Genomic DNA, 55,943 nt, shown 5'->3' on the forward strand with positions numbered 1-55,943 from the left:
CCGACAACTCGTTGACGGTATCGAGCGTCACGCTGTTCGACGCGGGCCTGCATTACGACATGCGTAACTGGCGCTTCGCCGTGAACGGGACGAACCTGTTCAACCGTCATTACATCAGCGGTTGCCAGTCGAACAACGTCTGCATTTTCGGGACCGACCGCACGGTAATCGCGACCGCGAAATACAACTGGTGACGTCGCGCGCCGCGGCTCGCCGGCCGGCCTTCGTGGCCGGCGCGGGCGGCCGCGGCGCCTTCGTCCGCTTTTCCACGACGCATCCATGCCGAAGAAAAATCTCGTCTACATCCAGTCGCTGCGCAACGGCGCGGCCGATCGTGCCGGCCAGCCGGTCGCTTATCGGGGCGGCACGCGCTACATGAAGGCGCCGCTCGAATTCCTCGTCGAGCGCCTGAACGATTCGCCGCTCGGCGAACGCTACACGCTCCAGGGCGTGATCGTCGACGACGACGAAGGCTCGCCCGCCGACCGCGCGAAAGTGGCCGACTACGGTTTCGCGCGCACCCCGGGCCGCCCGTGGATCCTGCCGGAAGGCCTGACGGTGCAGGGCAGACCGGTCGACGAACTGTTCTGCACGATTGCGTCGACGTACCGGCGGCTGCCGCGCGACGCGCGCGAGCGCGTGGCCGGCAAACAGGCGTTCGAGCGCCGCCTGCTCGAACGCCTGCTCGAACTCGAAGCGGACATCGTCGTGCTCGACGGGCTGCTCGTGATCCTCGACGAACTCGTGCGGCCGGGCGCGCGCTTTCACCGGCGCATCGCGAACATCCACCCGGGCATCACGGCCGACGATTCGCCATACCAGCGGCGCGGCGCATGGGCGACGCTCGACGCGCTGCACGGCGCGCGCGGCGAACGCGTCGACTGGGCCACGGGCGCCACGTCGGCGGTCGAACCCGTGACGATGACGGGTGCGTCGTTCCACTACGTCGACAACGGTATCGATTCCGGCGAGGTGATCTGCGACGTGCTCGACACGCCGATCGCGCCGGACGACACGATTCTCGAACTGCGCTGGAACAACTTCCAGCGCAGCCTGTTTCCGGCGCTCGAGCGCGGGCTGCACGTCCTCGCCGACCGCCACGACGCGGGAGCATTGTGATGCAAGACACGCTGACGAAACCGGCCGGCGCCGCCGACGCGGTCGAAGGTGAAGCGGCCGCCGCGCTCGACGGCGCCGCGCACGGGCAGGCGGGGGCCGTCGTCGAGCATGCGCTCGACGCATGGCGGCCCGACGACGCGCCCGACGCGCTGCTCGCGACGTTCGTCGCGCTGTTCAACACCGACACGCGGTACGACGCGGCGACGATCTCGGTGCCGCGCGGCGGCGCCGATGCGGCGGCCGTGGCGGCGTACGTCGCGCGTGCGGTGCGCGAGGGCGTGATCGACGGCGCACAAGTCACGGGCGACACGCTGCGGCTCACCGTGTCGCGCACGACGTTCTGGCAGAATCCGCGGCCGTGGCTGAAGGCGAGCGCGTCGGGCGGGATGCCGCTGCGCTACGCGATCACGAACGGCCATCGGCATCCGGTGCGGCCGCCGTCGCCGGCTGGCGAGATCTATGCGCGCCACATGCCGCAGGTCGGGATGACGTTCAGCCTGCGCACCGTCGACATCGATGCACACGCGGACCTGTTCAGCGGCTGGATGAACCTCGACCGTGTCGCGCATTTCTGGGACCAGCGCGGCACGCGCGACGAGCATGCGGCGTATCTCGCCGAACGGCTGGCCGACCCGCACATGCACCCGATGATCGGCTATTTCGACGATACGCCGTTCGGCTATTTCGAGTTCTACTGGGCGAAGGAGGACCGCCTCGCGCCGTTCTACGACGCGCACGACTACGATCGCGGGCTGCACCTGCTGATCGGCGATTCGCGTTTCCAGAGCGCGGGCAAGCTGCATGCGTGGTGGAGCGGGGTGCTGCACTACATGTTCGTCGACGAGCCGCGTACGCAGCGGCTCGTCGGCGAGCCGCGCGTGGATCACGTGCGGCATATCGCGTACATGCACCGGCTGGGGTTCTACACGCTGAAGGAATTCGATTTCCCGCACAAGCGCGCGGCGCTCACCGTGATCGAGCGCGATACGTTTTTTGACACTTTCCGGTTGCCTTGACGGGGCCGGGCACGCGGCGTCGCTGCGACGGTGCGCGCAGCCTTGCGATGCGCATGCATCGGCCGTCCGGTATATGGACCGCGCGGCCTGCGTCATGAAGAATGGGTCACTTCTCTCATCGACGACAGGCCGCCAGCATGAATCAGTCATCCTCGACAACGTGGGACGCAACCGCGAGTTCGCCACCCGCCAAATTGACATATGCCGACATATGTCTAGAATGGGCGCATCGTACTTCCATGGAGTGGCTCATGCGCACCGTTTCCATTTTCAAGAACGCCCGTAACCAGGCAATCCGCATCCCGAAGGACATGGAGTTCGAGGGTGTCACGGAACTCGAGATCCGCCGCGAGGGCGATACGCTGCTGTTGCGGCCGGTACGTCCCACGTGGCTGTCGTTCGCGAACGAACCGCTGGCCGATGTCGATTTCCTTGCCGAACGCCCGGCCGTCATCGAGTCCGGTCGCTTCGATCTGTCCGGCGACGCCGACGCCCCGACGGAGTCCAACCGGTGACCACGCTCTACATGCTCGATACGAACATCTGTTCGTTCATCATGCGCGAGCGGCCACCCGTCGTGCTGTCGCGGTTGCAGTCGTGCGTCAACGCGCAGCACCGGATCGTCGTGTCGGCCGTTACCTACGCCGAGATGCGCTTTGGCGCGGTTGGCAAACGAGCGTCCCCGAAGCATGCGGAACTCGTGACGGCCTTCGTTTCCCGGCTGGATGGCGTGCTGTCGTGGGATTCCGCGGCAGTGGACGCCACGGCCGCGATTCGCGCGGCGCTCGCCGTACGCGGCACGCCGATCGGCGCGAACGATGCGTCGATCGCCGGGCATGCGATCGCGGCCGGTGCGGTGCTCGTCACGCACAACGGCCGCGAATTCGGCCGTGTCGCGGGGTTGTCGCTGGAAGATTGGGCGGCATGAACACGTCGGGCTGCAAGTGCGATGCCGTCGCCGCTGCTCGGCGCATCATGCGTGCGGCGGGGGCGAATCGACGAGAAACGCCCGGCGGAACGCGTCGAGATACCGTTCGGCGTCGTCGCTGAATTCGCCTGGCAGCAGCGCGAACGCGCGAGCGAGCAGATCCTGGCGGAGTGCCGCATAGGTTGCTTCGTCGGACAGCAATGCGCGGATGGCGTCGCGCGTTTGCGGCAGGGCAATGCGTTTCGCATCCCGCGCGAGCAACCCGGCTGCGGCAAGACCGGGCTGGAACGCATGTGTCTCGAGCAGATCGGCCGCCGCATCCCAGATGCGCTCGCGATTCCCGGCGTCATGATAGTGGCGCAGCAGAAACAGCAGGTCGTACGCGTCGCTGTTCTGGCGCGCGCGCCGATCTTTCCACGCGAGCAGCTTGAGCAGCGCGAGGGCGGGCAAACGGGCGACCGGCACCACGGTCCGCGCGTCGATCGATACCGGCTGCGCCGTGTCGACCGCTTCCTGGAAGCCGAGCACGTTCAGGACGAATTCACCGGCCGGCGGCCACGCGATTTCGCCCGGTGGCGCTTCGAGCGGCCCGAACGGCACGAGATCGAGCTCGGTGCGAAAGCCCGGCATGCCGCTTTCGAACAGCAGTTTCTGCTGTTGTTTCGGTGCTCGCGTGAATCGCCCGGTCGCGACGAGCGTATCGACGAGCTGCGCGTGGAACGGCCAGCTCACCGCGCATACGGCAACGTCGACGTCCCGCGTCGCGCGCGCCGGCCGGATGCCGTGGACATGCCACATCAGAATGTCGCGCGCGGTTGCGCCGGCCACGACGAAGGCCGCGTCGAGCTGCGCGCAGGTCGTGCCGACCGCTCGCAGCAGCGCGACCGCCGCCGGTTCGAGCGGCCGGCTCGCCTCGACTTCAAGCGGGCGGGTGGGTGAGGTATCGGTCATGGATTCGTTCGGCGGCAGCAAGGTTGCGGCTGTCCCCGGACGAGACGAGATCCGCATAGATCAGGAGCGGCGGCACGAGCGGCACATCCTGCTCGTGCCAGTCGAGCGCCGGCGAGCGCGGCCAGAACGCTTCGAGCAGCTCGACGTCGCCGTGCTCGTCCGGGCGCAGGCGCGCCTGCAGCAGCAGGCGGTTCGGCACGGCGCCGTGCGTATAGACGGTGATCGCCGCCGGCTTCAGGTCGTGCGTCAGCAGATCCGCCGCCGCTTCGCCGCCGAGCCGCGCATCGAAGGCGGCGAAATCGAAGCCGCGCCACCAGTCGGGTGCGATCGCGGCAAACCGCCGGGCCGGCAGTTTCGTGCGCAGGCGGCTCGGGTACAGCGCGACCCATTCCTGCAGGAAGCGCGGCCAGTCCGGCATCAGCCTTTCGCCGTTGCGCCGCTGCGCGACGAGGCCGCGCGCGATCAAGTCGTCCATCGCGAGATTGACCGTGCCGAGCGCGACGCCCGATGCGGCGGCGATCGCCCGGTATGGCTGGGCGACGAGGCCCGGGTGCGTCGCGAGCGCGAACATCACGGCGAGCCCCTTGGGCGTGGTCGCGCGCGACGCCTGACGGCGCGGCGTACGCGCAGGTTTCGGTCGGCCGGAGATCATCACGGTGGCCTCCGGCTGGATCAGGCTCGCATTGCCGGCGGTATCGAGAAACGGGATGTCGTGCTCGGTCAGGCGGGCTGCCAGTTCGGCAGAAAAATAAGGGGCGACCAGCATCAGCGGCCGCTCGCCCGGCACCGGTGGGCCGCCGCGGCGACGCAGCGCCGCGAGCGCTGCTTGCAGCGATTCGACGCCGACGCTCACGGCTGCCGGCATCTCGAAGGTGTGCCCGGCGATGTCGAAGCGGATCATGGCGTCGGCTCGCGCCTGGTACGCCTGCGGCACGCGCACGGGCCGCGCGGCGAAGCGCCGGGTCGCGCGTCCGAACGCGGTACAAGCCTCGTCGAGCACGTGCTGTTCCGGGATGGGGAGGGGGACGTTCGCGGGCATCACGGAGAATCGCTTGTTCACTGTTTTGTCAGCGTACACAAAAAATGTACAACCGTCAAAAAATGAACAAATCATTTCAACCCGTTGATGTAAAGAGATTATTCCGGGATGTTGGGCGACTGCCAACGATAACCTCCGTGTGAAAATCGAGCCGGAACACCCCGTGTCGGGCATGCCTGTCGCTAGCGGCAGTCGTTCGTATGGGATAGCCCATACGGGCGGCCGCGCTTTGCCCCGCGCCCTGCGTTCGACCGACAATCAACGGTTGCCACCGCGACAACTTTCCGTCTGTCCGGTTGTCGCTCAACGAACTATCCTTGCCTGCACGTTCCCCACTGGACAACAGGAGACGACACCGTGACGCACAGCGTGATCCCCGCAGGCCTTGCCGACGAAATGATCGAGATCCGGCATCGTATCCACGCCCACCCCGAACTGGGTTTCGAGGAATTCGCGACGAGCGATCTCGTCGCGGAGCAGCTTCAATCATGGGGCTACACCGTGCATCGCGGGCTCGGCGGCACTGGCGTCGTCGCGCAGTTGAAAGTGGGCGACGGCCAGCAGCGCCTCGGGCTGCGCGCCGACATGGACGCGCTGCCGATCCATGAAACGACGGGCCTGCCGTACCAGAGCACGATCGCGGGCAAGATGCACGCGTGCGGCCACGACGGCCACACGGCGATGTTGCTCGCGGCCGCGAAGCACCTCGCGCGCGAACGCCGCTTCTCGGGCACGCTGAATCTGATTTTCCAGCCGGCCGAGGAAGGGCTCGGCGGCGCGAAGAAGATGCTCGACGACGGGCTGTTCGAGCAATTTCCCTGTGACGCGATCTTCGCGATGCACAACATGCCGGGCTTCCCGACCGGCACGTTCGGTTTCCTGCCGGGGCCGTTCATGGCGTCGTCGGATACGGTCGTCATCGACGTGCAGGGCCGCGGCGGACACGGCGCGGTGCCGCACCGCGCGATCGATCCGGTCGTCGTGTGCGCGCAGATCGTGCTGGCGCTACAGACGATCGTGTCGCGCAACGTGTCGCCGCTCGACATGGCGATCGTCACGGTCGGCGCGATCCATGCGGGCGACGCGCCGAACGTGATTCCCGATCGCGCGCAGATGCGCCTGTCGGTGCGTGCGCTGAAGCCCGACGTGCGCGACCTGCTGGAGACGCGCATCAAGGAGGTCGTGCATGCGCAGGCAGCCGTGTTCGGCGCGACCGCGACGATCGACTACCAGCGCCGCTACCCCGTGCTCGTCAACGATATGGAGATGACGGCGTTCGCGCGCGGCGTCGCGCGTGAATGGGTCGGCGAAGCCAATCTGATCGACGGAATGGTGCCGCTCACCGGCAGCGAGGATTTCGCGTTCCTGCTCGAGAAGCGGCCGGGCTGCTACCTGATCATCGGCAACGGCGACGGGGAGGGCGGCTGCATGGTGCACAACCCCGGCTACGACTTCAACGACGCGGCGTTGCCGACCGGTGCGTCGTACTGGGTGAAGTTGGCCGAGGCGTTTCTGGTGTGACGGACGAGGTGAGACATGCAGCACCGGCCGACCATCGTCTCGACTTCGTAGGGGCCGAATGCGAGATGTACCAAACATTGGCATATGTTGGCCACATCTTTCGCTACCCCGCTGGCTCTCACGTTGTGTTTTACCGTGAAACGGATGAAAACATCGACATCATCCGTGTCCTGCATCAGCGAATGGACATCGAGCGACATCTGTAGCAGCGCACGTTGAATGCCGTAGTAGTCGCTACAAAGCGACGCTCAATCCCCACAGGATGCTGCCTCGATGCAGGCGCGGCATTGATCCGTTCAGAGCACGTCCCCGCTGAACAACGCCACGACCGCATCCGGATTCGACGGCCAGTACATGTGCATGTACGTCGCGACGATGGCGCCGCTGCGATAGACGGCTTCGCTGCCGCCCGGCGTGCCGTCGGGGCGCGTGGCGTTCGCAATCGGCACCAGCGGCGTCGCGAGCCGCGAGTAGTGAAACGTATGCCCGCGCATCGGCCCCATGCGCGTATCGAGCTGCTGCATGCCGAGCGCCGCGAACCGGCGTTGCATCGTCGCCTGCCCCGGCAGCAGCCCGAGCATCGGCGTCGTCGACCCGTCCACATCGGTCAGCGATTCGCACAGATACACCATCCCCCCACATTCCGCGACGATCGGCCGGCCGGCGGCCGCATGCGCGCGAATCGTCCGTGCGGTCGCGGCATTCGCCGCGAGCGTCGCCGCATGCAGTTCCGGATAGCCGCCCGGCAAAAACAGCGCGTCGCAATCGTCGGGCACGGGTTCGTCGGCGAGCGGCGAGAAGAATCGCAGCTCGGCACCGAGTGCGTCGAGCAACGCGAGATTCGCCGGATAGATGAACGAAAACGCCGCATCGCGCGCCACCGCGATCCGCTTGCCGGCCAGCGCACGCGGCAGCGGCGCGGCCACGTGCGGTTCCGCGAATGTGACGGCAGGCGGCAACTCGGCGAGCGCGGTTTGCGCGAGCACATCGGCCGCGCGGTCGAGCCGTGCATCGAGATCGTCGATATCGGCCGGCTGATGCAGGCCGAGATGCCGCTCCGGCAGCGCAATACCCGCATCGACCGGCACGTGCCCGAGCCAGCGCAGGTCGCCGGGCAACGCTTGTTGCAGCAACTCCGCATGCCGCGCCGAGCCGACGCGGTTGGCCAGCACGCCGTGAAACGGCAACCCCGGCCGGAACCGCGCGAGCCCGAAGGCGATCGCCGCGAACGTCTGCGCCATCGCCTTCGCCGAAATCACCGCGACGACCGGCACGCCGAATGCGGCCGCGAGATCGGCGCTGCTCGGCGTGCCGTCGAACAAGCCCATCACGCCTTCGATCAGGATCAGGTCCGCGTCGCGCGCGGCTTCGGCGAGCAGCGCGCGGCAGCCGGCCTCGCCGACCATGCCGAGATCGAGCGCATGCACGCTCGCGCCGCTCGCGCGTTCGAGCAGCATCGGATCGAGAAAATCGGGCCCGGTCTTGAACACGCGCACGCGGCGGCCGAGCCGGCGGTGCAGCCGCGCGAGGCCGGCCGTCACCGACGTCTTGCCCTGGCCCGACGCGGGTGCGCTGACGAACAGCGCGGGGCAGGCCGGCATGCTCAGAACTCCACGCCGCGCTGCGCCTTCACGCCTTGCTCCTTGTACGGATGCTTGACGAGTCGCATTTCGGTGACGAGATCGGCCGCATCGATCAGCGCATCGGGCGCGTGCCGCCCGGTGACGACGACGTGCACCGACTCCGGTCGAGCCGTGAGCGTCGCGAGCACTTCGTCGAGCGGCAGGTATTCGTACTTCAGCACGGTGTTCAGCTCGTCGAGGATCACCATCCGGTAGTCGCCGCTTTCGATCATCCGGCGCGCCTCGTCCCAGCCTTTGCGCGCGGTCGCGATGTCGGCGTCGCGGTTTTGCGTGTTCCACGTATAGCCGTCGCCCATCGTCACGAAATCGCATTGCGCGACCGCACCGAGGAAGTCGCGCTCGGACGTGTGCAGCGCCCCCTTGATGAACTGCACGACGCCGAGCCGCATGCCGTGGCCGAGCACGCGCACGGCCATCCCGAACGCGGCCGTGCTCTTGCCCTTGCCGTTGCCGGTGTGGACGATCAGCAGGCCTTTCTCCTGCGTGGCGGCGGCCTGCTTCTTCTCGTGGCCGGCGCGGCGGCGTTCGGCCATCCGCTGATGGGATTCGGAATCGGTCTTCATCGGGAATCGTCCTGTCGAAAGCGAAACAATGGGTTCAGAGCGGGCCGGCGAGCGCGACCGTCACGCCGTCCCGGATGGATTTGGGGCCGAGCAGCCGGCCATGCGGCGCCGCGAGCCGCGCGCACGGCTCGGCCACGCCCGCGACGCCGAAGCGGGCCAGCACGGCGTCGGAAGGACCGCTCGCGGCCAGTTCCGGACGGCTCGCGAGTTGCGCAGCATCGAACGCGACGAGCGGCCAGCCACGGCGCGCGCACAGCGTGCGCAGCGCACGGGCGCGCGCCTTGTCGGCGAGCGTCGCGACGAGCGCCGGTTCGGCGCCCGGATGGCGCGCGAGCGCGGCGCGGATCGCGGCATCGAGTTGCGCGGGCGTGACACCCGCGCGGAAGCCGACGCCGAGCGCGACGCGCATCATGCGCGGCCGCCGAGCGCCGCACGCACCGCCGGATCGTCGGCGAGCGCGGCTACACGGCCGATCACGACGATCGCCGGCGAACCGATGCCGGTTTCGCCGACGCGCGCGACGAGCGTATCGAGCGTCGCGAGTACGTGGCGCTGTTCGGCGCGCGTGGCGTTCTCGATCGCCGCGCACGGCGTGTCGCCGGGCAGGCCGCCGTCGCGCAGCGCCGCGGCGATCGCGTCGAGCCGGCGGATGCCCATGTAGATCACGATCGTCATGCGGGTGGCCGCGAGCGCGCGCCAGTCGGGCTCGTCGGCGCCCGCGCCGTGGCCCGTGACGAAGATCACGCCTTGCGCGTCGCCGCGGTGCGTGACCGGGATGCCGAGCGCGGCCGGTGCGGCGATGCCGGCCGTGATGCCGTTGACGACTTCCACCGGAAAACCCGCCGCGCCGAGCGCGATCAGTTCCTCGCCGCCGCGGCCGAACACGAACGGATCGCCGCCCTTGAGCCGTGCGACGCTGCGGCCGGCGCGCAGGTGCGCGAGCATCGCGGCGACGATCGTCTCCTGCGGCGTCGACGCATGGCCGCCACGCTTGCCGACGTGCTCGATCGACGCATCGGCGCGCGCATGGCGCAACACGTCGGGGTTCACGAGATCATCGACGAGCAGCACGTCGGCCGCGCGGATCGCGCGTACGGCCTTGAGCGTGAGCAGGTCGGCGTCACCGGGGCCGGCGCCGACGAGCCAGGCGCGGCTCATCGCGCGCGGCACGGCGCGCACCGTGTCGAAACAGTGGAACAGGGCAGGCGGGCGGCGCATCGGCGGCCGGCGGGCAGGCAGTGCATGGCGGATCGGGGCGAAACCCGCGCGAACGCGGGTGGAATGCGCACCCGATCCGTCCCCCGCGGATCGGGCGTTCGGCGAGCAGTGCGCTCGCCCCTTGCGTCGGCCGGTATCCGGGCTGGCCGCTTGTCAGGCCGCAGCCTTCCCGCCCGGCAGAAGGGCAGTGGCATCGCGGGCGGCCTGGGCGCACGCGCGGCAGAGCGCGTTGCGCGGGCGGCGTACCGTTGCGGGGACAGCACAGGCCGGGCGGATCTCCGCCTCCTGTTTCCCGTTTAACTGCATGCACGGAATGCGCATGCGAGCACCGAACGCGGCGCATACGATAGCACACGCGTGCCCCGCGCGAGCGGCCCCGGCGCGCCCGCTGCGCGGGGCGGCGGCACCATGCACGCGGTCAGAACTTGTACGTCGCCGTCAGCGTGAACGTGCGTGGCGTGCCGGGCATGATCTGCGCGACGCTCGTCGCATTCGCGTAGTAGTCGCGATCGGTCAGGTTGACGGCCGCCAGCGTCACCTCCAGGTCGCGCGTGCGATATCCGGCCTTGCCGTCCCAGCGCACGTAGGCGGGCAGTTCGAGCAGGTTGTCGCGATCGGCGTAGCGCGCACCTTCGTACACGAGCCCGAGTTCGGCGAAAAACCCGCGCAGCGGCGCATGGCCGACGAACAGGCTGCCGTTCGACGCCGACACGCCCGCCGACCGCTTGCCCGCGTACTTCGGTTCGGCGTCGACCACCCGCGCGTGTTGCCAGCCGATGCCGCCGCGGACGAACCAGTCGCCCGTGAGCCGGCCGGCGACGCCCAGTTCCATACCGCGATTGCGCTCGAGGCCGGTGAGATCGAAGAATCCCGGCCGAACCGGGTCGGCGACGCGGCGGTTGTACAGATCGAGCTGAAACAGCGCGAGCGTCGTGCTCAGCGCGCCGTCGCGCCAGTCGCTTTTCACGCCGATCTCGTATTGACGCGTGTATTGCGGGCCGAGATCGTTGGCGTTGCCGCGCGCGCCGGCCGTGATGCCGATCAGGTCGCCGCCAACCGGCGCGAAGTTCTTGCTGTACGACGCATACAGGCTGTGCGCGCTCACCGGCGACCACACGACGCCGAGCCGCGGGCTCCACGCCGTCGTCGTGCGCCGTGCATGCAGATCGTTCAGCGCGTTGGTCGAATCGACGTCGAAGCGTTCTCCCCGCACGCCACCGAGGAGCTTCCACGCTCGCCCGAAGTCGATGCGATCCTGCGCGAAGATCGCGTAATCGCTGACACGGTGGCGATTCATCGCATACGGACGCGGCGTCGAGCCGGCCAGGGCGAGACGATCCGGTCCGGCGATCGGGACCGGCGCCGCGTCGGCCTGCCACAGCGTCGGGGCGCGTTTCTGCCAGCCGTATTCGATGCCGAACAGCAGGTGATGCACGCCCGGGCCGGTCGCGACCTTGCCGCCCAGTTCGACGCCGGTCTGCACGTTCAGATGCGTCATGTCCTGCAGGTAGCGCGCCCGTTGCACGCGCCGGTAGTCGCGCGGCTTCGTGACGTAGCTTTGCGTGACGTAGGTGTTGTCGAAAGTGCTGCGCAAATCCAGCACGCCGAGCGTATGGCGCAGTTCCCAGCCGCCATCGAACGCGTGCGTGAAGACCGAGCGCCAGTTCATGTTTTCGTCGCGGATCGTGTCGCGGCCCGCCGCGCCGAAGAAGGTCGCGCGCGGCGCGGACGGCAGCGCGTACGCGAGCGGCTTGCCGGCTGCATCGACCGCGGCGACCGACGCCGGCATGCCGCGATCGGGCACGCGCCGGTACGTGTCGTATTCGAACTGCAGCAGCCAGCTTCGCCGCGCGTCCTGCCATTTGATCGACGGCGCGACGTACTGGCGCGTGCCGTCGACGTGGTCGCGGAAGCTGCCCGCGTGTTCGCGTCCGGCATTGAGCCGCACGCTCCATGCGCCCGACAGCATCCGGTTGAGATCGACCGACGCGCCGAGTCGTCCATAACTGCCGGTCGCCGCCGACACATGTCCGAAGTTTTCCGGCAGCGGCTGCTTGGTGATCCGGTTGATGACGCCGCCGCCGCTGCCGCGCCCGTACAGCGCCGCCGCCGGCCCCTTCAGCACTTCGACGCGTTCGATGTTGCCGAGACTGCGCACGTATTGCGCGTCGTCGCGCATGCCGTCGAGCAGCAGGTCGCCCGCGGCGGAAAAGCCGCGAATGCGGAACGAATCGAAGCGCGTGTCCGACGTATTGGACACACCCGGCACGCCGGCCAGCGCGTCGGCCAGCGTGCGGCCGCCATAGGACAGCGTTTCCTCGACCGGCACGCTGTCGATCGTTTGCGGGACGTCGCGCGGATCGGTCGCGGTGCGCGTCGCCGTACTCACGCTTTCGGCGCGCGGATCGTTCGGATGACGGCGGCTGCGCACCTCGAGCGCGGGCAGTTCGTCGTCGAACTCGGCCGCCGGGGCAGGAAAGGAGGCAACGCCGGCGATCGAGCACAGCGACAGGGCGAGCACAGGAAAGCGCCGCCCGGATATCTGTCGTTTCGACATGAAAATTTAAGGATGACTGAGTGATTGCCTCACATTGCCGTTGCGCGGTGGTTGCGTTGTTATCGGGTGAAGTTTATCTCGCTTAGTTGAAAACGACAATCATTCGCGTTCGCTGCGCACCGCTCGCCTTGACGCTCCCGGCCCCGCCGCCTACACTCGCACGCGTTTTGGTGCTCGCGCGCGCCGCTCCGGCGCACGCAGTTAAACGGGAAACAGGGAGCCTGCCTGCACCGCAGTCGAGCCAACCTGTGCTGCCCCCGCAACGGTAAGCGAACGCGTCGCGCGCAAGCGCCACGCAGCGCCGCTTCGCCGCATGCCCTGCGCATGCGGACGACCGCCACTGGATGCCGCGCATCCGGGAAGGCGAAGCGGCGTGTTCGTCAGCCCGGATACCGGCCTAAACATTGGGGTTCAGCGCCGCGGGGAGGCGGCGCATCGTCCACGGCCGCAGCAGGTCCGACGCCCGGTGTTTCCCGCTGTCACCTCCGATCCGCCGGCGCGCGAACGCGCCCGGCCGGCACGGCGAACGGCGCGACGCGGGCGGGGCAGGCAGCAGCCGTGTTGGCATTCACGATGTCGACCGTTCGCAAGGAAGCACCATGCCCGATTCGTTGTTCCGCCCGTCCCGCGGCTGTCCGGCCGGACTGCGCGGCGACCTTCGCGCGTACCGTCCCGTGAATGGCCGCGCCGCCACCGACGCGACGAGCCCGTCCTGATTCCCTCTTCGACACCGGACCTACCATGACCCTACGCAAGCTGCCCGTCACGATCGTCACGGGCTTTCTCGGCAGCGGCAAGACGACGCTGATGCGCCACATCCTGCAGCACGCCGAAGGCCGCCGCATCGCGGTGATCGTCAACGAATTCGGCGAACTCGGCATCGACGGCGAAATCCTCAAGGGCTGCGGCATCGGCTGCGACGAGGCCGACGGCGCGCAGGGCGAAGCGTCGGGTCAACTGTACGAACTCGCGAACGGCTGCCTGTGCTGTACCGTGCAGGAAGAGTTCTATCCGGTGATGGAAGCGCTCGTCGAGCGCCGCGCGGACATCGATCACGTGCTGATCGAGACGTCGGGACTCGCGCTGCCGAAGCCGCTCGTGCAGGCGTTCAACTGGCCGACGATCCGCAACAGCTTCACGGTCGACGCGGTCGTGACCGTCGTCGACGGGCCGGCCGCCGCGAGCGGCCAGTTCGCGGAAAACCCGCAGGCCGTCGACGCGCAGCGCCGCGCCGATCCGAACCTCGACCACGAATCGCCGCTGCACGAACTCTTTGCCGATCAACTGTCGTCCGCCGATCTCGTGATCGTGAACAAGGCCGACCTCGTCGACGACACCGAATTCGCGCGGATCGAAACCGCGATCCGCGAAGAAATTCCGCCGCAGGTGAAGATCGTGCGTGCGACGCGCGGCGAGCTCGACCTCGCGATGCTGCTCGGCCTCGAATCGGCGTCGGAGGAAACGATCCACCTGCGTCACGACCATCACGGCTCGGCCGACGACGGCGATCACGATCATCATCACGACGATTTCGATTCGGTCGTGGTGTCGGGCGACGCCGGCACGCGCGAAGCGACGATCGCCGCGCTGCAGCGTGTGGTCGAAGCGCACACGATCTATCGCGCGAAAGGCTTCGCCGCGCTGCCCGGCGCGCCGATGCGGCTCGTGATCCAGGGCGTCGGGCGCCGTTTCGACAGCTATTTCGACCGCCGCTGGCAGGACGGCGAAGCGCGTGCGAGCCGCTTCGTGCTGATCGGCGAGGATCTCGACGCGGCCGCGCTGCAACGCGCGTTCGACGCCGCGTGCGCGGCCGAGCCGCAACAGGCGTAACGCACGATGCATCTGCTGCGCACCACGCCGGGCGGCTTCGTCGACGATACGCAGGGCGTCGTCCGGATCGACCAGCAGCCGGCCGACATCGTGATCCTGAGTTCGGCCGACACGACGCTGTCGCTGCTCGCGAGCGTCGTGCCGCACTTGCCCGAAGGATTTCCGAGCGTGCGGCTCGCGAACGTCACGTTTCTGCGGCAGCCGGCGTCGGTCGATTTCTACGTCGACGACGTGCTGCGTCACGCGAAGACGGTCGTGATCGATCATCTCGGCGGCGAAGCATACTGGCCGTACGGGATCGAGCAGGCCGTGTCGCTCGCGTCGAAGCGCGGGCAGCAGCTCGCGATGTTCTCGGGCGACCTGCAGGAAGACCCGAACCTCGTCGCGAAGAGCACGGTCAGGCCCGACCTGTGCCGGCTGTGGTGGCGCTATCTGCGCGAGGGCGGCGTGCACAACGCCGACGCGCTGCTGCGCAGCATCGCGTTTCACACGCTCGGGTTCGGCGACGAGCCCGAACCGCCGCGCCCGCTGCCGGCCGCCGCGCTGTATCACCCGGCGCGCGACCGCGCGAGCGTCGACGACTGGCGGCCGCGCTGGACGCCCGGCGCACCGGTCGTCGCGATCCTGTTCTATCGCGCGCACTGGCAGGCCGCGAACACGGCCGTGTTCGACGCGCTGGCCGACGCGCTGATCGACGAAGGACTGAATCCGCTGCCGATCGCGGTCACGTCGCTGAAGGACGCGGTGAGCCGCGAGGTCATCACGCAGCTCTGCGACACGCATGGCGTCGCGCTCGTGCTGAATACCACCGCGTTCGCGGCCGGCGCGATCGACAGCCCCGAGCCCGACGTGCTCGCGGGCGACGCGCCGGTGCTGCAGGTGATCCTGTCCGGCGGCAACCGCGACGCGTGGCTCGCCGACAGCCAGGGCCTGCACGCCCGCGACATCGCGATGCACATCGCGCTGCCCGAGGTCGACGGGCGCATCGTCACGCGCGCTGTGAGCTTCAAGGGGCTCGCGTATCGTTGCCCGCATACCGAGGTCGACGTCGTGCGCTATCAGCCGGATGCCGAGCGGATCGCGTTCGTCGCGGCGCTCGCGCGCGGCTGGTGCCGGCTGCGCACGCTGGATAACGCCGACAAGCGCATCGCGCTGATTCTCGCGAACTATCCGCAAAGCGAAGGGCGGATCGGCAACGGCGTCGGGCTCGACACGCCGGCCTCCGCGCTGCGCGTGCTCGCGGCGCTGCGCGACGCGGGCTATACCGTGGCCGACCTGCCGCCCGACGGCGACGCGCTGATCGCGCGGCTCACCGAGGGCGTCACCAACGATCCCGCCGTGCGTACGCTGCGTCCCGCATTTCAGAGTTACGCGCTGGCCGACTACGTCGCGCGGTTCGCGCGGCTGCCGACCGCCGTGCGCGATGCGCTGAACGAACGGTGGGGGCCGCCCGAAGCCGATCCGACGCTGCGGCAACAGCGTTTCACGATCGCCGGCTGGCGCGCGGGCAACGTGTTCGTCGGCATCCAGCCGTCGCGCTCGCGCGACGAGAACGACTACGCGAGCTACCACGATGCCGACCTCGTGCCGCCGCACGCGTATCTCGCGTTCTATTTCTGGCTGCGCGATGCGTATCGCGTCGACGCGGTCATCCATCTCGGCAAGCACGGCAATCTCGAATGGCTGCCGGGCAAGAGCGTCGCGCTGTCCGACGCGTGCTGGCCCGACCTGACGCTCGGGCCGCTGCCGCACCTGTATCCGTTCATCGTCAACGATCCGGGCGAGGGCAGCCAGGCGAAGCGCCGCGCGCAGGCCGTGATCGTCGATCACCTGATGCCGCCGCTCACGCGCGCGGAAAACTACGGGCCGCTGCAGGATCTCGAACGGCAGGTCGACGAATACTACGAAGCGCTGATGGTGGATGCGCGGCGCGCGAAGCTGTTGCGCAAGACGATCCTCGCGACGATCGCCGAGCATCGTCTGCACGACGAACTGAGCGTGTCGCCGCCGCGCGATGCGGGCGACGAGGATGCGCTGCTCACGCGGGTCGACGCGTGGCTGTGCGAATTGAAGGAAGCGCAGATTCGCGACGGGCTGCACGTGTTCGGCGCGTCGCCGGTCGAGCGCCAGCGGCGCGACACGCTGCTCGCGCTCGCACGTTTTCCGGTCGGCGACGGCAAGGGCGAACGGGCGGGGCTGATCGGCGCGCTCGCGCGCGATCTTGCGCTCGGCGACGCGTTCGATCCGCTCGCGGCCGACTGGGCCGCGCCGTGGACGGGGCCGCGGCCGGCCATCCTGCAAACGCTCGACGCGTCGCCGTGGCGGCATGCGGGCGATACGCGCGAGCGGCTCGAACGGCTCGCGCAGCACTGGCTGGCCACTGTGTGCGGAACCGCTTCGGACGATTCCGGTATCGACATGCCGCCGCCCGGCGAATGGCCGCATACGCTCGCGGTGATCGAGCGCGTGCGGTCGACGCTGTTGCCCGCACTCGACGCGTGCGGCCGCGAGGAAATGCGTCAACTGCTGCGCGGGCTCGACGGCCGCTTCGTGCCGCCGGGGCCGAGCGGCTCGCCGTCGCGCGGCCGCCCCGACGTGCTGCCCACGGGCCGCAACTTCTACTCGGTCGATACGCGCGCGGTGCCGACCCAAGCCGCGTGGTCGCTCGGGCTGAAATCCGCGCAGCAACTGATCGAACGCCATCTGCAGGATCACGGCGACTATCCGCGCGCGATCGGGCTGTCGGTGTGGGGGACGGCCACGATGCGCACCGGCGGCGACGACATCGCGCAGGCGTTCGCGCTGATCGGCGTGCGGCCGAAATGGGCGCACGGCAGCCACCGCGTGACCGACTTCGAGATCCTGCCGATCGAGATCTTCGACCGGCCGCGCATCGACGTGACGCTGCGCGTGTCGGGCTTCTTCCGCGATGCGTTCCCGAACCTGATGCATCTGTTCGACGCGGCCGTGCAGGCGGTTGCCGCGCTCGACGAGCCGGAGGAGCTGAACCCGATCCGCGCGCGCATCGAGCGCGAACGCGAGAAGTGGGTCGCGCAGGGCGTGGCGCCCGACGAAGCGCGGCGCCGCGCCGGCTGGCGCGTGTTCGGCGCGCGGCCGGGCAGTTACGGCGCGGGCCTGCAGGATCTGATCGACCAGCGCCGCTGGCAGACCGACGCCGATCTCGCCGATGCCTACCGTCAATGGGGCGGCCACGCGTACGCGCAGAACAGCGCGGGCGACGCGGCGGCCGACGTGTTCGGCGAGCGGCTCGCGACGATCGACGTCGTCGTGCAGAACCAGGACAGCCGCGAGCACGACATCCTCGATTCGAACGACTACTACCAGTTCCAGGGCGGGATGACGGCGGCCGTGCGCCATCTGTCGGGGCAGCAGCCGAGCATCTATCACGGCGACCATGCGAACCCCGTCGCGCCGAAGATGCGCACGCTGCGCGAGGAAATCGCGCGCGTGATCCGCTCTCGCGTCGTCAACCCGAAATGGCTCGACGGCGTGAAGCGTCACGGCTACAAGGGCGCGGCCGAGCTGGCCGCGACCGTCGATTACCTGTACGGCTATGACGCGACCGCGCGCGTGCTGTCCGATCACCAGTACGCGCTCGTCGCCGACGCGTACCTGTTCGACGACGCCACCCGCGCGTTCCTCGAACGGCACAACCCGAAGGCGCTGCACGGCATCTGCGAACGCTTCGTCGAAGCGATGCAGCGCGGGCTGTGGCAGCAGCCGGGCTCTTATCGCGAGCGGATCGAAGCGGTCTGGCTCGCCAGCGAACAACGCCAGGAAGGAGGACCGCGATGACCGATCCGACGATGCACCGCGCCCGCGCGGTTTTTCCGTTTACGGCGCTCGTCGCGCAGGACGCACTGCAGCAGGCGCTGCTGCTCGCCGCGATCGACCCGTCGCTCGGCGGCGTGCTCGTCAGCGGCCCGCGCGGCACCGCGAAATCGACGGCCGCGCGCGGCCTCGCGGAGTTGTTGCCGGAAGGGCAGTTCGTCACGCTGCCGCTGTCGGCGAGCGACGAGCAGGTGACGGGCACGCTCGATCTCGCGCATGCGCTCGCCGAAAACGGCGTGCGCTTCCGGCCCGGCCTGCTGGCTCGCGCGCATCTCGGCGTGCTGTACGTCGACGAAGTGAACCTGCTTGCCGACGGGCTCGTCGATACGCTGCTCGACGTCGCCGCGAGCGGCGTGAACATCGTCGAGCGCGATGGCGTGTCGCACGCGCACGACGCGCGGTTCGTGCTGGTCGGCACGATGAATCCCGAGGAGGGCGAGCTACGCCCGCAGTTGCTCGATCGCTTCGGGCTGATGGTCGAACTCGAGAACTGCTTCGACGCTGGGCAGCGCGAGCGGATCGTGAAGGCGCGTCTTGCGTTCGATCTCGATCCGGACGCGTTTCGCGCGCGTCACGCGGTTGCCCAGCGGGAACTCGCGGACCGGATTCACGCGGCGCGCGCGCGGCTGCCGGCGCTGGATTTCGACGATGCGGTTCATGCACGCGTCAGCGCGCTGTGCATCGATGCGGCCGTCGACGGGTTGCGCGCCGATCTCGTGATGCTGCGCGCCGCGCGCGCTGGCCGCGCTGGAGCAGGCCGACGCGGTGACGGTGTCGCACGTGGAGCGCGTGGCCGAAGCCGTCCTGCGGCACCGGCGCCATGCGGAGCCGCCGCATCAGTCGTCGCGCCAGTCGTCGCAACACGACGGCGAACGCGACGATCGTTCGCCGCCGGATACGCGCCAGCAGCCCGGCGACCGATCGGGCGAAACACAGGCCGGCGCGTCGGCATCGCAGGGCGACTGGGGTTACCTGCCACCCGAACCGGCCGGGCTGCGCGACGTGAAAGGCGTGGTGCCGCTGCCGCTAAAAAAACGCTGAGCCATCGAGCCGGCGCCGCCGCGAACGCGATTCGCGGTCCTCGATGGCAATCAGGCGCAGCGGCGCGCGTGCCGGGTACGTTGCGTGCCGGCACGGCCGTCGCGTGGCCGGCGACGCTCGCCGCGAAACGCGGGAGCCCGCTGCATCGCGACCATCTGCGCTTCGCGAAACGCGCGGGCACGCCGCACGCGCTGCATTGCTTCGTGCTGGATTGTTCGGCGTCGATGCTGTCGCACGAGCGGCTCGCGCTCGCGAAGGGGCTGATCGTCGCGTATTTCGATCAGGCCGCGCGTGAGCGTGCCGAAACCGCGCTGGTCTGCTTCGGCGGCAACGGCGCCGCGCGGCGCTTCGGCCCGGCCGTGCCGCGCTGGTGGAATGCGCGCTGGCTCGAGCCGGTCGACGGCGGCGGCGGCACGCCGCTGGCGGACGGCATCGCGGCCGCCGCGCAGTTGCTCGCCCGCGCGGCGCGCCGCGAGCCGGCCAGGCAGCGCTGGCTGTGGGTGCTGTCCGACGGGCGCGCGCGAGAGATGCCGGCGAGACCCGCGGCAGCCGATCACGTCGTGTTCGTCGACTTCGACGATGCGGCCGTGCGGATCGGGCAGGGCCCACGGCTTGCCGCGGCGTGGGGCGCGCAGTGGGTGACGGCCGACGCGCTTCGCACGGATCTCGCGGGCTGATGGCCGCCTGGCGGTGCGCTATGATCACCGTTTCCGCTTCTGCTCCCTGGAAACGCCCGCCATGCAAGTACTGGTCGATGCCGACGCGTGTCCCGCCGTCATCAAGGACATGCTGTTTCGCGCTGCGCGTCGTGCCGAAATCTGCGTGACGCTGGTCGCGAACCAGTTTCTGCGCACGCCGCCGTCGCCGTTCATCAAGGCCGTGCAGGTGCCGGCCGGCTTCGACGTGGCCGATGCGCGCATCGTCGAGCTGGCGGAAGCCGGCGACCTCGTGATCACGGCCGACATCCCGCTGGCCGCCGCGGTGCTCGACAAGGGCGCGCATGCGCTCGACCCGCGCGGCAACTGGTTCAGCCGCGAAAACATCGAGGAGCGCCTGTCGACGCGCGCGATGATGGACCAGTTACGCAGCGCGGGCATCGACACGGGCGGGCCGGCGCCATTCAGCGCACGCGACGGCAAGGCATTCGCATCTCAGCTCGACCGTTTTCTGGCGCGGCACGGCAAGCCGTAACGACACGTCGGCGCCCCCGCCAGGATGCAGGTTTGCGCCGACGCTGCTATCGTGTGGCGCGAACCCCCAGCACAGGAGCGCACGCGTGTCACCGACCCAACTTCTCGTTCCGACGTACACCCAGATGCTGCGCGCGCAGTCCGCGTGGCTCGACAAGGCCGTCGCGCACCGGCAAGCCGCGGGCGAGGAACCCGACGCGGCGATGACGCTGAGGCTCGCGCCCGACATGTATCCGCTCGCCGCCCAGGTGCGTTTCTCGTGTTTCCAGGCGATGGAGCCGGTCTACCGGCTGCGTGGCGAGCCGCTGCCGGCTGCCTTGCTGGCGCTGCGCGAGGCCGGCTGGAACGCCGATGCGCAACCGGGCTCGCCGGCCGACGCGCAGGCGATCATCGCCGGCACGCTCGCCTTTCTCGGAGAACTTGCGCCCGATGCGCTCGACGGCGGCGCGGCGCTGCCGATCTCGCTCGAGCTGCCGAACGGGACCGCGTTCGACATGACGGGCGAACAGTACGCGCGCGACTGGGCGCTGCCGCAGTTCTACTTTCACGCGATCGCCGCGTACGCGATCCTGCGCCATCACGGCGTCGAGCTCGGCAAGGCCGATTACGTGCCGCACATGCTCGCGTACGTGCGGCCGGGCACGATTCCGCAAGGCTGAGCGGGCCATCCCGGGGCGGCGCGAAGCGACATGACGCGCGCACTGTTCATCTGCAGCCGCAACCGGCTGCGCAGCCCGACGGCCGAAGCGGTATTCGCCGCGTGGCCGGGCATCGAGACCGATTCCGCGGGCCTCGCGCCCGATGCGGACGCGCGGCTCACCGCCGAGCAGCTCGACTGGGCGGACATCGTGTTCGTGATGGAGCGCGCACACAAGGCGCGACTGTCCGCGCAATTCGGCGCGCATCTGAAGCACCGGAAGATCGTCTGCCTCGACATCCCCGACCGCTACGCGTTCATGCAGCCCGAACTCGTCGCGCTGCTCGAACGCAAGGCCGGCCCGTTCCTGCGCGCGTAATCGCCGCGGTCGGTACCCGAGCCCGGGCCGGCGTCGAGCTCGGCGAAGCGGCTCGCTCGTGCACTCTGAAAAACAGTCGAGCCGCGGCAGTTCGATGATCTCGCGCGTCGGTACGCTCGCCCGAGCGTGTCGAGCCGGTCGACGGTGAATCACATGCAGCGCGCGATCTCGTTGCTCGCGCACGGCGTCAGGTTCGCCGGCACGTCGGCCAGGCCACCAACACGTGACGCAGCTTCGTCAGGCCGCCGAACCGCACCACGTAGTCGAGTGCGAGCCCCTCCAGCCTCGTTTCCTCCGCAAGCTCCCGCTGCGCGGCTTCGAGCGGCGTGTCGTGCGCCGCCCGGCGGCGACGGCATGCAGCCCGCAGCGCCGACGTGACCGGCCGTTCGTGACCGTTCCATGCGCCGCCGTCGCGCCCACGGACGACAGTTCACGCGTGCGTGTAGATTCCGCTGCGCGCGGGTTTCGCCCGGCGCGAATGGCGGCGCTTGTCAACGGCACGCCGGTGATGACGCGACGGCGCGGTGACGTGCCGGCGCGCGGGCGCGGGCCGCGCGGCCGGCCCCGCAGCATGCGGCGCCGCGCCCGGCATGCCGGTTTGTCCTTCGCCGAAGTGGAAAGTCTGGTTCTGCGCGTGCGCGACGCCCAGCGACGACACCAGCACGAAGGCCGCCAGCCACAACCGTTTCATGAATGTTCTGCCTTGTATGGATAGGGATGAAGGTTGCCCGCCAGCTTAGCGAAGCGCAGGGCGCCACCGCAACCGGCGCGCGTTCGGTGTCATCCCCACTTGCACGCGACGGCGTGATCCGGACGGCAAGCGGGTCCATCCGGGCTTGACAACATAATTCGTGAGTGTGAATATAAATTCACGCACAAGAATTATTTATCGAATCCGGACTGGCCGCGCGCAAGCGCCGGCCCACCGGAACCGGCAGTCCGATCGACCGGAACCAGGAGCGAGACGCATGGCGGAACACGAGCAGCAGGGCGCGCTGGCGGGATTGCGCATCATCGATCTGTCGCGGGTGTTGGGCGGCCCGTACGCGACCCAGATCCTCGCCGACCACGGCGCGGAGGTGATCAAGGTCGAACCGCCTTCCGGCGACGAGACGCGTACGTGGGGCCCGCCGTTCGACGGCGACACAGCGTCGTACTTCCTCGGCGTGAACCGCAACAAGCTCGGCATCGCGCTCGACCTGACGCAGCCGGCCGATCGCGAGCGGCTGCTCGGGCTGCTCGAACACGCGGACGCGCTGGTCGAGAACTTCAGGATCGGCACGATGGAGCGCTGGGGGCTCGGTTTCGATGCGCTGCACGCGCGGTTTCCGCGCCTCGTTTATTGCCGCGTGTCGGGTTTCGGCGCGGATGGTCCGCTCGGCGGGCTGCCGGGCTATGACGCGGCGGTGCAGGCGCTCGCGGGGCTGATGAGCGTCAACGGCGAAGCCGGCGGCGCACCGTTGCGTGTCGGCGTGCCGATCGTCGATCTCGTCACGGGGCTGAACGCGGCGCTCGGCGTGCTGATGGCGCTGCGCGAGCGCGATGCGAGCGGGCGCGGCCAGTTCATCGAATCGACGCTGTTCGACTGCGCGCTGTCGATCCTCCATCCGCATACGCCGAACTTCTTCCATTCGGGCCAGGCGCCCGTGCGCACCGGCAACGCGCATCCGAACATCACGCCGTATGACAGCTTTCCGACGGCGGGCGTCGACATTTTCCTGGCGGTCGGCAACAACGGGCAGTTCGCCGCGCTGTGCGACGTGCTCGGCACGCGCGACTGGCTCGACGATCCGCGCTTCGCCGACAACCGCGCCCGCAGCCAGAACCGCGCCGCGCTGCGCACGCTGCTCGAAACGGCGCTGGCCGCGCACGACGGCGCGACGCTCGCCGAGCGACTGATGCACCGCGGCGTGCCGTGCGCGCCCGTGCTCGCGCTCGACGCGGCGCTCGCCCATCCGCACGTCGCGCATCGGCGGATGAAGGTCGAACTGGGCCGGCATCGCGGCATCGCGTCGCCGATCAAGCTCGGCCGCACGCCGGCCACGTACCGGCGGCCGCCGCCCGCGCTGAACGAACATGCGGCACAGGTGTTTGCGGATGACAACGGCAACGACGGCAACCGCCGGACCTGACCGGCCTGGCCGCCGTCGGCCGTGCCGCCTTGCGGCGCACGGCCGCGCGTGCTGGCACACCAACAATTCGGACATCACGCCGGCCCGCGCATCGACACGCACCGACACGCGCACCGGCTGAAGAGGAGACGCATCATGCTCGCATGGATCGGCGCGATCGCCATCGTCGCGCTGTTCGGCCTGATCATCACGAAGCGGCTGTCGCCGCTCGTCGCGCTGATCGTCGTGCCGGTGGCCGCGTCGCTCGCGGCCGGCTTCGGATTGCAGACCGGCAAGTTCGTCGTGCACGGCGTACAGAACATCGGCCCGATCGCCGGGATGTTCGTTTTTGCGATTCTATTTTTCGGTGTCCTCACCGACGCGGGGATGCTCGATCCGATCATCGCCGGCGTGCTGCGCGTGATCGGCTGCCATCCGCCGCGCATCGTGATGGGCTCGGCGCTGCTCGCGCTGCTGATCCATCTCGACGGCTCGGGCGCCGTCACGTTTCTCGTCACGCTGCCCGCGATGATGCCGCTCTATACGCGGCTCGGGATGGATCGTCGCATCCTCGCGTGCGTCGCGTCGATGGCGGCCGGCGTCAATTTCCTGCCGTGGGTCGGGCCGATGCTGCGCGCGTCGGCCGCGCTGCACATTCCCGGCTCGGCGATCTTCACGCCGATGATCCCGGTGCAGATCGTCGGGCTCGTGTTCGTATTCGGCACCGCGTACGTGCTCGGCGTGCGCGAGGCGAAGCGGCTCGGGCTCGACCGCGCCGGCGCGGCCGCGCTCGCGATCGCACCGCGCGAGCTGACCGACGCCGAGCGCGCGTTGCGCCGGCCGGGCCGCTTCGGAATCAACGTCGCGCTGACGCTGGTCGTGCTCGTCACGCTGGTGTCGGGCATCGTCGACCCGATGGTGATGTTCATGCTCGGCACGGTCGCCGCGCTCGTGATCAATTATCCGGACGTGCACGCGCAGCGCGAGCGGATCGACGCGCATGCGAAGGCCGCGCTGATGATGGCGAGCGTGCTGCTCGCGGCCGGCGCGTTCACCGGCATCATGTCCGGCACCGGGATGCTGAAGGCGATGGCCGAGGTCGTCGTCGCGCACGTGCCGGTCGAGCATGCGCGCCACATGCCGTTCGTGCTCGGGCTGCTGTCGATGCCGCTCAGCCTGCTGTTCGATCCCGATTCGTTCTACTTCGGCGTGCTGCCGGTGCTCGCGGAGAGCGGCAAGCTGCTCGGCGTGCCACCGATCCAGATGGCGCAGGCCGCGCTGCTCGGCCAGATGACGACGGGTTTCCCGGTGAGCCCGCTCACGCCCGCGACGTTCCTGATCGTCGGCCTGACCGGCGTCGAGCTCGCCGAGCACCAGAAATTCACGATTCCGTTCCTGTTCGCCGCCACCGTGCTGATGGTCTTCGCCGCGGTCGCGACGGGCGTGTTTCCATTGTGAGCGGCGCGGCCGTTCACGCTTGCCGGGAGAGCAGCCCATGCAGTTCGACCTGACCGACGACCAGCGCGCGATCGAAAGCGCGATCGAGAAAATCTGCGCGCGCTTCGGCGACGACTACTGGCTCGAACGCGATCGCGCGGGCGGGTTTCCGGCCGATTTCCACGCGGCGCTCGCCGAGGCCGGCTGGCTCGGCATCGCGATGGATCCGGCCTACGGCGGCGCCGGCCTCGGGATGACCGAGGCGGCGCTGATGATGCGCACGATCAGCGCGTCGGGCGCCGGGCTGTCCGGCGCGTCGGCCGTCCACATGAACATCTTCGGGCTGAATCCGGTGCAGGTGTTCGGCAACGATGCGCAGAAGGCGCGCTTCCTGCCGCCGCTGATCGCCGGGCGCGACAAGGCATGCTTCGCGGTGACCGAACCCGACGCCGGGCTCGACACCACGCACCTGAGCACGCAGGCGCGCCGCGACGGCGATCACTACGTGCTGAGCGGGCGCAAGATCTGGATCTCGACCGCGCAGGTCGCGAACAAGATGCTGATCATCGCGCGCACGACGCCGCTCGACCAGGTCGCGAAACCGACCGACGGGCTGAGCCTGTTCTATACCGACCTCGACCGCTCGCGCGTCGAGGTGCGCGAAATCGAGAAGATGGGCCGCAAGGCGGTCGATTCGAACATGCTGTTCATCGACAATCTGCGCGTGCCGCGCGACGACCTGATCGGCAACGAAGGTGACGGCTTCCGCTATCTGCTGCACGGGCTGAACCCCGAACGGATCCTGATCGCCGCCGAGGCGATCGGGCTCGGGCAGGCCGCGCTGCGCCGCGCGACGCAGTATGCGTGCGAGCGCGTGGTGTTCGGCCGGCCGATCGGGCAGAACCAGTCGATCCAGCATCCGCTCGCGCAGGCATGGATGCAGCTCGAGGCCGCGTGGCTGATGGTGATGAAGGCCGCAACGCGCTACGACGCGGGCCAGTCGTGCGGCGCGGAGGCGAACGCGGCGAAATACCTCGGCGCGGAAGCGGCGTTCCAGGCGTGCCAGACGGCGATCGCGACGCACGGCGGGATGGGGTACGCGAAGGAATACCATGTCGAGCGCTACCTGCGCGAGTGTATGATTCCGAGGCTCGCGCCCGTGAGCCCGCAACTGATCCTGTGCTACATCGCGGAGAAGGTGCTCGGGCTGCCGAAGTCGTACTGACCGTACCGACCCGGCGGCCCGCCCGGCGCGCGGGTTCCCGTTCCGAATCAAGCGCTCGTCATGGACGTCAAACTCGTTGCCCGCACGCTCGACCTGTTCGAGCTGTTCGCCGCCGAACGGCGGCCGCTGCCGCTCACCGAACTCGCGCGCCTGCTCAACGTGCCGGCGTCGAGCTGCCTCGCGATGGCGCGCACGCTCGTGAGCCGCGGCTATCTGTACGAAGTGCGCAAGCGCGGCGGCTACTATCCGACGCGGCGCCTGCAGACGGTCGCCGCCGCGATCGACGCGACCGATCCGGTCGTCGACATCGTGCATCCGCACCTCGTCGCGCTGCGCGACGCGAGCCGCGAAACGGCCGTGCTCGGCAAGATCCAGGGCGCGTCGGTCACGTACCTCGACGTCGTCGAATCGGAGCAGGCGATCCGCTATACGCGCCAGCCGGGCGAACTGCGGCCGCTGCATGCGAATTCGATCGGCAAGGCGATCTTCGCGGAACTCGCCGCCGATGCGCAGCAGGCACTCGGCGCGCAACTGCCGTTCGAACGCTTCACCGACGCGACGGTGGCCGACCTGCCGGCGCTCGTCGCGCAGGCCGCGCGGTTTCGCGAGCTCGGCTGGGCGGAGAACTTCGGCGAAAGCGCGCCCGAACTGTCGGCGATCGCGGTCGCGCTGACGCTCGACGGCGACTGGTACGGGCTGTCGATCGTCGGGCCGACCGAGCGGATCCGCCAGCATCGCGACACGCATGCGGCGCTGCTCGTCGACGCGAAGGCGCGGCTGCTGGCCGAGCACGCGCGCGGGTAGGGCGCCGGCTGCGGGCCGTCGCCGGCGTGCGGTCCCGCCACGCCGAAAACGGCCCGCCGCGCCTCACGCGCGAGCGCGCCGCACCGTCACGACTTCACCCACACGCCGCCCGCGCTCGGGTTGTCGCCCTGCGTCCACCATTTCGCGCAATACTTCGCGCTCTGGTACGTCACGCACGTGCCGCCCTGGTACGCGGTCGTCGCCGACCACGCAGGCGTGCCGCCGCCGACCGGCTTCCACACGGCGGCCTGGCCGGGCACGTCGCCCTGCGTCCACCACTGCGCCTGATACGTCGCGCCCTGGTAGGTGACCGTCGCGCCGGCCGTATAGACCTGGCCGGCCGCCCACGGTGCACCCGGCTGAGGCGTGCCGCCGTCCGAGCCGCCGCCGTAGTTCGGGTCCTGCGTGACGCCCGCGCCCCACTTGCCGTCGAGCTTCCTGAAGATCGCCGCGAACGCGTACGGCTGCTGCGCGACGCCCGAGCAGGTCGGCGACGCATACGTGCCGCCGGACGGGCACGCCTGATCGCGGCCGACCGACCAGTTGCCGAAGAAACCGTAGCCGTTCGCGATCGCCGCGTTCAGCACGGTCTGCGCATTCGCGAGCGTGAAGGTTTCGCCCTGCACGTCGTTCACGCCGATCATCGGCGTGACGCCGACCATCTGCCACAGCTGCGCGTTGGTCTTCGGCTGGCCGGCCGACTTGAACGCCGTGTCGAGCTGCGAATACAGCGCCTGCGCGGCGCTGATCGCCGCGGCGCCCATGTCGATGTTCGCGGGGCCGTAATCCATCGCCATCACGTTGACCGCATCGAACGTGGTCTTGTTCGCGATGGCCGCGTTGACGACGTTCACGCCGTCCTGCGTGAGCCCGGTCGGCATCGTCGGCAGCGTCAGCGTCACGTGCAGCGGCTTGCCCTTCGCCGCGTAGTCGGCCTGCAGTTGCGCGACCGCCTGGAAGTTGCGCGCCACCGCCGCCGTATCCTGCTGCGACGCGCCCTCGATGTCGAAATCGACATGCGTGAGGCCGTACGTATCGATCACCGTCTGGTATGCAGTCTTCAGCGCGGGGACCGTCGAGCACGCCTGCATCAGCGGCGTGCCGTTCGCGCCGCCGAACGACACGGCGACTTCGCCGCCTTTCGCGCGGTAGCTCGCGATCGACGTGGACAGCGCGGTCAGCAGGCCGCCGCTCGCGCCGTTGCCGATCGGCTGCACGCCGCCCCACGACGGCACGCAGCCGTTGCCCGCGACCACGAACGCGAGCGTGAACTGCTGGATGCCCTGGCGTACGCCGATCTGGTCGACCAGCGGTGTCGGATAAAGCGTCACGTCGACATACGGTGCATAGACGCCGGCACCGTGCGACACGCTCGCCATCGCGAGCAGACAACCCGCGGCAAACGCACGCGGAACGAAACGCGGCAACACATTGTTGTTCATTCTGTGTTCTCCAAGTGGAAGAGGGATACGCTGGCCTGCGTATCGCCGCCGGCGGGCAACGCAGGTGTCCCACCGGCGGCGTGCCTATCTTGGAGGATTCGCGTCGAATAGGGAATTTAGGTGTTCTTCTTTTCGTTATTCGATTTCCGATACGTAACGAACTTGCCGATTCGTTCGCGTTTCGAAACGCGGGGCGGGCACTTTTTCCGACCGGTCGCGCGACGCAGTGCGCATGGACCGGTTCCAGCGAACCGGCGACGCGCCGGCATGCCGATCGCCGGCGCGCGTGCATGCGCATTCACGCGAGCGTCGCCCCGGATGCGGTACGCGCCACGCCGCGCGCAGCCGCGTTCACCGATACCAGCGCGGCGTATAGACCCATTCGCGCGTGTTGCCGATCGCGAAACGCCGTGTCGTCGACGAGCCGACGATTACCATCGTGCGCATGTCGACCTGCTCGCCGCGCAGCGCGCCGAGCGTCGTCGTCGAGAGCGTCGCGCCCGGCCGGCCGATGTCGCGGCCGAGCACGACCACCGTATCGGCCGCGCGATGCGCGCGCACGATATCGAGCGCACGGTCGAGCTGCCACGGCCGCGCGCGCGAGATCGGGTTGTAGAACGCCATCACGAGATCGGCTTGCGCCGCGTGCCGCAGGCGCGTCTCGATCACGTCCCACGGCTTCAGGTTGTCCGACAGCGAGATCGCGCAGAAATCGTGGCCGAGCGGCGCGCCGGCCTGCGCGGCCGTCGCGAGCGACGCGGAGATGCCGGGCTCCACGCGCAAGTCGACCGCGGCCCATTGCGGGTCGCGTGCTTCGTCGAGCGCTTCGAGCACGGCCGCGGCCATCGCGAACACGCCGGGGTCGCCCGACGACACGACCGCGACGCGCCGGCCCTCGGCCGCGAGTTCGAACGCATGGCGCGCGCGCTGCATTTCCTCGCGATTGTCGGTGCCGTGCATGCGCTGGTCCGCCCGAAACGGGCCGGCCATGTTCACGTAGGTCGTGTAGCCGAGGATGTCGGTCGCGTCCGCGAGCGCCGCGCGCGCGGCCGGCGTGAGCCATGCTGCGCCGCCCGGGCCGAGGCCGAGCACCGTCAGGCGGCCGCGTGCGCGGCCGAGCGTGGCCGGATCGACCGGCTGCGATGCGACCGCGCACGCGAGACCGTTCGATGCGTCACGCAGCGTGTGGGTGACACGTAATGCGCGGCCGAGCAGCGTGGCGGCGTCGGCGGGCGCGTCGCGGTCGCGATCGCCATCGCTAGCGACGAAACGCAGCGGCACGTCGAGCGTGCTCGCCGCTTCTTCCAGCGCGGCGTCGCCGATCGCGGACGCCGGCGCGACGATGGCCGCGAGCGCCAGCCGCGCGAGGCCCTGCGCGTCGAGCGCGGCTTCGATACGCACGGCCAGCGCTTGCGCTGCATGCACGGCATCCGCCGCCACGCCGACCACCACGCTGCGCGGATGAATCACGAGTTCGTCGCGCGCGCCGCGCCACGCATCGGGCGTCACGCGAATCGCATGCGCGGCCGCGGCATCGCGCGGCAACGCGACCTCGTCGAGCCACGGCGCGGCGCCGTCGACGCGCGTCGACGCGCCCGCGAGCAGGTCGGACACGAAGCGCTTGCCTTGCGCGAGGTCGGCGAGCGCATAGCCTTCCGGCGGATTGAGCACGCATGCGCCGAAGCGCAGTTCGCCGCTCGTCGTGATCGCCGGCGCGACGCCGACGCATGCGGCGATTTCACGCGCGATCGCGTTGACGCCCGTCAGCCCGCCGAGCAGCGGCACGACGGCCGAGCCGTCCTCCGCGACCGCGAGCACCGGCGGCTCGACGCCCTTGTCGGCGAGCGCGGGCGCGAGGCAGCGGATCACGATGCCGGCCGCGCACAACGCGACGATCGGCAAGCCGCGTGCATAGAGTTCGCGCAGGTGCGCGCCGAGTTCGTCGAACGACACGTCGGCGTCGACGCGCGAGGCAAGCCCGTGCACGCGGGCGCCCGGGTAACGCGCCTGGATACGCCGTGCGGTATCGAGCGCGCCCGCGCCGAGAATCACGATCGCGGGCGGCGTCGTCATCCTTGCCATTTTTCCCCCGGCACGACGAGCAGCGAGAAATACGGCGACGCCATCGGATCGACCTCGTCGAGCGGCACGATGCGCTGGTTCGCCATCGTCGCGCGCTCGACGTACAGCGCGCGCTTCGCGAGCCCGAGTTCGTCGAGCACGCGCCGCACCTTGTCGAAATTGCGGCCGAGCTTCATCACGACGGCCGCGTCGGCCCGCGCGAGCCGCTCGCGCAGTTCGTGCTCGGGCAGCACGCCCGACAGCACCGACAGGCTCTGGTTGCGATAGACGAGCGGCTGGCCGAGCACGGCCGTGCCGCCGAGCATCGCGCACACGCCGGGGATCACCTCGGTGTCGTAGCGCGGCGCGAGGCGGTCGTGCAGATACATGTACGAGCCGTAGAAGAACGGGTCGCCTTCGCAGATCACCGCGACGTCGCGGCCCGCATCGAGGTGCGCGGCGACGATGTCGGCCGCGGTGTCGTAGAAATCGGCGATCACCGTCTCGTAGCACAGTGGCGGCGGCAGCGCCTCGGTCGTCACCGGGTAGACGAGCGGCAGTTGCGTCTGCCCGTCGAGCAGGTGCGCCTCGACGATGCCGTACGCGTTGCCTTTCTTGCCTTTCGCGACGAAATACGCGACCACCGGCGCTGCCTGCAGCACGCGCAGCGCCTTGATCGTCATCAGTTCGGGGTCGCCCGGGCCGACGCCGACCCCGAACAGCCGTCCGCGCGCCGTCGTCATTCGACCTCCGTTGCAAGCGCATTGACCGCGGCGGCGGCCATCGCGCTGCCGCCGCGCCGGCCGAGCAGCGCGACGTACGGCACGCCGCGGCTGTCGGCGTCGAGCATCGCCTTCGATTCGGCCGCGCCGATGAAACCGACCGGGAAGCCGAGGATCAGCGCGGGGCGCGGCGCGCCGGCGTCGATCATGTCGAGCAGATGAAACAGCGCGGTCGGCGCATTGCCGATCACGACGACGCTGCCCGCGAGATGCGGGCGCCACAGTTCGAGCGCCGCGGCCGAACGCGTGTTGCCCAGTTGCCGCGCGAGATCGGGCACCTCCGGCTCGCCGAGCGTGCAGATCACGCGATTGGCCGCGGGCAGCCGTGCACGCGTGATGCCTTCGGCGACCATCCTCGCGTCGCACAGGATCGGCGCGCCGGCCGCGAGCGCGGTACGGCCGGCCGTGCCGGCGCCGGCGGAAAAACGCAGGTCGTACACGATGTCGACCATCCCGCACGCATGGATCACGCGCACCGCGAGTTTCTCGAGATCGGGCGGGATCTGCGACAGGTCGGCCTCGGCGCGGATCGTCGCGAACGACTGGCGGTAGATTTCCTGCCCGTCGCGAATGTAGTCAAGCATCGGTGGTGTCCTGGGTGTGCCGCGCGTCCATGAGTCGGACCGCGGCCTGGTCAATCGTCAGATGGCGCGCGAGCGGGGCGCCGAGGCCCGCGGCCGCGTCGCGCCGGTAAAGGTCGTAGTGCGCGGGCGCCACCGCGACGAGCGTATGCGCGGCGGGGTGCGGCAGCGCGCAGTGGCGTTCGCAACCGGTCAGATGCACGTCGAGCGGATGGCCGAGACGCGCGGCGAGCGCGCGCGCGTCGTGTTTCGTGTCGGCGTGCGCTTTCGCGCAGCCGGCGCTGCCGGCGCACGCGACGAGCGCAGCCAACGGTTCGGACGACGCACACACGAGGCCGAGCGACGCGAGTGCTTCGCGCATCGCAGCCGCACGCGCGTTCGGCACGCCGTGCATGAACACGCCTTGCCACGGCGTCATCGACAGCGTGCCGTCGCCGTCGGCTTCGGCCAGTGCGGCGAGCCGTTCCAGTTGCGCCGCGTCGAGCCGCCCGAGCGCGAATTGCGCGCCGATGCTGCAGCGCGCCGCGTCGCGCGACGGGCGCGCGCCGAAGCGCAACGCGGGGTCGGTGCGCGTGCGCCGCCAGTCGGCAAGCGCCGGATCGGCCGCGAGCGGGAAGGGCAGGTCGTGCTGCGCGCGTTCGAGCAGCGTGCGTTCGTCGCACGTCTCCAGCAACGCGCGCATCCGCGTGACCTCGGCCGGCGCGAGATCGAGGAACGCGCGCAGCAGCGCGCGAACCAGCGCGACGGCCTGATCGGGCGATACGTCGACCGAAGCCGGCCGGTCGCCGCGCGCAACCGGCGGACAGCCGGCCAGCCCCGCCGCGACACGCATCGCGCCGTCGCCGCGACGCCACGCCGCCAGCCAGATGTCGTGCGGATGATCGAGCGCCGCGACCGTTTCGCCGCCGTCGAGCTGGATCGAGAATTTCGGCGACAGTTCGCCGCGACGCGGCTCGCTCGCCAGCATGTCGAGCAGCGACTCGGCGAGCGCGCGGCTATCGACGAGCGCGGCCGGGTCGTGCCCGGCGAGCGGGCTCACCATCACGTTGCGGACGTCGTCGCTCGCCGCGAGCGCGGCTGCATCGAAGGTGGCGTTGTCGGCGCTTGCGCGGGGGCCGAGCCCCGCGTCGAGCAGCGCGTGCGCCAGCGCATCGGCCGCGCCGTCGCGAATGCCGCGCAGCTGGAGATTCGCGCGATTGGTCGCGTCGATCGCACCGGAGCCGTACAGGCGCGCGGCGGCGGCGATCGCGCGCGCCTGGCGCGCGTCGAGCCGGCCGCCCGGCAGCTTGATCCGGCACAGCCCGCCGTCGACGGCCGCGACCACGCGCACGAGCCCCGGGCAGGCCGACGGGCGCACGGCGGGCGACGCAGGGATCGAATCGGGAGCGGAATTCAACGAGATACCGGGACAGTGTGGCGCCGCGGCCAACGCATCGGTACACCCCGCCCGACGCCGACTGGCACGCACGCACTTTCTGGCCGGCAGGTCTCCTGGCTGACAGGTCGGCGCCGGCTCCCGGCCTTCCCGGTGAAACCAGTGGCATGAGGGGGAGATCGGCTCGCTGTCTACAGTTGCGGGGGCAGCCACAGCGGCGCGCGAGGCGCCCTGTGTTCCCTCTTCGGCCCCGAGGGGCACCGGCGAACGAACGGCCGTAGGATACCCGATTTCGGCCGCGATTCGCGACCGGCCGGCCGTTCGCGGCGGGCGAAGCGGGCAACGATCGGGCGCGGGCGGGCCGGCGGATGAAACGCCGGGTGGAACACGGTACCATGCCGTTTTTCGCAATGCGGACGGCTGCACCGGCGCTTTCACGGCCGCGCGGCGACACGATGGAATCGAACGATGGGGAAGGATGCATGACGGCGTGGCTGACGGTAGTGGGCATCGGCGACGACGGTTACGCGGGGCTCGGACGCCACGCGCGGCGCGCGCTGCTCGACGCGACGCATGTGGTCGGCGCGAAACGGCATCTCGACATGCTGCCCGCCCGGCTGCGGGCCGCGCGCGAAGCTTGGCCGTCGCCGTTCGACCTGTCGGGGCTGCTCGCGCGCCGCGGCGCGCCCGTATGCGTGCTCGCGAGCGGCGACCCGATGCTGTTCGGCGTCGGCGCGACGCTCGCCCGCCAGCTTTCTCCCGACGAATGGCGCGTGCTGCCCGCGCCGTCGTCGCTGTCGCTCGCCGCCGCGCGCCTCGGCTGGGCGCTGCAGGACGTCGGCGCGGTGTCGCTCGTCGGGCGTCCGCTCGCGACGCTGGCGCGCCACCTGCTGCCGGGCCGGCGCCTGTTCGTGCTGAGCGCCGATGGCCGCACACCGGCCGCCGTCGCGGCCGAACTCACCGCACGCGGCTTCGGGCCGACGCGCGTCAGCGTGTTCGAGCATCTGGGCGGGCCGCTCGAGCGCCGTATCGACGGCCTCGCGCAGGACTGGAACGTCGACGAAACCGCCGCGCTCAATCTCGTCGCGCTGGACTGCCAGGCGGGGCCCGATGCGCCGCGCCGCGCGCTTACGCCCGGCCTGCCCGACGACGCATACCGCCACGACGGCCAGCTCACCAAGCGCGACCTGCGCGCGATGACGCTAGGTCGTCTTGCGCCGGCCCCCGGCGAACTGTTGTGGGACGTCGGCGCCGGCAGCGGGTCGATCGGCATCGAATGGATGCGTGCGCATCCATCCTGCCAGGCGATCGCGATCGAAGCGCATGCGGAGCGGCAGCGCTTCATCGAACACAACCGCGATACGCTCGGCGTGCCGGGCCTGCAACTCGTCGCGGGCCGCGCGCCCGCTGCGCTCGCGGGGCTCGCCGCGCCCGACGCGATCTTCGTCGGCGGCGGCGCAACGGCGCCGGGTGTGCTCGACGCGTGCTGGGCGTCGCTGAAACCCGGCGGGCGGCTGGTCGCGAACGCGGTCACGCTGCAGGGCGAGATCGCGCTCGCCGCGTGGCGCGATGCGCATGGCGGCACGCTCACGCGCGTGTCGCTCGCGCATGCCGAGCCGCTCGGCCGCTTCGACACGTGGCGGCAGCCGCTGCCCGTCACGCTGTACGACGTGCGCAAGCCCGACGCGACAGACGCGGCCGGCTCGTCGCATATGTCGAACACGTCGAACCCAATGGACGCGTGATGCGCGACGAAACCCCCGAACAGCCCGCGCCGCTACGCTTCGGCTACACGACCGGCAGCTGCGCGACCGCGACGTCGCTCGCGGCCGCGCGGCTGTTGCTCGCGGGTCACGCGGACGACGCGGTCGAGATCGTGCTGCCGAAGGGGCAGCGCGTGATGATGCGGCTCGAATTCTGCCGCGCCACGGCCGAGGGCGCCGAAGCCGGCACGATCAAGGATGCCGGCGACGATCCGGACGTCACGCACGGCGCGCTGATCTTCGCGCGTGTCGCGCTCGCGGCCGCGCCCGGCGTGCGCTTTCATGCCGGGCCCGGCGTCGGCACGGTCACGCGTGCGGGGCTGACGCTGCCGGTCGGCGAACCGGCGATCAACCCGGTGCCGCGCCAGATGATGACCACGCACCTCGAAGCGCTCGCCGCCGAACACGGCTACGCGGGCGGCTTCGACGTGACGATCGGCGTCGAAGGCGGCGAGGCGCTCGCGCTGAAGACGATGAACCCTCGCCTGGGCATCGTCGGCGGGCTGTCGATCCTCGGCACGACCGGCATCGTGCGGCCGTTCTCGTGTTCGGCCTATATCGCGTCGATTCATCAGGGCATCGACGTCGCGCGGGCGAACGGCATCGCGCACATCGCCGCCTGCACGGGCAACGCGAGCGAGGACGCGATGCGCGCGCACTACCGTCTGCCCGACATGGCGCTCATCGAAATGGGCGATTTCGCGGGCGCGGTGCTCAAGCACCTGCGGCGCGCGCCGGTCGCGCGCCTGTCGATGTGCGGCGGCTTCGGCAAGCTCAGCAAGCTCGCGGCCGGCCATCTCGACCTGCACAGCCGCCATTCGAGCATCGATCTGCCGCTGCTCGCGCAGTGGGCGGCCGAGGCCGGCGCGAGCGATGCGCTGCAGGCCGCGATGCGCGCCGCGAACACGAGCCAGGAAGCGTTGAAACTCGCGCAGGCCGACGGCGTGCCGCTCGGCGATCTCGTCTGCGCGCATGCGTTGCGGGTGGCGCGCGACATCGTGCCGCCGTCGGTCTCGGTCGAGATGTTCGCGATCGACCGGCAGGGCCGTTTCGTCGGGGAGGCGCGATGAGCCCGCGCATCCTGCTGCTCGGCGGCACCGGCGATGCGCTGAAGATCGCGCGCACGCTCGGCCCGCATCATGTCTACAGTCTCGCCGGTCTCGGCAAGACGCCAGACGATCTGCGCTGCGACGTGCGTGTCGGCGGTTTCGGCGGCGCGGCCGGGCTCACCGCGTATCTTCGCGACGCCGGCATCGGTCTCGTGATCGACGCAACGCATCCGTATGCCGCGCAAATCAGCGCGAACGCCGCGGCGGCGACGCGCGCCGCGGGCGTGCCGCTCTGGGCGCTGCGACGCGCGCCGTGGACGCCGCAACCGGGCGACGACTGGCGGATGGTCGACGACTGGGCCGGCATCGAGGCCGCGCTCGCGCCGTTCAGGCGCCCGCTGTTCACGCTCGGCCGCGAGCCGCTCGCGCATCTCGACGCGATCCCGCCGCACCAGTTCTGGCTCGTGCGCTGCCTCGATGCGCACCCCGGCAACGCCCGCGCGCAGGTCGTCGCCGCGCGTGGGCCGTTCACGCCCGAAGGCGAGCGCGCGCTGTTCGCGCTGGCAGGCATCGACGTCGTCGTCAGCAAGAACAGCGGCGGCGCGGCCACCGAGGCCAAGCTCGACGTCGCGCGCGAACGCAGGCTGCCGGTCGTGATGCTGCGCCGGCCGCCGCTGCCCGATGCCGACCGCGCGTTCGACTCGGTCGCGGCGCTCGTCGACGCACTCGATCCGGCCGCGCGCGCGTGACGCAACGCAGCGGCTCATCCCACGAATTGACGGAGAAATTTCGATGACGGTGTATTTCATCGGCGCGGGCCCCGGCGACCCGGAGCTGATCACGGTAAAGGGCCAGCGCCTCGTGCGCACGTGCCCGGTGATCCTGTATGCGGGCTCGCTCGTGCCGGCCGCCGTGCTCGACGGTCATCGCGCGGAGCAGGTCGTCAACACGGCCGAACTCGATCTCGACGCGATCGTCGCGCTGCTTGCCGCCGCGCACGCGAAGGGGCAGGACGTCGCGCGCGTGCATTCGGGCGACCCGTCGCTGTACGGCGCGATCGGCGAGCAGATCCGCCGCCTGAAAGCGCTCGGGATTCCATACGAAATCGTGCCGGGCGTGACGGCCACGGCCGCATGCGCGGCCACGCTCGGCGTCGAACTGACGCTGCCCGGCGTCGCGCAGACGGTGATCCTCACGCGCTTCGCGGGCAAGACGACGATGCCGGAGGGCGAAGCGCTCGGCGCGCTCGCCGCGCATCGCGCGACGCTCGCGATCCATCTCGGCGTGCGCCATCTCGCGCGCATCGTCGACGAAGTGCTGCCGCATTACGGCGCCGATTGCCCGGTGGCGGTGATCTATCGCGCGAGCTGGCCCGACGAGGAGCGCGTGACGGGCACGCTGGCCGACATCGTCGACAAGGTACAGGGCACGCATATCGAGCGCACCGCGCTGATCCTGATCGGGCGCGTGCTCGACGCCGAAGGGTTCGCGGATTCGACGCTCTACGCGAGCGCGGGCTGAGCGCGCCGGCCTTGGCATCGGCGCGCCCGGCCGTCAGGCCCGTCAGGCCCGCGCGATCTGCCGCATCTGCTTCGGCGCAAAGCCGGCCGCCAGCGCGAACAGCGCGATGCACAGGCACGCCATCGCGATCCACGCGGGCGTGAGATCCGCCAGATGCTGGCGCACGACGCCGGCCGCGAACGGAAACAGGGCGGCGATCAGATAGCCGATGCCCTGCACGAACCCCGTCAGCGACGCGGCATCGGCCGGCGTGGCCGCGTGGTCGACCGTGACGATCAGCGACAGTGGAAACAGCGCGCCGATGCCCGCGCCGAGCAGCAGCGCGGCCGGCAATGCGAGCGCGTCGGGCGCGGCCAGCATCACCAGCAACCCGACGAGCAGCGACGCGATCGCCGCATGCAGCGCAGGCCGGCGATCGGGCAGGCGGTCGATCGTCGCGGAAACGGTCAGCCCCGCGACGACTTCCGCGAACGTCACGCCGCCGAGCAGGCTGCCCGCCGCGGTCGGCGACCAGCCGAGCCGTGTGTAGTATGGCGGCAGCCACGCGAGCACGAGCGTGTAAGCACCCGTCGCGATGCCGAAGAACAGTGCGAGCCGCCACGCCCGCGGCGAACGCGATGGCTGCGCACCCGATACCGACACCGGGCCGGAGGCAAGCGCGTCGCCGCCCCGGCTGGCCAGCGGCCAGGCCAGTGCGGCCAGCGCCGCCGGCAACGCCCAGCCCGCGAGCGCGGCGAGCCAGCCCCAGCGCACCGCGGCGAACGGCGCGACGACGCTCGCGAGCACCGCGCCGCCCATGACCGACGTCGAATAGACGCCCATCGCGCCGCCGATGCGTGTCGCGAAATGCGCCTTCACGAAGCCGGGCAACAGCGCCTGCACCATCGCGATCCCGACGCCCGCGCAGCACGCGCTCGCGAGCAGCAGCCATGCGTGCTGCGCCCCGACGCGCGACGCGCAGGCCAGCGCGATCAACGCGACGCCGAGCCACACGCCGCCCGCGATCCCGGTGAGGCGCTGCAGGCGCCGCGCGCTCAGCGCGCCGAGCCCCATCAGCAGGATCGGGATCGTCGTCAGCAGGCTCGCCGCGCCGTCGCCGATGCCCGTCGCGCGCTGGATCATGTCGAGCAGCGGGCCGATCGCGGCAAGCGCCGGCCGCAGGTTCAGCCCGACGAGCACGACCGCGGCGAGCCGCCAGCCGGGGGGGGATGAAGCGATTCATTGCAAGGCCCTCGATATCGGTGCGCGGCTGCCAGCCAGGCGCCGCACGTTTTTCAGGTAAAGTATCTCGACATCAAGATATATGGCGATTTATCTTGACGTCAAGATAACCGGTGAGCCGAGGAGGGTTAATGGATCGAGCCGAGCATGCGCTCGCGCAATGGCGGGTCGAGCGCCCGGATCTCGACGCGACGTCGATGGTGGTGATGGGGCGGCTGCAGGAAGCCGCGCTCGTGATCGCGCGCGATCGTCTCAATCCGCTGTTCGCGCGCTACGGCATGCACCCGGGGGAATTCGACGTGCTCGCGACGCTGCGGCGCAGCGGCGCGCCGTTCGCGCTGACGCCGACCGCGCTGTACGACGCGCTGATGATGTCGTCGGGCGGGATGACCGCGCGCATCGACCGGCTGCAGAAGGCCGGCTGGGTCGAGCGGCGGCCGAATCCGGCCGACGGGCGCGGGACGCTCGTCGCGTTGACGCATGCCGGGCGCGCGCTGATCGACGAGGCGGTCGTCGCGCATATCGATAACCAGCGGGCGGTGCTGGCTGCGTTGTCAGAGACAGAACAGGCGCAGTTGTCGCGGCTGTTGGGGAAGCTGCTGGCGGGGTTGGAAGCCGGAACGCGGGAAGGGGAGGAAGGGAACTCGCGTTGAACAATGCGTGATGGAAACGTACGCGGCGGGCAAAAAGTTCTTCTTGCATTCTCGTGGACGTCGCGTGTCGGCCCATTGCGGTCGGTCGTAAGATCACGCTCCCTTCGTCGCTTCTTGAAGTACTTCGGTCATCCGACGGCCGGTCTTTTTGGTCGGGCATCGGCCAACACAGTCAACAGCTCCGCGGAACCCTATCGACTCGCCGTACGCCGACTTCCGAGTCATCGGATTTGAGGAAGCCGCGTCAGAGAGGGATTGCGCCGGAAGCCGCTTGTATTGCCGCAGCAATCTCGTCTTCACTGCGCCCCCCATTGATGGCAATGCTTTCCTCAAAGACAAAATGAGGAACCGAACGAACGCCGGCATTGGCCGACTTGAACGCCTCCGCTTCGACGCGATGGTGCTGTTCAGGATCAAGAGCGATGGCACGCGCCTGATCGCGGTTAAAACCGTAGTCGGCGGCAATGTCAGCCAGCACATCCGCATCGGCGATGTTCTTCGCTGCGATGAAGTAAGCATCGGTGATTGCAACGGCGAGCCTGTGCTGCGTGTCACGCCCAGCGGCTGCCAGAATCACGGCATGAGCAGCCTGGGTCGGATAGGCCCAGAGCTGGCGACCAAGATCCAGGTCGAAGCCCGATGCGCGAGCTTCTCCCTCGGGGCGAGCAAAGGCGACCTTCGGATCGGTTATGCCGTAGCGCGAACGCAGCAAATCGGGAATATAGAGACCGCCTGACGGTGCATCTGGCAGCAGCAGGACTGGATGCTGCCGGATGTCAACGACCAGGTGGGGAAAACGCTCCGTCAGCACTTTGTCGAGACGGTGATGCCCGACGATGCACCACGGGCATGTGATGTCAGTATAGAGGTCTATTTGCATAACCCTGTTCTCGTGACCGGATCGCCGACAACGATTTCGACCCTTCCCGCGAACGACGCGCGTTTCTTCACGTCGTCGCCGGGACACGTTGTAGCCCAGCTTCAAGGCTTCCTCGATGATGTGCCTTCAGGCCAGCCCGGTTGCACCGAAGCACCGAACGGCGCGAGGTTTTTTCCGGGCCATGAGGTCACGCAGCCTTCGCCAACAAGGCTTTGATGGCCGTTTCGGTGTTGGCGATTACGGCCTTCGCCGCATCGGGGCCGAAAACCGTGCCTTCGACACGCACCACTTCAACGTCGGTCAGGCCGATGAAACCGAGCAGGTGCAGCAAATAGCTGGTCTGAAAGTCGAACGGTGCCCATGCACCTTCCGAAAACACGCCACCGGCAGCGGTAACGAGATAGACCTTCTTGCCGGTCAGCAGCCCCTTCGGCCCAATATCGCCGTAACCGAAGGTGACGCCCGGCCAGGTGACGTGATCGAACCAAGCCTTTAGCTGCGACGACAGACTGAAGTTGATCATGCCCGAACCGAGCACGATCACATCGGCGGCCTTCAACTCATCGACCAGCTCTTGCGCGACCTTCACCGCCTCGACCTGTTCCGGCGTGCGATCCGCGGGCGAGGTGACCCGACCCTGGATGTAGGCCGGTGCGATATGGGGCGGAGGATTCGCGGCAAGGTCGCGCACGGTCAGCGGGCCGCCCGCGCGGGCTTGGATGCCCTCTGCGATTTCGGTGGCAAAGCGGGTGGAAAGGCTGTCGGCCCCGCGCGGGCTGGACGTGACAAGCAGAGTGTGGCTCATAGCGGCTCCCAAGTATAAAATAAGAACCAAGTCGATTAAGTGACCTGACTTATGAATTCATACAAAGGATGGTATGGTTCCTGCCGTTTCCCCACAAGAAGGCACACGCATGTCACTTAGTCCCCCCGAGCTGCCTGCCGATATGCCTGCCCCTGACGCTGGCGGCTGCCTGGCAACTCGTGAAATCCTGGATCGCATCGGCGACAAATGGAGCCTCTACATTGTCGCTATGCTGGCCGATGGCCCGCGGCGCTTCAACGAATTGAAGCGCCGCATCGAGGGCATTTCCCAGCGGATGCTGACACTGACCTTGCGCGGACTGGAACGCGACGGACTGATAACGCGAACGATGTATGCAACGATTCCGCCTCGCGTCGATTACGAACTCACCGACATGGGAAGAACGCTGTTGAAGCCTGTCATGGCGTTGGTCAATTGGGCGAGCGAGAATCAAGTCGCCATTGCCGAGGCGCATAAACGTTTTGACGAGAAGCCGGAGCCAGATCAGGTCTCGATTCAAGGCGTTGTCTACCAGCGTCGATAGACGAGTGTAGGCCGCAAGCTTGCGCAGACACAGCGGCGAAATTCAGCTGCCCGCTCGCGTTGGGATCTGTCCCGACGCGGATCTTCCTTGGGTGCGCAGGCGCTGCATCTTGCGATCTATCCGACCAAGAGTCGGCCAGGGGCGATCGAAAACGTCTCATGGCATGACTTGGGTGTCCGTTCCCTGAACCAAACGGGACGCCTCGACGTCTCGCCGTCGACGCAAGCCGATGATGCTTCATGGCCGAATACCGACGGTCTCCCGGCGTTCCCCGGAGATCGGCAATGGTCAAAAAAACCCGCCGCGCAATGCGGCGGGCGGCACAAATCATGGGCCGTAGCTCGCACGGCGCGTACCCGCGCAGCGGATCAACCCCGCGCCGGAATATTGAGCCCACGCTCGACAGCCGGCCGCGCAACGAACGCGTCGAGCACCCGCTTCACGTTGCGGAATTCGCTGAAGCCGACCAGATCGCCCGCTTCATAGAAGCCAACCAGATTGCGCACCCACGGGAAGATCGCGATGTCGGCGATCGTGTACGCATCGCCCATCACCCACTGGCGGTTCGCGAGATGCGCGTCGAGCACGCCGAGCAGGCGCTTCGATTCGGCGACGTAGCGGTCGCGCGGGCGCTTGTCCTCATAATCGCGGCCGGCGAACTTGTGGAAGAAGCCGACCTGGCCGAACATCGGCCCGATGCCGCCCATCTGGAACATCACCCACTGGATCGTCTCGTAGCGGCCCGCGAGATCCTTCGGGATCAACTGGCCCGTCTTGTCCGCCAGATAGATCAGGATCGCGCCCGATTCGAACAGCGGCAGCGGCCGGCCGTCGGGGCCGTTCGGATCGATGATCGCGGGGATCTTGTTGTTCGGGTTCAGCGACAGGAATTCGGGCGAGAACTGGTCGTTCGTGTCGAAGCGCACGAGGTGCGGCTCGTACGGCAGGCCGGTTTCCTCGAGCATGATCGACACCTTGACGCCGTTCGGCGTCGGCAGCGAGTACAACTGGAGGCGGTCGGGATGCTGGGCCGGCCACTTTTGCGTGATCGGGAAGGCGGACAGATCGGGCATGAAGGTTCGCTCGTCGAAGTGAATGATCCACGCTGCGTTCGCGCCGCCGCGCTCGCGCACGGTTCGCGGCGCGGCGGCGGGGCGCAGCGCGCCGAAAGCGCCCACTGTAGCCGATCCGGGAAAACGATGCAGGCGTAGGCAGCCGCCCGTGGTTCGGCGCGACGGCCATGCCCGGCGTCGCGCGCGGTGCCGCAAGACACGACCGGCAACGCTTCTCCGGCGGCTGGGGGAAACGTATACGGCCCAACGCGGTTCGCCTCACCTCGATATATGACGTCCTAACACCCTGCGCGAGCGGCGGGCCCACGCCGGACGCCGTCGCGCGGTGCACAATTCATCGGCGCACGGAAGCTTTTTGTCAGGGAAAGTCCCGCCCCGCATCCCGCGGTTTTTTGTTGACCGACATCGTATAACGCCGTCATGATTTCCTGACAAGAAAGGTCCCATCCACCGACCGAAGTGAGGAGACATGAACACCACCCCGATCGCTCGCCGTGTCCGCCGGATCGCACTCGTACTGGGCTTCGCGCTGTCGGCCGCCGCGGCCGTTGCCGCCCCCGTATCGCTGAACATCGTCGACGTCGCAGGCAACCTGCAGCTCACGCAGAAGGCCATCGAGGCGTTCAAGGAGAAGAACCCGAATCTCGTCGCGAACGTCACGTTCACGAACGCGCCCGCGCCGCAGTTGCCGGGCAAGATCAAGGCGATGCAGGCGGCGGGGCGCGCCGACATCGACCTCGTGCTGACGGGCACCGACGCGCTCGCCGCCGGCATCGAGCAGAACCTGTGGCAGAAGCTGCTGCCCGACAACGCGGCCGCGCTCCCCGGCGTGCTCGACAAATACGCGCCCGGCCCGCGCAAGATGCAGGATCTCGCGCAAGGCTACGGCCTCGAGGTCACCTACATGCCGGCCGGCCCGCTGCTCGAATACAACCCGGCGAAGGTCAGCGACCCGCCGAAGACGCCCGAGCAGCTGCTCGCGTGGTGCAAGGCGCACCCGAACAAGCTGATCTATGCGCGCCCGGCGAACTCCGGCCCCGGCCGCACGTTCCTGATGGGGCTGCCGTACGTGCTCGGCGACAAGAATCCGCAGGACCCGATCAACGGCTGGGACAAGACCTGGGCGTTCCTGAAACAGTTGAACGAATGCGTGCCGTACTACCCGGGCGGCACGTCGGCGGTGATGAAGGAGCTCGGCGAAGGCACGCGCGACATGACCGTGACCGTCACCGGCTGGGATCTCAACCCGCGCGCGCTCGGCATCGTGCCGGCCGAATTCAAGATCCAGGCGTTCGACAACATGACGTGGGTCAACGACGCGCACTACATGGTGATCCCGAAGGGCGTGCCGAAGGAAAAGCTCGACGTGCTGTTCAAGCTGATGAACTTCCTGCTGGAACCGGCGCAGCAGGCGATGACCTACGACGACGGCTATTTCTATCCGGGCCCGGCGGTGAAGGGCGTGACGCTCGAGATGGCGCCAGCGCACAGCCAGGAAGTCGTGCGCAAGTTCGGCCGCCCCGAATACGCGAAGCTGCTCGCCGATCGTCCGCACGTGCAGCCGCTCAATGCGCAGGCGATGGTCGCCGCGTTCCAGAAGTGGGATCGCGAGATCGGTTCGCAGAAATCGAAGTGACGCCTGAACCGGCGGGCGCCACGGCGTCCGCGTCGATGGAGTTCGTGGAATGAATCACAGTTTCGAACGGTTGCGGCTCGACGGCGTGTGCCGCAGTTTCACCAATGCGCAAGGCGCGCAGGTCGCCGCGCTGGACGGGCTCGACCTCGAGATCCGGCGCGGCGAGTTCATCGCGCTGCTCGGCCCGTCGGGCTGCGGCAAATCGACCGCGCTGAACTGCATCGCGGGGCTGCAGCCGCTCACGCGCGGCGGTATCTGGCTCGACGACACGCGCATCGACGTGCTGCCGCCCGAGCGTCGCGGCTTCGGCATGGTGTTCCAGAACTACGCGCTGTTCCCGCACATGTCGGTGCTCGACAACGTCGGCTTCGGCCTCAAGATGCGCGGCGTGCCGAAGCAGGAGACGCGGCGGCGCGCGCAGCAGGCGCTCGAGCTCGTGCAGCTCGTCGGTCACGAAGGCAAGCTGCCCGGGCAGTTGTCGGGCGGGCAGCAGCAGCGCGTCGCGATCGCGCGTGCGATCGTGATCGAGCCGCCGCTCGTGCTGATGGACGAGCCGCTGTCGAACCTGGACACGAAACTGCGCATCGAGATGCGCGCGGAGATCCGCCGCATCCACACGCAACTCGAACGCGCGACGATCTACGTGACGCACGATCAGGACGAGGCGCTGTCGATGGCCGACCGTATCGTCGTGATGAAGGAGGGCGTCGTGCAGCAGGTCGCGTCGCCGAAGGACGTCTACACGCGCCCGCACAATCTGCATGTCGCGCGCTTCATGGGCTATCGCAACGTGCTGCCGTTCACGCTCGAAGGCATGGCCGGCGATTACGTGAACGTCGCGTCGGGCGGCGTGCGCCTCGCGGGCGTGCCGATGGCCGGCTTCGACGCGAAGGAGGTCGTCGTCGCGCTGCGCCCCGACGACATCGAGCGCGCGGAACAAGGCGCCGACAATGCATTCGACGCGACCGTCGAGACGGTCGAGTACGGCGGGCGCGACTCGCTGATCCGCGCGATCACGCCGTTCGGCGCGATCTGGGCGCGCGTGGCCGGCGAGTTCACGGAAGGCGAGCGCTTGAGGCTGCGCGTGGCGCCGGCGCGCACGCTCGTCTATGCGGGAGACGGGCAATGAACGGGCTGCGCCACGCGGCGCGCGCGGCGGCGTCCCGCCCGGAGGCCGCATGAGCACGCTCGCGACCGGCGGCGCGGCGCGCGACGCGAAAGCCTGGCTCGTCACGCCGGCGCTCGCGTTCATCGCCGCGCTGTTCATCTATCCGTTCGCGTACGGCCTCGTGCTGTCGTTCCAGCCGATGAACGGCGGCGGCGCGCTCGCGAACTACGTACAGTTCTTCACCGACACGGCGATGTGGCCGACCGTGCTCGTCACGCTCAAGCTCGCGGTGCCGGCCACACTGCTCAACGTCGGCATCGCGGTGCCGGTCGCGTTCGCGCTGCGCCGCCATTCGCCGTACCAGAAGTTCGTCACGACGCTGCTCGTGATTCCCGTCACGCTCGGCACGGTGCTCGTCGCCGACGGGATGCTCACGTACTTCGGGCCGAACGGCTGGTTTCCGCAGGCGCTGCAGGGGCTGCACCTGTACACCGACGAAGTGCGCCTCACGCACAACTACTGGGGCGTGCTGCTGTCGCTGATCGTGTCGGGCTTTCCGTTCGCGTTCCTGCTGATGCTGTCGTACATCAGCGGCATCGACCCGACGCTCGCGCGCGCGGCCGCGACGCTCGGCGCGAACCCGTGGCAGCAGTTCCGGCAGATCTACCTGCCGCTGCTCGTGCCGGGGCTCACGATGGCCGCGTGCCTGTCGTTCGTGCAGGCGTTCTCGGTGTTCCCGTCGGCCGTGTTGCTCGGCGCGCCGGCCGGGCCGACGCGCGTGATCTCGATCGCGGCGGCCGAAGCCGCGTTCGAAAGCTACGACTATTCGCTCGCATCGGCGATCGCGATCGTGATGGGCTTCGCGCAGTTGCTGGTGGTCGCGTCGATGCTCGGCGCGCGCCGCTTCTTCTACACGGGTGCGGTAACGGGAGGCAAGGGCTGATGGCGACCGACAATCATGCCGCTCGCACGTGGCCGCCGAAGCACGACGCCCCCGATGCGCGGCCCGTCGATGCAAGGAAACCGCATCGGATGAAAAGCAATCTCGCCGGCCGCGCATGGAAGGCGCTCGTCTGGGGGCTGATGGCGTTCTTCCTGCTGAACGTGATGCTGCTGATCGCGACCGTCGCGGTGAACTCGGTCGCGACGCGCTGGTTCGGCACGCCGCTGCCGCAGGGCTTCACGCTGCATTGGTATGCGAAGGCATGGGAGGATTTCCAGCTCGCGAGCGTGCTGTGGGTGACCGTCGAGGTCGTCGGCGCGGTCGTGCTGCTGTCGATCGCGCTCGGCGTGCCGGCCGCGTATGCGCTCGCGCGCGTGCAGTTTCGCGGCAAGCGCTTCGCGCTGCTGGTGTTCCTGCTGCCGCTGATGGTGCCGCCCGTCACCTACGGGATCCCGATGGCGACCGTGATGTACAAGATCGGGCTCGCGGGCACGCTGCCGGGCGTGATCCTCGCGAATCTCGTGCCGGCGCTGCCGTTCGTGATCCTCGTGATGACGCCGTTCATCGAGCAGATCGATCCGAACCTCGAAGCCGCCGCGCGCATCTTCGGCGCGAACACGTGGCGCTATTTCCGCTACGTGCTGCTGCCGCTGCTGGTGCCCGGCATGCTCGCGGCCGGGTTGCTCGTGCTCGTGCGCACGATCGGGATGTTCGAGCTGACGTTCTTCACCGCGGGCCCGAGCACGCAGACGCTTGTCGTCGCGCTGTATTACGCGGTGTTCTCGACCGGCGTGCGCGCGCCGCAGTCGATCGACGCGATGGCGATGATCTACATGGCGATCACGCTCGTGTGGGCCGTGATCGCGCTGCAGTTCGTCAGCCCGACGCAACTCGTGAGCCGCGTGAAGCAGGAACGGCAGTAGGCGGGGGCGTCGCACGATCGCGCGCGGCCGCCGTGCCGCCCAGCCGTCGTGCAATTGGTTACAAATGGATACCGCGCACGACACGCGGACGTTGCAGACTACGCGGCGTTCACCCGATCGACGGATATCCATGAAGTTTCAACTGCTGCTGACCCTCGCCGGCGCGTCGACGCTGCTGGCCGCCTGCAACCTGCTTCACGACGGTCCCGGATCGAGCGACGTCGACGCCGCCGTGCGCCGCGCGCTCGAAGCGGAAAATCACGGCGGGCTGAACGCGCTGTTCGGCCAGCCGCTGCCCGTATCGGCGGACGTCGTATCGGCGAAACCCGACGGCGACTGCAAGAAGCTCGGCGATCGCACGTACTCGTGCGACGTCGTCGTCACGTGGCGCAATGCCGATTACTCGCCGTCGCGCGCGAACCTGACCTTCGTGAAGGCGGCCGACGGCTCATGGCAGACGTCGGGCGTCGACGCGGCGCTCGTGACGGGCACCGCGAAGTCGCTGATCGACCATATCGGCAAGGCGTGGCCGGGCAATGCGGCGAGCGGCGCTTCGGCGCCGCAGTGACGCGCCGGCGGCGAACCTTCTTCTCCTTTCCTCGTGTATGCGGCCCCATCCGCGCGGGCCGCGGCGACATGTTTTTGATGAAAGGGCGCGACCATCGCGCCTATCTTGATTTGAACGCATCCTCGGTATGCGGGCAGGGTTATAGGGAAAACCCTTATCTCAAGGTATAATTCCGGGCTGAGAGAAAGGTCAAGATCATGCCTGAACGTTTCCAAGCCCTTGAAAAATTTGTGTTTTCCCTCGTCGTGATGTCCGCGGTCGTGTGCTCGGCCTTCCTCGCGTACGAGCGTCACCCCGAGATCAAGATCGCGCTGCACGAAGGCGAGGCGCTGATGCGCGAGAGCGCCAAGTACTCGGTCATCTGTTCGCCGTCGAAGGTCGACCCTTGCGTCGAGATGTCCGCCTACTGAGCCGGCTTTCCGCTTTTCGGACTGGCCTGATATCGGCATCCTTGCCGGTCTGAACGCGTTGAAGTAGCACCCATCAGATAGTCGGAAACCAGCCGCCAGACAGGGCCGAGGCACGAACCCTTCATGTGCCGGGTCGCTGGCGCAAGCAGCCCCGCATTCAGTCGGCCCCGCTTCGAGCAATCGAGCGGGGCCGTTCCGTTCGTGCGTGTCACACGACATGCCGCGGCTCGCCGCCGACGAACGCGGCGACGTTGTCCACGAGCTGATCGGCCAGCGTCTGCATCGCCTCGTCGCTCGCCCACGCGACATGCGGCGTCAGGATGAACGCCGGATGCGACAGGATCGCGTGAAACGGATGCGCGGCCGGCAGCGGCTCCTGCGTGATGACGTCGAACCCCGCGCCCGCGATCTGCCCCGACTGCAACGCCTCGACGAGCGCGCTTTCGTCCACGAGCCCGCCACGTGCGGTATTGATCAGCAGCGGCCGGCGCGCCATCCGCGCGAATGCGCGGGCGTCGATCAGGTGCCGCGTCGCGGGCGTGAGCGGGCAGTGCAGCGTGATCACGTCGCTGTCGCGCAGCAGCGTGTCGAACGGTGCATGGCCGTCGCGCGCGGTGTCGCCGTGTGCCGCGAACAGCACGCGCATGTCGAGCGCCCGCGCGATGGCGGCCACCGCGCGCCCGAGCACGCCGTCGCCCACGATCCCGAGCGTCGCACCGGCCAGGTCGCGAATCGGGTGATCGAAAAAGCAGAACTGTCCGCTGTCGAGCCAGCGCCCCGCGCGCACCGCGTCGCGATAAGCGACGAGGCTGCGGCGCAGCGCGAAGATCAGCGCGAACGTGTGCTCGGGTACCGTGCGCACCGCATAGCCGCGAATATTGCTCACGACGATCCCGCGTGCCGCGCACGCATCGCGATCGACGATGTCGGTGCCGGTCGCGGCGATCGCGATCATCCGTATCTGCTGCGCATCGACGAGGGCCGTCGCGTCGAGCCGCACCTTGTTCGTCACGACGATGTGCGCGTCGCGGATGCGCGCCGCGACCTCGTGCGCGGCCGTCCGGTCGAATGTCTGCAAGGCGTGCGGAAACGGAAATCGTTTCAGCACGGTCTGGGGCGACAGCGTCGCGCGGTCGAGAAACACGATCTTCGCGGGAGAAGAAACGGAAAACATGGCGGTCTCGCTGGCAAGCGCCCGATGGCGCGGAACGGCCCCGATTCTGCCGGCGGCGCGCGCGCCGTCGTTTGACCGTTGCGCGAGCGCGCTTTCCCGGACGGAAAGGCTGGCGCGTCCCGCTTGGCCGATACCGCGATCGCGCCGTCGCCCGCCTTTCCGTTTCGGAAAGGCAGGTTGACCATCGAGCGATTTTCGCCGGGCGCGAACGCCGTCATGATCGCCGTCATCGACAACGCGATTTCATCGGAGACAGTCATGACACGCCCCCTGGACGGCATCCGCGTGCTGGAACTCGGCCAACTGATCGCCGGGCCGTTCGCGGGCCGGATGCTCGCCGAATTCGGCGCGGACGTCATCAAGGTCGAGCCGCCCGGCGTCGGCGACCCGCTGCGCAAATGGCGGCTGCTGCACGACGGCACGTCGGTCTGGTGGGCCGTGCAGTCGCGCAACAAGACCTCGCTCACGCTCGATCTGCGCACGCCCGAAGGGCAGGACGTCGTGCGCCGCCTCGTCGCGGAGACCGACGTGCTGATCGAAAACTTCCGGCCCGGCACGCTAGAAGGCTGGGGGCTCGGCTGGGACGCGCTGTCCGCGCTCAACCCGGGGCTCGTGATGCTGCGCGTGTCGGGCTTCGGGCAGACCGGCCCGTATCGCGACCGCCCCGGCTTCGGCGTGATCGCCGAGGCGATGGGCGGGCTGCGCCACCTCACGGGCGAACCGGGCCGCACGCCGGTGCGCGTGGGCATCTCGCTCGGCGATTCGCTGTCGGCGCTGCACGGCGTGATCGGCGTGCTGCTCGCGTTGCGGCATCGCGAGCAGCAGGGCGGCAAGGGGCAGGTCGTCGACGTCGCGCTGTACGAATCGGTATTCAACATGATGGAAAGCCTGCTGCCCGAATATGCGGCGTTCGGCGCGGTGCGCGGGCCGGCCGGCAGCAGCCTGCCGGGGATCGCGCCGACCAACGCATACCGCTGCCGCGACGGCCGGTACGCGCTGATCGCCGGCAACGGCGACAGCATTTTCCGGCGCCTGATGGAACTGATCGGCCGGCCCGATCTCGGCAACGATCCGGCGCTCGCGCACAACGACGGGCGCGTCGCGCAGGTCGCGCGCATCGATGCGGCGATCGGCGAATGGAGCGCGCGCCACGACCTCGACGACGTGCTCGCCGCGCTGAACGACGCGCGCATTCCGTCCGGACGCATCTACGACGTGGCCGACATCGCGGCCGATCCGCACTACCGTGCGCGCGACATGATCGTCGACGCCGCGCTACCCGACGGCACGCCCGTGCTCGTGCCGGGCATCGTGCCGAAACTCGATGCCACGCCCGGGCGCATCGAGCGGCCGGCCCCCGCGCTCGGCGCGGATACCGACGCGGTGCTCGAATCGCTCGGCATCGATGCGGCGACGCGCGACGACTGGCGCACGCGCGGCGTGATCTGAAACAGCCATCGGGACGAAGACATGAACGCGCATTCGCAACGCCTCCACATCCACGAAGTCGCGACCCGCGACGGTTTCCAGAACGAAGCGGCGTTCGTCGACACCGACGACAAGATCGCGCTCGTCGACGCGCTGAGCGCCTGCGGCTACGCGAAGATCGAGGTCACGTCGTTCACGTCGCCGAAGGCGATTCCCGCGCTGCGCGACGCGGAAGCCGTGATGCACGGCATCGCGCGCGCGCCGGGCGTCGTCTATACGGCGCTCGTGCCGAACGTGCGCGGCGCCGAGCGCGCGCTGTCGTGCGGCGTCGACGAGGTGAACCTCGTGATGTCGATGAGCGAGAGTCACAACCGCGCGAACCTGCGGATGACGCGCGAGCAATCGTTCGCGCAGTTGCGCGACGTGATCGACGCGGTGCGCGGCACGGGTGTCGCGATCAACGTGTCGCTGTCGACCGCGATGGGCTGCCCGATGGAAGGCGACGTGCCGGCCGAAACCGTGCTCGCATGGATGCAGCGCTTCGCGGATCTCGGCGTGCACGGCTTCACGCTGTGCGATACGACCGGCATGGCGTTTCCGTCGCAGGTGCGCGACTTGTCCGGACGTGCGCGCGAGCGCTTCCCTGCGTTGCAGCTCACGCTGCACTTCCACAACACGCGCGGGATGGCGCTCGCGAATACGCTCGCCGCGCTCGACGCCGGCATCGACCGTTTCGACGCGTCGCTCGGCGGGCTCGGCGGCTGCCCGTATGCGCCGGGCGCGACCGGCAACGTCTGCACCGAGGAACTCGTGCACATGCTCGAACTCGACGGCTACGATACGGGCATCGACCTCGCGGCCCTGCTCGCCGCGGCCGCACGGCTGCCCGCGCTGATCGGGCATGACGTGCCGAGCCAGATCCTGAAGGCCGGGCGCCGCTCGGACCTTCATCCGCCGCCGCGCGCCGATGCCGGCGACATGCCCGCGCAACGCGCGTTCTCGTGAACAGCAACAGAAACATAAACAGGAGCGAATGCCATGGCGCTGATCGACCACCTCGATCATCTCGTGCTGACCTGCGTCGATCCGGAACGGACGAAGCATTTCTACACCGAGGTGCTGCAGATGCAGCTCGAAACCTTCGGCGCGGGCCGGCTCGCGTTCCGTTTCGGTAACCAGAAAATCAACCTGCACGTGCGCGGCGCGGAATTCGAGCCGAAAGCGCACGTGCCGGTGCCGGGCGCGCTCGACCTGTGCTTCATCGCGTCGGTCCCGCTCGACGACGTGATCGCGCACCTGCGGCGCGTCGACTGGCCGATCGTCGAAGGGCCCGTCGAACGCACCGGCGCGACGCAGAAAATCCGCTCGGTCTACGTGCGCGATCCCGACCTGAACCTGATCGAGATTTCCGAGCCGATCTGACTTGCCGGGCTCGGTCGCCCACGCGAGCGCCGGCCCGCCGCGCGCACGGCGTCGCAGTCCTTCGCCGAAAGCGGACAGGCACGCGCCGCGCCCGCCGATTCCGGATAGCCGTGCGCGGCCGCGCTACGGATAATGGCGCCACGGCGTCGGCCCGGCCGCCGCCTTCGCCGCGCGCACGGACAGACCTGCCGCGCACATCCGCAACCCGATCCAGGCGCTTCCCGAATGACGATCCTCTATCGCGGCATGGACCGTGCGGCGCTCGACGCCGCGTACCTGAACACGAGGGCTGTTCCCGATTTCCCCGCGCTGCTCGCGTCATGCCAGGCGCGCAGCGCGGCGCTGTACGCGGCGACGCCCGGCCGCCGCGACCTGCGTTACGGCGCGCAACCCGCGCAGCGCTTCGACTGGCTGCCGTGCGGGCAGCCCGACGCGCCGCTGTTCGTGTTCATCCACGGCGGCTACTGGCAACACTGCACGAAAGAGGATTTCGCGTATGCGGTGAGCGGGCCGCTCGCGTGCGGCTACGACGTCGTGCTCGCCGAATACACGCTCGCGCCGGTCGCGACGATGACCGATATCGTCGGCGAGATCGGCGCGCTGCTCGACCATCTCGCGGCCGACCGCGACGGCCTCGGCATCGCGCGGCGGCCGATCCATCTGAGCGGCCATTCGGCGGGCGGCCATCTGACGGCCATGCATCGCGCGCATCCGGCCGTCGTGTCGGCACTCGCGATCAGTCCGCTCGTCGATCTCGAACCGATCGCGCTGTGCTGCCTGAACGACAACCTGCAGCTCACCGCGCGGGAGGTCGACGCGTACAGCCCGTTGCGCCATGTCGGACCGGGCGCGGCGACCGTCGTGGCGGTCGGCGACGCCGAACTGCCCGAACTCGTTCGGCAGGCGGACGAATACGCGACGGCGTGCGAAGCCGCCGGCGAGCGGATCGCCCGCGCGTGGCTGCCCGGCATGCAGCACTTCGCGGTGCTCGACGACCTCGCGACGCCCGACGGCGCGATACTCGCCGCATTGCACGCCATCGCGCCGCGCTAGCCTCGCCGTATCGTGCGTATCGCATGCGCACGGCCCGGCGTATGATCGGCGTCAGGCCGGCGCGATGACGACGTCCCCCGCACGGCCTTCCCAGGACCCCCGACATGGTGAACCCGCTTCATTTCGATCTGCAGTCGCTGCGCGTGTTCGCGCTCGTCGCCGAGCACGGCAGCCTGACGAAGGCGGCCGAACACGGCCAGCTCACGCTGTCCGCGGTCAGCAAGCGCATCGCCGAACTCGAAAGCGTGACCGGCAGCGCGTTGTTCGTCCGGCACGCGCGCGGCGTCGAGCTGACGCCCGCGGGCCGCGCGCTGCTCGATCATGCGGCGAAGGTGATCGAGCAGGTGAACCGGATGGCGCACGAGATGAGCGACTACGTCGCAGGCGTGCGCGGCCATATCCACGTATGGACCAACACGTCGGCGATCGTCCAGTTCCTGCCCGCCGATCTCGCCGCGTTCCTCACCGGCAACCCCGGCATCAAGGTGAGTCTCGAGGAGCGGCTGAGCCACGAGATCGTCGACGCGATCGCGTCGGGCAAGGCCGATCTCGGTGTATTCGCCGACAACGTGCCGGCGCCCGGCATCGACCGGCGGCTGTACCGGCGCGACGAGCTCGTGCTGCTCGTGCCGCGCGCGCACCGGTTCGCCGTGCGCGACAGCATCCGCTTCGCGGATACGCTCGACGAGGACTACGTGGGCCTGAGCGACGGCAGCTCGCTGCTCGCGCGCATGACCGACGCCGCGTTCGCGGCCGAGCGCTCGCTGAAGCTGCGGATCCAGGTATCGAATTTCGACGGCGTGAGCCGGATGATCGAGGCGGGGCTCGGCATCGGCGTGCTGCCGCGCGATGCGGTGACCAGCGAGCGCGCGGCGCGGCTCGGTGTCGTGAAGCTCGACGACGCGTGGGCGACGCGCACGCTATGGGTCGGCGTGAAGGCCGGCGCGGTGCTGACGACCGACGTCGCGAAGCTGTTCGATTTCATGTCGGCGCGCTGAATGCGATGAGGCGATGAAACGGCGACGCACGGGGCACGCGTGCGTGCGCCCCGTGCCGCTCGCCGCGTCAAACCGGATTGATCTCGTCCTGGCTGCGCCGCGTGGTGAGCGGGCCGAGCACGCGCAGCGTGACGGCGACGATGCCGAGTGCGACCGAAATCACGCCGAACATCGCGCCCGCGCCGTAGTCGACGAGCACCGGCAGCAACACGAACGGCAGCGCGCCGCTGACGATGCGCGACAGCGCATAGGTGCTGCCGATCGCCGTCGAACGCACGCCGGCCGGAAAAATCTCGGCCTGGTACACGTGATACGCGTTGCTGAACACGTTGGACGCACACGTCGTCAGGAACCCGAAGCCGACGATCAGCACGGTATTGCCGGAATACGCGAAGCACAGCCCGAACACCGCGATCGACAGGATCGACACGATCACGAGCGTGCGGCGCTCGATCCAGTTGAGCAGCGGAATCGACAGCAGCGAGCCGATCGGATAGCCGATGAACGACAGCGCGATGAACAACGTGCTGTCCGTCACGTCGAAGCCGCGGCTTTTCACGACGGTGCCGGCCAGCGTGCCGAACCCGTAATAGCCGAAGCCCTGGAACAGGTGAAAGATCGCCAGCATCACGTAGCGCGCGCCGTACGGACGGCGACGCAGCAGCGCGATGCGCTCGCCGAGCCCGAGCGGCCGCTGCGGCTGGACCGGTTCCGCGAAATGCTCGGGCACGGGCACGCCGGCGCTTTGCGCGAAACGCCGCAGCGCCGCGTGCGCATCGGCCGTGCGGCCTTGCGCGAGCAGCCAGCGCGGGCTTTCCGGCAGCCGGTGCTGGACGAGTAGCACGTACACGGCGCCGAGGCTGCCGACCGCGAGGATGATGCGCCAGCCCGCGACGCCCGCCACATGCAGCGGGTTCAGCCACAGCGCGAGAAAGCCGACGAGCGGCACCGCGACATACGAAGTCGTGTAGGCCCACGCGGCGAGCCGCCCGCGCTTGTCCTTCGGCAGGATTTCGGACAGGAAGCTGTCGGCGACCGGATAGATCGCGCCGACGCCGATGCCGGTCAGGAACCGGCATGCCACGAGCATGTCGGCACTCACCGAAAACGCACCGACCAGCGAGAACGCGCTGTACCACCCAAGCGTGAGCAGGAACGCCTTGCGCCGGCCGATGCGGTCGGCCAGGCTGCCGAGGCACATCGCGCCGACGAACATGCCGATGAACGCGGACGCCAGCAGCAGCTTGAAATCGGCGCTTTGCCGGCTCAGCCCGTATTCGTGCTGCAACGCGGAGCCGATCGTACTGACGAGAAAGATCTCGTACATGTCGAAGAACAGCCCGATGCCGATCACCCAGACGACGAAGCGGTGCAACGCACCGACCGGCAGATCGTCCATGAAATCGCCGAGCGTGACGCGGCGGGCGGGGAGGGTCGTTGCGTCGACGCCGGCGCCTGCGGAGGCGGCC

The 55,943-nt window shown here is 69.1% G+C and carries 52 protein-coding genes, 3 pseudogenes and 3 riboswitches (2 of these 58 cut by a window edge); of the genes and pseudogenes, 35 read left to right on the plus strand and 20 right to left on the minus strand.

Translation table 11 applies throughout. From position 1 onward, the window contains the following. The 5 genes from LGN10_RS11100 to LGN10_RS11120 form a co-directional block, all read left to right on the plus strand. A protein-coding gene (locus LGN10_RS11100; protein WP_226223307.1) for a TonB-dependent siderophore receptor crosses the window boundary here: on the plus strand, window positions 1-194 show its 3' end. Its footprint begins 2,044 nt before the window's first position; only the last 194 of its 2,238 coding nucleotides appear in the window; its start codon lies beyond the left edge, outside the window; it ends in the stop codon at window positions 192-194. 85 nt (window positions 195-279) lie between these two features. Continuing rightward, window positions 280-1,119: a formyltransferase family protein gene (locus LGN10_RS11105; RefSeq protein ID WP_089464741.1), complete on the plus strand. Its 840-nt coding sequence runs from the start codon at window positions 280-282 to the stop codon at window positions 1,117-1,119. After that, window positions 1,119-2,135 carry a GNAT family N-acetyltransferase gene (locus tag LGN10_RS11110; protein WP_226223309.1) on the plus strand — a complete coding sequence of 339 codons (1,017 nt, stop codon included), beginning with the start codon at window positions 1,119-1,121 and terminating at the stop codon, window positions 2,133-2,135. The genes LGN10_RS11105 and LGN10_RS11110 overlap by 1 nt, the downstream gene beginning before the upstream one ends. 251 nt (window positions 2,136-2,386) lie before the next feature. Beyond that, window positions 2,387-2,650, plus strand: coding sequence for a type II toxin-antitoxin system VapB family antitoxin (vapB, locus tag LGN10_RS11115; protein ID WP_089464742.1), 264 nt, complete (start codon window positions 2,387-2,389; stop codon window positions 2,648-2,650). Then, a complete protein-coding gene (locus tag LGN10_RS11120; protein ID WP_081066539.1) occupies window positions 2,647-3,063 on the plus strand; it encodes a type II toxin-antitoxin system VapC family toxin in 417 nt (138 codons plus the stop codon). The genes vapB and LGN10_RS11120 overlap by 4 nt, the downstream gene beginning before the upstream one ends. 45 nt (window positions 3,064-3,108) lie before the next feature. Here the strand turns inward: LGN10_RS11120 and LGN10_RS11125 are convergent, their stop codons facing one another. Together LGN10_RS11125 and LGN10_RS11130 are read right to left on the minus strand one after the other, a co-directional pair. After that, on the minus strand, window positions 3,109-4,014 hold the full coding sequence (locus tag LGN10_RS11125) for a nucleotidyl transferase AbiEii/AbiGii toxin family protein (protein WP_059643318.1): 906 nt from the start codon (window positions 4,012-4,014) through the stop codon (window positions 3,109-3,111). Continuing rightward, window positions 3,983-5,053, minus strand: a complete 1,071-nt coding sequence (locus LGN10_RS11130; protein ID WP_226223393.1) for a type IV toxin-antitoxin system AbiEi family antitoxin — start codon at window positions 5,051-5,053, stop codon at window positions 3,983-3,985. The genes LGN10_RS11125 and LGN10_RS11130 overlap by 32 nt, the downstream gene beginning before the upstream one ends. Before the next feature lie 357 nt (window positions 5,054-5,410). Between LGN10_RS11130 and LGN10_RS11135 the strand changes: the two genes are divergently transcribed. Together LGN10_RS11135 and LGN10_RS11140 are read left to right on the plus strand one after the other, a co-directional pair. After that, the gene (locus tag LGN10_RS11135; RefSeq protein WP_060318504.1) at window positions 5,411-6,574 is read left to right on the plus strand and encodes a M20 aminoacylase family protein; all 1,164 of its coding nucleotides are present in this window, start codon (window positions 5,411-5,413) and stop codon (window positions 6,572-6,574) included. 65 nt (window positions 6,575-6,639) lie between these two features. Beyond that, window positions 6,640-6,780: a type II toxin-antitoxin system RelE/ParE family toxin gene (locus LGN10_RS11140; protein WP_081066538.1), complete on the plus strand. Its 141-nt coding sequence runs from the start codon at window positions 6,640-6,642 to the stop codon at window positions 6,778-6,780. Window positions 6,781-6,870: 90 nt separating this feature from the next. On the opposite strand, the gene LGN10_RS11145 is transcribed toward LGN10_RS11140, so the two are convergent. From LGN10_RS11145 to LGN10_RS11165, 5 genes are all read right to left on the minus strand, one after another. Then, window positions 6,871-8,175 (minus strand): cobyrinate a,c-diamide synthase, encoded by a 1,305-nt coding sequence (locus LGN10_RS11145; protein ID WP_226223311.1) that lies wholly within the window; start codon window positions 8,173-8,175, stop codon window positions 6,871-6,873. A gap of 2 nt (window positions 8,176-8,177) precedes the next feature. Further along, window positions 8,178-8,780 carry a cob(I)yrinic acid a,c-diamide adenosyltransferase gene (gene cobO / locus LGN10_RS11150; RefSeq protein ID WP_059584089.1) on the minus strand — a complete coding sequence of 201 codons (603 nt, stop codon included), beginning with the start codon at window positions 8,778-8,780 and terminating at the stop codon, window positions 8,178-8,180. 34 nt (window positions 8,781-8,814) lie between these two features. Further along, a complete protein-coding gene (locus tag LGN10_RS11155) occupies window positions 8,815-9,192 on the minus strand; it encodes a cobalamin biosynthesis protein (RefSeq protein ID WP_099316395.1) in 378 nt (125 codons plus the stop codon). Beyond that, entirely contained in the window at window positions 9,189-9,938 is a 750-nt protein-coding gene (gene cobA / locus LGN10_RS11160) for a uroporphyrinogen-III C-methyltransferase (RefSeq protein WP_226223312.1), read from the minus strand. Before cobA ends, LGN10_RS11155 begins: the two co-directional genes overlap by 4 nt. Window positions 9,939-10,108: 170 nt before the next feature. Next, window positions 10,109-10,346, minus strand: a riboswitch (cobalamin riboswitch). Between the two features lie 70 nt (window positions 10,347-10,416). Beyond that, the gene (locus LGN10_RS11165) at window positions 10,417-12,555 is read right to left on the minus strand and encodes a TonB-dependent siderophore receptor (protein WP_264163120.1); all 2,139 of its coding nucleotides are present in this window, start codon (window positions 12,553-12,555) and stop codon (window positions 10,417-10,419) included. A 151-nt stretch (window positions 12,556-12,706) separates the two neighbouring features. Beyond that, a riboswitch (cobalamin riboswitch) is annotated at window positions 12,707-12,971 on the plus strand. A 325-nt stretch (window positions 12,972-13,296) separates the two neighbouring features. Between LGN10_RS11165 and cobW the strand changes: the two genes are divergently transcribed. The 7 genes and pseudogenes from cobW (at window position 13,297) to LGN10_RS11200 (ending at window position 21,484) form a co-directional block, all read left to right on the plus strand. Continuing rightward, window positions 13,297-14,385 (plus strand): cobalamin biosynthesis protein CobW, encoded by a 1,089-nt coding sequence (gene cobW, locus LGN10_RS11170; protein ID WP_226223316.1) that lies wholly within the window; start codon window positions 13,297-13,299, stop codon window positions 14,383-14,385. A gap of 6 nt (window positions 14,386-14,391) precedes the next feature. Continuing rightward, window positions 14,392-18,201 (plus strand): cobaltochelatase subunit CobN, encoded by a 3,810-nt coding sequence (gene cobN / locus LGN10_RS11175; protein ID WP_226223318.1) that lies wholly within the window; start codon window positions 14,392-14,394, stop codon window positions 18,199-18,201. Beyond that, window positions 18,198-19,278, plus strand: a pseudogene (locus LGN10_RS11180) (ATP-binding protein). The gene cobN and the pseudogene LGN10_RS11180 overlap by 4 nt, the downstream one beginning before the upstream one ends. A gap of 68 nt (window positions 19,279-19,346) precedes the next feature. After that, on the plus strand, window positions 19,347-19,955 hold the full coding sequence (locus LGN10_RS11185; protein WP_089464750.1) for a vWA domain-containing protein: 609 nt from the start codon (window positions 19,347-19,349) through the stop codon (window positions 19,953-19,955). A gap of 61 nt (window positions 19,956-20,016) precedes the next feature. After that, window positions 20,017-20,469, plus strand: coding sequence for a YaiI/YqxD family protein (locus tag LGN10_RS11190; protein WP_021160082.1), 453 nt, complete (start codon window positions 20,017-20,019; stop codon window positions 20,467-20,469). A gap of 85 nt (window positions 20,470-20,554) precedes the next feature. Then, window positions 20,555-21,127: a DUF1993 family protein gene (locus LGN10_RS11195; RefSeq protein ID WP_226223320.1), complete on the plus strand. Its 573-nt coding sequence runs from the start codon at window positions 20,555-20,557 to the stop codon at window positions 21,125-21,127. Between the two features lie 30 nt (window positions 21,128-21,157). Continuing rightward, window positions 21,158-21,484: a low molecular weight protein tyrosine phosphatase family protein gene (locus LGN10_RS11200; RefSeq protein ID WP_059584077.1), complete on the plus strand. Its 327-nt coding sequence runs from the start codon at window positions 21,158-21,160 to the stop codon at window positions 21,482-21,484. Window positions 21,485-21,526: 42 nt separating this feature from the next. Here LGN10_RS11200 and LGN10_RS11205 read toward each other — a convergent pair. Continuing rightward, window positions 21,527-21,815, minus strand: a pseudogene (locus LGN10_RS11205) (NUDIX domain-containing protein); the annotation flags it as partial. Between the two features lie 99 nt (window positions 21,816-21,914). Further along, window positions 21,915-22,175: a hypothetical protein gene (locus tag LGN10_RS11210; RefSeq protein WP_059584075.1), complete on the minus strand. Its 261-nt coding sequence runs from the start codon at window positions 22,173-22,175 to the stop codon at window positions 21,915-21,917. 277 nt (window positions 22,176-22,452) lie between these two features. Here LGN10_RS11210 and LGN10_RS11215 point away from each other — a divergent pair, with 277 nt between their 5' ends. The 4 genes from LGN10_RS11215 (at window position 22,453) to LGN10_RS11230 (ending at window position 27,061) form a co-directional block, all read left to right on the plus strand. Then, window positions 22,453-23,616, plus strand: coding sequence for a CaiB/BaiF CoA transferase family protein (locus tag LGN10_RS11215; protein ID WP_226223322.1), 1,164 nt, complete (start codon window positions 22,453-22,455; stop codon window positions 23,614-23,616). 135 nt (window positions 23,617-23,751) lie between these two features. Then, window positions 23,752-25,053 carry a CitMHS family transporter gene (locus tag LGN10_RS11220; protein ID WP_226223324.1) on the plus strand — a complete coding sequence of 434 codons (1,302 nt, stop codon included), beginning with the start codon at window positions 23,752-23,754 and terminating at the stop codon, window positions 25,051-25,053. Window positions 25,054-25,090: 37 nt separating this feature from the next. Beyond that, entirely contained in the window at window positions 25,091-26,257 is a 1,167-nt protein-coding gene (locus LGN10_RS11225) for an acyl-CoA dehydrogenase family protein (RefSeq protein ID WP_104012140.1), read from the plus strand. 60 nt (window positions 26,258-26,317) lie between these two features. After that, on the plus strand, window positions 26,318-27,061 hold the full coding sequence (locus LGN10_RS11230; RefSeq protein WP_059643362.1) for an IclR family transcriptional regulator: 744 nt from the start codon (window positions 26,318-26,320) through the stop codon (window positions 27,059-27,061). Between the two features lie 86 nt (window positions 27,062-27,147). Here LGN10_RS11230 and LGN10_RS11235 read toward each other — a convergent pair whose 3' ends face one another. From LGN10_RS11235 to cobG, 5 genes are all read right to left on the minus strand, one after another. Continuing rightward, window positions 27,148-28,503 (minus strand): chitinase, encoded by a 1,356-nt coding sequence (locus LGN10_RS11235; protein ID WP_226223325.1) that lies wholly within the window; start codon window positions 28,501-28,503, stop codon window positions 27,148-27,150. Between the two features lie 351 nt (window positions 28,504-28,854). Then, complete coding sequence (gene cobJ / locus LGN10_RS11240) at window positions 28,855-30,576, minus strand: precorrin-3B C(17)-methyltransferase (protein WP_226223327.1); 1,722 nt, start codon at window positions 30,574-30,576, stop codon at window positions 28,855-28,857. Next, window positions 30,573-31,307 carry a precorrin-2 C(20)-methyltransferase gene (locus LGN10_RS11245; RefSeq protein ID WP_060318548.1) on the minus strand — a complete coding sequence of 245 codons (735 nt, stop codon included), beginning with the start codon at window positions 31,305-31,307 and terminating at the stop codon, window positions 30,573-30,575. Before LGN10_RS11245 ends, cobJ begins: the two co-directional genes overlap by 4 nt. After that, entirely contained in the window at window positions 31,304-31,930 is a 627-nt protein-coding gene (locus LGN10_RS11250) for a precorrin-8X methylmutase (protein WP_059584056.1), read from the minus strand. The genes LGN10_RS11245 and LGN10_RS11250 overlap by 4 nt, the downstream gene beginning before the upstream one ends. Beyond that, window positions 31,923-33,323 carry a precorrin-3B synthase gene (gene cobG / locus LGN10_RS11255; RefSeq protein WP_226223328.1) on the minus strand — a complete coding sequence of 467 codons (1,401 nt, stop codon included), beginning with the start codon at window positions 33,321-33,323 and terminating at the stop codon, window positions 31,923-31,925. Before cobG ends, LGN10_RS11250 begins: the two co-directional genes overlap by 8 nt. Window positions 33,324-33,390: 67 nt before the next feature. Further along, a riboswitch (cobalamin riboswitch) is annotated at window positions 33,391-33,582 on the minus strand. A gap of 202 nt (window positions 33,583-33,784) precedes the next feature. Here cobG and cbiE point away from each other — a divergent pair. The 4 genes from cbiE to cobM are packed head-to-tail and all read left to right on the plus strand — an operon-like array spanning window position 33,785 to window position 37,635. Continuing rightward, entirely contained in the window at window positions 33,785-35,047 is a 1,263-nt protein-coding gene (gene cbiE, locus LGN10_RS11260; protein ID WP_226223330.1) for a precorrin-6y C5,15-methyltransferase (decarboxylating) subunit CbiE, read from the plus strand. After that, window positions 35,047-36,135: a cobalt-precorrin-5B (C(1))-methyltransferase gene (locus LGN10_RS11265; protein ID WP_104012135.1), complete on the plus strand. Its 1,089-nt coding sequence runs from the start codon at window positions 35,047-35,049 to the stop codon at window positions 36,133-36,135. Before cbiE ends, LGN10_RS11265 begins: the two co-directional genes overlap by 1 nt. Next, window positions 36,132-36,863 carry a cobalt-precorrin-6A reductase gene (locus LGN10_RS11270; RefSeq protein ID WP_104012134.1) on the plus strand — a complete coding sequence of 244 codons (732 nt, stop codon included), beginning with the start codon at window positions 36,132-36,134 and terminating at the stop codon, window positions 36,861-36,863. Before LGN10_RS11265 ends, LGN10_RS11270 begins: the two co-directional genes overlap by 4 nt. Before the next feature lie 43 nt (window positions 36,864-36,906). Next, window positions 36,907-37,635 carry a precorrin-4 C(11)-methyltransferase gene (gene cobM, locus LGN10_RS11275; RefSeq protein ID WP_226223331.1) on the plus strand — a complete coding sequence of 243 codons (729 nt, stop codon included), beginning with the start codon at window positions 36,907-36,909 and terminating at the stop codon, window positions 37,633-37,635. A 42-nt stretch (window positions 37,636-37,677) separates the two neighbouring features. On the opposite strand, the pseudogene LGN10_RS11280 reads toward cobM, so the two are convergent. Continuing rightward, window positions 37,678-38,857 (minus strand): annotated as a pseudogene (locus LGN10_RS11280) (MFS transporter). A gap of 130 nt (window positions 38,858-38,987) precedes the next feature. On the opposite strand from LGN10_RS11280, the gene LGN10_RS11285 reads away from it, so the two are divergent. After that, window positions 38,988-39,509 (plus strand): MarR family winged helix-turn-helix transcriptional regulator, encoded by a 522-nt coding sequence (locus tag LGN10_RS11285; RefSeq protein ID WP_226223335.1) that lies wholly within the window; start codon window positions 38,988-38,990, stop codon window positions 39,507-39,509. Between the two features lie 244 nt (window positions 39,510-39,753). Here the strand turns inward: LGN10_RS11285 and LGN10_RS11290 are convergent, their stop codons facing one another. Both LGN10_RS11290 and LGN10_RS11295 read right to left on the minus strand, forming a co-directional pair. After that, window positions 39,754-40,389: a DsbA family oxidoreductase gene (locus LGN10_RS11290; RefSeq protein WP_226223337.1), complete on the minus strand. Its 636-nt coding sequence runs from the start codon at window positions 40,387-40,389 to the stop codon at window positions 39,754-39,756. Between the two features lie 187 nt (window positions 40,390-40,576). Then, window positions 40,577-41,194 (minus strand): FMN-dependent NADH-azoreductase, encoded by a 618-nt coding sequence (locus LGN10_RS11295; protein WP_226223339.1) that lies wholly within the window; start codon window positions 41,192-41,194, stop codon window positions 40,577-40,579. A 109-nt stretch (window positions 41,195-41,303) separates the two neighbouring features. Here LGN10_RS11295 and LGN10_RS11300 point away from each other — a divergent pair, with 109 nt between their 5' ends. Next, window positions 41,304-41,738 (plus strand): winged helix-turn-helix transcriptional regulator, encoded by a 435-nt coding sequence (locus LGN10_RS11300; protein ID WP_059584039.1) that lies wholly within the window; start codon window positions 41,304-41,306, stop codon window positions 41,736-41,738. 368 nt (window positions 41,739-42,106) lie between these two features. On the opposite strand, the gene LGN10_RS11305 is transcribed toward LGN10_RS11300, so the two are convergent. Then, window positions 42,107-42,811, minus strand: coding sequence for a glutathione S-transferase N-terminal domain-containing protein (locus LGN10_RS11305; RefSeq protein ID WP_226223395.1), 705 nt, complete (start codon window positions 42,809-42,811; stop codon window positions 42,107-42,109). Window positions 42,812-43,280: 469 nt separating this feature from the next. On the opposite strand from LGN10_RS11305, the gene LGN10_RS11310 reads away from it, so the two are divergent. From LGN10_RS11310 to LGN10_RS11335, 6 genes are all read left to right on the plus strand, one after another. After that, window positions 43,281-44,447, plus strand: a complete 1,167-nt coding sequence (locus LGN10_RS11310; RefSeq protein WP_226223341.1) for an ABC transporter substrate-binding protein — start codon at window positions 43,281-43,283, stop codon at window positions 44,445-44,447. A gap of 49 nt (window positions 44,448-44,496) precedes the next feature. Beyond that, complete coding sequence (locus tag LGN10_RS11315; RefSeq protein ID WP_226223342.1) at window positions 44,497-45,576, plus strand: ABC transporter ATP-binding protein; 1,080 nt, start codon at window positions 44,497-44,499, stop codon at window positions 45,574-45,576. 49 nt (window positions 45,577-45,625) lie between these two features. After that, window positions 45,626-46,498 (plus strand): ABC transporter permease, encoded by an 873-nt coding sequence (locus tag LGN10_RS11320; protein WP_059585335.1) that lies wholly within the window; start codon window positions 45,626-45,628, stop codon window positions 46,496-46,498. Further along, window positions 46,498-47,421, plus strand: a complete 924-nt coding sequence (locus tag LGN10_RS11325) for an ABC transporter permease (protein WP_226223344.1) — start codon at window positions 46,498-46,500, stop codon at window positions 47,419-47,421. Before LGN10_RS11320 ends, LGN10_RS11325 begins: the two co-directional genes overlap by 1 nt. Before the next feature lie 130 nt (window positions 47,422-47,551). Further along, window positions 47,552-47,989: a hypothetical protein gene (locus LGN10_RS11330; RefSeq protein ID WP_059643406.1), complete on the plus strand. Its 438-nt coding sequence runs from the start codon at window positions 47,552-47,554 to the stop codon at window positions 47,987-47,989. A gap of 197 nt (window positions 47,990-48,186) precedes the next feature. Then, window positions 48,187-48,399 carry a hypothetical protein gene (locus LGN10_RS11335; protein WP_059585338.1) on the plus strand — a complete coding sequence of 71 codons (213 nt, stop codon included), beginning with the start codon at window positions 48,187-48,189 and terminating at the stop codon, window positions 48,397-48,399. Between the two features lie 208 nt (window positions 48,400-48,607). On the opposite strand, the gene LGN10_RS11340 is transcribed toward LGN10_RS11335, so the two are convergent. Further along, on the minus strand, window positions 48,608-49,573 hold the full coding sequence (locus tag LGN10_RS11340) for a D-2-hydroxyacid dehydrogenase (protein ID WP_226223345.1): 966 nt from the start codon (window positions 49,571-49,573) through the stop codon (window positions 48,608-48,610). A 258-nt stretch (window positions 49,574-49,831) separates the two neighbouring features. Between LGN10_RS11340 and LGN10_RS11345 the strand changes: the two genes are divergently transcribed. The 5 genes from LGN10_RS11345 to LGN10_RS11365 all read left to right on the plus strand — a co-directional run bounded on the left by LGN10_RS11345 (window position 49,832) and on the right by LGN10_RS11365 (window position 54,474). Then, window positions 49,832-51,022, plus strand: coding sequence for a CaiB/BaiF CoA transferase family protein (locus tag LGN10_RS11345; protein ID WP_060966914.1), 1,191 nt, complete (start codon window positions 49,832-49,834; stop codon window positions 51,020-51,022). A gap of 21 nt (window positions 51,023-51,043) precedes the next feature. After that, entirely contained in the window at window positions 51,044-52,006 is a 963-nt protein-coding gene (locus LGN10_RS11350; protein ID WP_226223347.1) for a hydroxymethylglutaryl-CoA lyase, read from the plus strand. Between the two features lie 33 nt (window positions 52,007-52,039). Then, complete coding sequence (locus tag LGN10_RS11355) at window positions 52,040-52,423, plus strand: VOC family protein (RefSeq protein ID WP_034207330.1); 384 nt, start codon at window positions 52,040-52,042, stop codon at window positions 52,421-52,423. A gap of 225 nt (window positions 52,424-52,648) precedes the next feature. Beyond that, on the plus strand, window positions 52,649-53,476 hold the full coding sequence (locus tag LGN10_RS11360; protein ID WP_226223349.1) for an alpha/beta hydrolase: 828 nt from the start codon (window positions 52,649-52,651) through the stop codon (window positions 53,474-53,476). A 104-nt stretch (window positions 53,477-53,580) separates the two neighbouring features. Continuing rightward, window positions 53,581-54,474, plus strand: coding sequence for a LysR family transcriptional regulator (locus tag LGN10_RS11365; protein ID WP_226223351.1), 894 nt, complete (start codon window positions 53,581-53,583; stop codon window positions 54,472-54,474). A 67-nt stretch (window positions 54,475-54,541) separates the two neighbouring features. Here the strand turns inward: LGN10_RS11365 and LGN10_RS11370 are convergent, their stop codons facing one another. Beyond that, a protein-coding gene (locus tag LGN10_RS11370) for an MFS transporter (RefSeq protein WP_226223353.1) crosses the window boundary here: on the minus strand, window positions 54,542-55,943 show its 3' portion. 62 nt of this gene lie beyond the right edge of the window; only the last 1,402 of its 1,464 coding nucleotides appear in the window; its start codon lies beyond the right edge, outside the window; the stop codon is at window positions 54,542-54,544.

The organism is Burkholderia sp. AU32262, assembly GCF_020419985.1.
GTDB lineage: Bacteria > Pseudomonadota > Gammaproteobacteria > Burkholderiales > Burkholderiaceae > Burkholderia > Burkholderia semiarida.

Bases quoted from the DNA above. Each gene is read 5' to 3' on its own strand.
- LGN10_RS11105 (WP_089464741.1), top strand. From the start codon at position 280: ATGCCGAAGAAAAATCTCGTCTACATCCAGTCGCTGCGCAACGGCGCG.
- LGN10_RS11110 (WP_226223309.1), top strand. From the start codon at position 1,119: ATGCAAGACACGCTGACGAAACCGGCCGGCGCCGCCGACGCGGTCGAA.
- vapB (WP_089464742.1), top strand. From the start codon at position 2,387: ATGCGCACCGTTTCCATTTTCAAGAACGCCCGTAACCAGGCAATCCGC.
- LGN10_RS11125 (WP_059643318.1), bottom strand. From the start codon at position 4,014: ATGACCGATACCTCACCCACCCGCCCGCTTGAAGTCGAGGCGAGCCGG.
- LGN10_RS11130 (WP_226223393.1), bottom strand. From the start codon at position 5,053: ATGCCCGCGAACGTCCCCCTCCCCATCCCGGAACAGCACGTGCTCGAC.
- LGN10_RS11140 (WP_081066538.1), top strand. From the start codon at position 6,640: ATGTACCAAACATTGGCATATGTTGGCCACATCTTTCGCTACCCCGCT.
- LGN10_RS11145 (WP_226223311.1), bottom strand. From the start codon at position 8,175: ATGCCGGCCTGCCCCGCGCTGTTCGTCAGCGCACCCGCGTCGGGCCAG.
- cobO (WP_059584089.1), bottom strand. From the start codon at position 8,780: ATGAAGACCGATTCCGAATCCCATCAGCGGATGGCCGAACGCCGCCGC.
- LGN10_RS11155 (WP_099316395.1), bottom strand. From the start codon at position 9,192: ATGATGCGCGTCGCGCTCGGCGTCGGCTTCCGCGCGGGTGTCACGCCC.
- cobA (WP_226223312.1), bottom strand. From the start codon at position 9,938: ATGAGCCGCGCCTGGCTCGTCGGCGCCGGCCCCGGTGACGCCGACCTG.
- LGN10_RS11165 (WP_264163120.1), bottom strand. From the start codon at position 12,555: ATGTCGAAACGACAGATATCCGGGCGGCGCTTTCCTGTGCTCGCCCTG.
- cobW (WP_226223316.1), top strand. From the start codon at position 13,297: ATGACCCTACGCAAGCTGCCCGTCACGATCGTCACGGGCTTTCTCGGC.
- cobN (WP_226223318.1), top strand. From the start codon at position 14,392: ATGCATCTGCTGCGCACCACGCCGGGCGGCTTCGTCGACGATACGCAG.
- LGN10_RS11190 (WP_021160082.1), top strand. From the start codon at position 20,017: ATGCAAGTACTGGTCGATGCCGACGCGTGTCCCGCCGTCATCAAGGAC.
- LGN10_RS11200 (WP_059584077.1), top strand. From the start codon at position 21,158: ATGACGCGCGCACTGTTCATCTGCAGCCGCAACCGGCTGCGCAGCCCG.
- LGN10_RS11210 (WP_059584075.1), bottom strand. From the start codon at position 22,175: ATGAAACGGTTGTGGCTGGCGGCCTTCGTGCTGGTGTCGTCGCTGGGC.
- LGN10_RS11215 (WP_226223322.1), top strand. From the start codon at position 22,453: ATGGCGGAACACGAGCAGCAGGGCGCGCTGGCGGGATTGCGCATCATC.
- LGN10_RS11220 (WP_226223324.1), top strand. From the start codon at position 23,752: ATGCTCGCATGGATCGGCGCGATCGCCATCGTCGCGCTGTTCGGCCTG.
- LGN10_RS11225 (WP_104012140.1), top strand. From the start codon at position 25,091: ATGCAGTTCGACCTGACCGACGACCAGCGCGCGATCGAAAGCGCGATC.
- LGN10_RS11230 (WP_059643362.1), top strand. From the start codon at position 26,318: ATGGACGTCAAACTCGTTGCCCGCACGCTCGACCTGTTCGAGCTGTTC.
- LGN10_RS11235 (WP_226223325.1), bottom strand. From the start codon at position 28,503: ATGAACAACAATGTGTTGCCGCGTTTCGTTCCGCGTGCGTTTGCCGCG.
- cobJ (WP_226223327.1), bottom strand. From the start codon at position 30,576: ATGACGACGCCGCCCGCGATCGTGATTCTCGGCGCGGGCGCGCTCGAT.
- LGN10_RS11245 (WP_060318548.1), bottom strand. From the start codon at position 31,307: ATGACGACGGCGCGCGGACGGCTGTTCGGGGTCGGCGTCGGCCCGGGC.
- LGN10_RS11250 (WP_059584056.1), bottom strand. From the start codon at position 31,930: ATGCTTGACTACATTCGCGACGGGCAGGAAATCTACCGCCAGTCGTTC.
- cbiE (WP_226223330.1), top strand. From the start codon at position 33,785: ATGACGGCGTGGCTGACGGTAGTGGGCATCGGCGACGACGGTTACGCG.
- LGN10_RS11265 (WP_104012135.1), top strand. From the start codon at position 35,047: ATGCGCGACGAAACCCCCGAACAGCCCGCGCCGCTACGCTTCGGCTAC.
- LGN10_RS11270 (WP_104012134.1), top strand. From the start codon at position 36,132: ATGAGCCCGCGCATCCTGCTGCTCGGCGGCACCGGCGATGCGCTGAAG.
- cobM (WP_226223331.1), top strand. From the start codon at position 36,907: ATGACGGTGTATTTCATCGGCGCGGGCCCCGGCGACCCGGAGCTGATC.
- LGN10_RS11285 (WP_226223335.1), top strand. From the start codon at position 38,988: ATGGATCGAGCCGAGCATGCGCTCGCGCAATGGCGGGTCGAGCGCCCG.
- LGN10_RS11290 (WP_226223337.1), bottom strand. From the start codon at position 40,389: ATGCAAATAGACCTCTATACTGACATCACATGCCCGTGGTGCATCGTC.
- LGN10_RS11295 (WP_226223339.1), bottom strand. From the start codon at position 41,194: ATGAGCCACACTCTGCTTGTCACGTCCAGCCCGCGCGGGGCCGACAGC.
- LGN10_RS11300 (WP_059584039.1), top strand. From the start codon at position 41,304: ATGTCACTTAGTCCCCCCGAGCTGCCTGCCGATATGCCTGCCCCTGAC.
- LGN10_RS11305 (WP_226223395.1), bottom strand. From the start codon at position 42,811: ATGCCCGATCTGTCCGCCTTCCCGATCACGCAAAAGTGGCCGGCCCAG.
- LGN10_RS11310 (WP_226223341.1), top strand. From the start codon at position 43,281: ATGAACACCACCCCGATCGCTCGCCGTGTCCGCCGGATCGCACTCGTA.
- LGN10_RS11315 (WP_226223342.1), top strand. From the start codon at position 44,497: ATGAATCACAGTTTCGAACGGTTGCGGCTCGACGGCGTGTGCCGCAGT.
- LGN10_RS11320 (WP_059585335.1), top strand. From the start codon at position 45,626: ATGAGCACGCTCGCGACCGGCGGCGCGGCGCGCGACGCGAAAGCCTGG.
- LGN10_RS11325 (WP_226223344.1), top strand. From the start codon at position 46,498: ATGGCGACCGACAATCATGCCGCTCGCACGTGGCCGCCGAAGCACGAC.
- LGN10_RS11330 (WP_059643406.1), top strand. From the start codon at position 47,552: ATGAAGTTTCAACTGCTGCTGACCCTCGCCGGCGCGTCGACGCTGCTG.
- LGN10_RS11335 (WP_059585338.1), top strand. From the start codon at position 48,187: ATGCCTGAACGTTTCCAAGCCCTTGAAAAATTTGTGTTTTCCCTCGTC.
- LGN10_RS11340 (WP_226223345.1), bottom strand. From the start codon at position 49,573: ATGTTTTCCGTTTCTTCTCCCGCGAAGATCGTGTTTCTCGACCGCGCG.
- LGN10_RS11345 (WP_060966914.1), top strand. From the start codon at position 49,832: ATGACACGCCCCCTGGACGGCATCCGCGTGCTGGAACTCGGCCAACTG.
- LGN10_RS11350 (WP_226223347.1), top strand. From the start codon at position 51,044: ATGAACGCGCATTCGCAACGCCTCCACATCCACGAAGTCGCGACCCGC.
- LGN10_RS11355 (WP_034207330.1), top strand. From the start codon at position 52,040: ATGGCGCTGATCGACCACCTCGATCATCTCGTGCTGACCTGCGTCGAT.
- LGN10_RS11360 (WP_226223349.1), top strand. From the start codon at position 52,649: ATGACGATCCTCTATCGCGGCATGGACCGTGCGGCGCTCGACGCCGCG.
- LGN10_RS11365 (WP_226223351.1), top strand. From the start codon at position 53,581: ATGGTGAACCCGCTTCATTTCGATCTGCAGTCGCTGCGCGTGTTCGCG.